General features: G+C 71.8%; 43 protein-coding genes and 2 pseudogenes. 22 read left to right on the plus strand and 23 right to left on the minus strand.

The features are described from left to right. Positions 1–124: 124 nt before the first annotated feature. The 6 genes and pseudogenes from ACLBXX_RS18665 to ACLBXX_RS18690 form a co-directional block, all read left to right on the plus strand. On the plus strand, positions 125–811 hold the full coding sequence (locus ACLBXX_RS18665; RefSeq protein WP_447659256.1) for a DUF305 domain-containing protein: 687 nt from the start codon (positions 125–127) through the stop codon (positions 809–811). Further along, positions 808–1368 (plus strand): signal peptidase I, encoded by a 561-nt coding sequence (gene lepB, locus ACLBXX_RS18670; protein WP_447659257.1) that lies wholly within the window; start codon positions 808–810, stop codon positions 1366–1368. The genes ACLBXX_RS18665 and lepB overlap by 4 nt, the downstream gene beginning before the upstream one ends. A gap of 186 nt (positions 1369–1554) precedes the next feature. After that, positions 1555–4002 (plus strand): FdhF/YdeP family oxidoreductase, encoded by a 2448-nt coding sequence (locus ACLBXX_RS18675; RefSeq protein WP_447659258.1) that lies wholly within the window; start codon positions 1555–1557, stop codon positions 4000–4002. Positions 4003–4028: 26 nt separating this feature from the next. Beyond that, positions 4029–4508: a MogA/MoaB family molybdenum cofactor biosynthesis protein gene (locus tag ACLBXX_RS18680; protein ID WP_387139031.1), complete on the plus strand. Its 480-nt coding sequence runs from the start codon at positions 4029–4031 to the stop codon at positions 4506–4508. Beyond that, positions 4508–4730: pseudogene (locus ACLBXX_RS18685) on the plus strand (molybdenum cofactor biosynthesis protein MoaE); the annotation flags it as partial. The gene ACLBXX_RS18680 and the pseudogene ACLBXX_RS18685, both read left to right, overlap by 1 nt. A 123-nt stretch (positions 4731–4853) precedes the next feature. After that, positions 4854–5060 (plus strand): annotated as a pseudogene (locus tag ACLBXX_RS18690) (molybdenum cofactor biosynthesis protein MoaE); the annotation flags it as partial. A 106-nt stretch (positions 5061–5166) separates the two neighbouring features. Here the strand turns inward: ACLBXX_RS18690 and ACLBXX_RS18695 are convergent. Genes ACLBXX_RS18695 through ACLBXX_RS18720 form a run of 6 tightly spaced genes read right to left on the minus strand, consistent with a single transcriptional unit; the run spans position 5167 to position 9151 of the window. Continuing rightward, a complete protein-coding gene (locus tag ACLBXX_RS18695; RefSeq protein WP_447659259.1) occupies positions 5167–5400 on the minus strand; it encodes a MoaD/ThiS family protein in 234 nt (77 codons plus the stop codon). Then, positions 5400–5669: a DUF6457 domain-containing protein gene (locus tag ACLBXX_RS18700; RefSeq protein ID WP_056369179.1), complete on the minus strand. Its 270-nt coding sequence runs from the start codon at positions 5667–5669 to the stop codon at positions 5400–5402. Before ACLBXX_RS18700 ends, ACLBXX_RS18695 begins: the two co-directional genes overlap by 1 nt. Further along, positions 5666–6292, minus strand: a complete 627-nt coding sequence (mobA, locus tag ACLBXX_RS18705) for a molybdenum cofactor guanylyltransferase (protein WP_447659260.1) — start codon at positions 6290–6292, stop codon at positions 5666–5668. Before mobA ends, ACLBXX_RS18700 begins: the two co-directional genes overlap by 4 nt. Beyond that, positions 6289–6780: a cyclic pyranopterin monophosphate synthase MoaC gene (gene moaC / locus ACLBXX_RS18710; protein ID WP_056369182.1), complete on the minus strand. Its 492-nt coding sequence runs from the start codon at positions 6778–6780 to the stop codon at positions 6289–6291. Before moaC ends, mobA begins: the two co-directional genes overlap by 4 nt. Further along, on the minus strand, positions 6777–8021 hold the full coding sequence (locus ACLBXX_RS18715; RefSeq protein ID WP_447659261.1) for a molybdopterin molybdotransferase MoeA: 1245 nt from the start codon (positions 8019–8021) through the stop codon (positions 6777–6779). The genes moaC and ACLBXX_RS18715 overlap by 4 nt, the downstream gene beginning before the upstream one ends. Further along, the gene (locus ACLBXX_RS18720) at positions 8018–9151 is read right to left on the minus strand and encodes a ThiF family adenylyltransferase (protein ID WP_447659262.1); all 1134 of its coding nucleotides are present in this window, start codon (positions 9149–9151) and stop codon (positions 8018–8020) included. The genes ACLBXX_RS18715 and ACLBXX_RS18720 overlap by 4 nt, the downstream gene beginning before the upstream one ends. Positions 9152–9233: 82 nt before the next feature. Between ACLBXX_RS18720 and ACLBXX_RS18725 the strand changes: the two genes are divergently transcribed. Beyond that, positions 9234–9851 (plus strand): hypothetical protein, encoded by a 618-nt coding sequence (locus ACLBXX_RS18725; RefSeq protein WP_447659263.1) that lies wholly within the window; start codon positions 9234–9236, stop codon positions 9849–9851. Between the two features lie 34 nt (positions 9852–9885). Here the strand turns inward: ACLBXX_RS18725 and ACLBXX_RS18730 are convergent, their stop codons facing one another. Then, positions 9886–10863 carry a phosphotransferase enzyme family protein gene (locus ACLBXX_RS18730; RefSeq protein WP_447659264.1) on the minus strand — a complete coding sequence of 326 codons (978 nt, stop codon included), beginning with the start codon at positions 10861–10863 and terminating at the stop codon, positions 9886–9888. Between the two features lie 117 nt (positions 10864–10980). Between ACLBXX_RS18730 and ACLBXX_RS18735 the strand changes: the two genes are divergently transcribed. Beyond that, positions 10981–12498 carry a protein adenylyltransferase SelO gene (locus ACLBXX_RS18735; RefSeq protein WP_447659265.1) on the plus strand — a complete coding sequence of 506 codons (1518 nt, stop codon included), beginning with the start codon at positions 10981–10983 and terminating at the stop codon, positions 12496–12498. Positions 12499–12522: 24 nt separating this feature from the next. On the opposite strand, the gene ACLBXX_RS18740 is transcribed toward ACLBXX_RS18735, so the two are convergent. Beyond that, the gene (locus ACLBXX_RS18740; protein WP_447659266.1) at positions 12523–12885 is read right to left on the minus strand and encodes an MmcQ/YjbR family DNA-binding protein; all 363 of its coding nucleotides are present in this window, start codon (positions 12883–12885) and stop codon (positions 12523–12525) included. A gap of 216 nt (positions 12886–13101) precedes the next feature. Here ACLBXX_RS18740 and ACLBXX_RS18745 point away from each other — a divergent pair, with 216 nt between their 5' ends. The 7 genes from ACLBXX_RS18745 to ACLBXX_RS18775 all read left to right on the plus strand — a co-directional run bounded on the left by ACLBXX_RS18745 (position 13102) and on the right by ACLBXX_RS18775 (position 19259). After that, complete coding sequence (locus ACLBXX_RS18745; RefSeq protein ID WP_447659267.1) at positions 13102–13749, plus strand: hypothetical protein; 648 nt, start codon at positions 13102–13104, stop codon at positions 13747–13749. 60 nt (positions 13750–13809) lie between these two features. Next, the gene (locus ACLBXX_RS18750) at positions 13810–14202 is read left to right on the plus strand and encodes a TOBE domain-containing protein (protein WP_447659268.1); all 393 of its coding nucleotides are present in this window, start codon (positions 13810–13812) and stop codon (positions 14200–14202) included. A 1-nt stretch (position 14203) separates the two neighbouring features. Then, a complete protein-coding gene (gene modA, locus ACLBXX_RS18755) occupies positions 14204–15010 on the plus strand; it encodes a molybdate ABC transporter substrate-binding protein (protein ID WP_447659269.1) in 807 nt (268 codons plus the stop codon). A gap of 11 nt (positions 15011–15021) precedes the next feature. Then, positions 15022–15840: an ABC transporter permease gene (locus ACLBXX_RS18760; protein ID WP_387141240.1), complete on the plus strand. Its 819-nt coding sequence runs from the start codon at positions 15022–15024 to the stop codon at positions 15838–15840. Beyond that, positions 15837–16925 (plus strand): sulfate/molybdate ABC transporter ATP-binding protein, encoded by a 1089-nt coding sequence (locus ACLBXX_RS18765; protein ID WP_447659270.1) that lies wholly within the window; start codon positions 15837–15839, stop codon positions 16923–16925. Before ACLBXX_RS18760 ends, ACLBXX_RS18765 begins: the two co-directional genes overlap by 4 nt. A gap of 104 nt (positions 16926–17029) precedes the next feature. Next, the gene (locus ACLBXX_RS18770; protein ID WP_447659271.1) at positions 17030–17641 is read left to right on the plus strand and encodes an N-acetyltransferase family protein; all 612 of its coding nucleotides are present in this window, start codon (positions 17030–17032) and stop codon (positions 17639–17641) included. A 67-nt stretch (positions 17642–17708) separates the two neighbouring features. Further along, positions 17709–19259, plus strand: coding sequence for an SDR family oxidoreductase (locus ACLBXX_RS18775; protein ID WP_447659272.1), 1551 nt, complete (start codon positions 17709–17711; stop codon positions 19257–19259). A gap of 10 nt (positions 19260–19269) precedes the next feature. Here ACLBXX_RS18775 and ACLBXX_RS18780 read toward each other — a convergent pair whose 3' ends face one another. From ACLBXX_RS18780 to cydD, 3 genes are read right to left on the minus strand one after another with little or no spacing between them, the layout of a single operon-like run. Then, a complete protein-coding gene (locus ACLBXX_RS18780; RefSeq protein WP_447659273.1) occupies positions 19270–20214 on the minus strand; it encodes a capsular polysaccharide synthesis protein in 945 nt (314 codons plus the stop codon). A gap of 38 nt (positions 20215–20252) precedes the next feature. Beyond that, positions 20253–21929 (minus strand): thiol reductant ABC exporter subunit CydC, encoded by a 1677-nt coding sequence (cydC, locus tag ACLBXX_RS18785; RefSeq protein WP_447659274.1) that lies wholly within the window; start codon positions 21927–21929, stop codon positions 20253–20255. Next, positions 21926–23620, minus strand: coding sequence for a thiol reductant ABC exporter subunit CydD (gene cydD / locus ACLBXX_RS18790; RefSeq protein ID WP_447659275.1), 1695 nt, complete (start codon positions 23618–23620; stop codon positions 21926–21928). Before cydD ends, cydC begins: the two co-directional genes overlap by 4 nt. Before the next feature lie 89 nt (positions 23621–23709). Here cydD and ACLBXX_RS18795 point away from each other — a divergent pair, with 89 nt between their 5' ends. Continuing rightward, the gene (locus ACLBXX_RS18795) at positions 23710–24999 is read left to right on the plus strand and encodes an alpha/beta hydrolase (protein WP_447659276.1); all 1290 of its coding nucleotides are present in this window, start codon (positions 23710–23712) and stop codon (positions 24997–24999) included. 46 nt (positions 25000–25045) lie between these two features. Here the strand turns inward: ACLBXX_RS18795 and cydB are convergent, their stop codons facing one another. Then, positions 25046–26080 (minus strand): cytochrome d ubiquinol oxidase subunit II, encoded by a 1035-nt coding sequence (cydB, locus tag ACLBXX_RS18800; protein ID WP_447659277.1) that lies wholly within the window; start codon positions 26078–26080, stop codon positions 25046–25048. A gap of 18 nt (positions 26081–26098) precedes the next feature. Continuing rightward, positions 26099–27544, minus strand: coding sequence for a cytochrome ubiquinol oxidase subunit I (locus tag ACLBXX_RS18805; RefSeq protein WP_387138966.1), 1446 nt, complete (start codon positions 27542–27544; stop codon positions 26099–26101). Between the two features lie 260 nt (positions 27545–27804). On the opposite strand from ACLBXX_RS18805, the gene moaA reads away from it, so the two are divergent. Both moaA and fdhD read left to right on the plus strand, forming a co-directional pair. After that, a complete protein-coding gene (gene moaA / locus ACLBXX_RS18810) occupies positions 27805–28869 on the plus strand; it encodes a GTP 3',8-cyclase MoaA (RefSeq protein WP_447659292.1) in 1065 nt (354 codons plus the stop codon). 1 nt (position 28870) lies between these two features. Next, positions 28871–29785, plus strand: a complete 915-nt coding sequence (gene fdhD / locus ACLBXX_RS18815) for a formate dehydrogenase accessory sulfurtransferase FdhD (RefSeq protein ID WP_447659278.1) — start codon at positions 28871–28873, stop codon at positions 29783–29785. Positions 29786–29797: 12 nt separating this feature from the next. Here the strand turns inward: fdhD and ACLBXX_RS18820 are convergent, their stop codons facing one another. Beyond that, a complete protein-coding gene (locus ACLBXX_RS18820; protein WP_447659279.1) occupies positions 29798–30406 on the minus strand; it encodes an ArsR family transcriptional regulator in 609 nt (202 codons plus the stop codon). A 59-nt stretch (positions 30407–30465) separates the two neighbouring features. After that, positions 30466–30837 (minus strand): hypothetical protein, encoded by a 372-nt coding sequence (locus ACLBXX_RS18825; RefSeq protein ID WP_387138957.1) that lies wholly within the window; start codon positions 30835–30837, stop codon positions 30466–30468. Positions 30838–31162: 325 nt separating this feature from the next. Between ACLBXX_RS18825 and ACLBXX_RS18830 the strand changes: the two genes are divergently transcribed. Beyond that, entirely contained in the window at positions 31163–32578 is a 1416-nt protein-coding gene (locus tag ACLBXX_RS18830; RefSeq protein WP_447659280.1) for an amidase, read from the plus strand. A 117-nt stretch (positions 32579–32695) separates the two neighbouring features. Beyond that, on the plus strand, positions 32696–33631 hold the full coding sequence (locus tag ACLBXX_RS18835; protein WP_447659281.1) for an SDR family NAD(P)-dependent oxidoreductase: 936 nt from the start codon (positions 32696–32698) through the stop codon (positions 33629–33631). 349 nt (positions 33632–33980) lie between these two features. Here ACLBXX_RS18835 and ACLBXX_RS18840 read toward each other — a convergent pair whose 3' ends face one another. Continuing rightward, on the minus strand, positions 33981–34997 hold the full coding sequence (locus ACLBXX_RS18840; protein WP_447659282.1) for a helix-turn-helix domain-containing protein: 1017 nt from the start codon (positions 34995–34997) through the stop codon (positions 33981–33983). Between the two features lie 60 nt (positions 34998–35057). Beyond that, the gene (locus ACLBXX_RS18845) at positions 35058–36020 is read right to left on the minus strand and encodes an alpha/beta hydrolase (RefSeq protein WP_447659283.1); all 963 of its coding nucleotides are present in this window, start codon (positions 36018–36020) and stop codon (positions 35058–35060) included. Positions 36021–36187: 167 nt separating this feature from the next. Here ACLBXX_RS18845 and ACLBXX_RS18850 point away from each other — a divergent pair, with 167 nt between their 5' ends. Both ACLBXX_RS18850 and ACLBXX_RS18855 read left to right on the plus strand, forming a co-directional pair. Then, on the plus strand, positions 36188–36931 hold the full coding sequence (locus tag ACLBXX_RS18850; RefSeq protein WP_447659284.1) for a sulfurtransferase: 744 nt from the start codon (positions 36188–36190) through the stop codon (positions 36929–36931). After that, positions 36928–37329 carry a DUF3054 domain-containing protein gene (locus ACLBXX_RS18855; RefSeq protein WP_447659285.1) on the plus strand — a complete coding sequence of 134 codons (402 nt, stop codon included), beginning with the start codon at positions 36928–36930 and terminating at the stop codon, positions 37327–37329. The genes ACLBXX_RS18850 and ACLBXX_RS18855 overlap by 4 nt, the downstream gene beginning before the upstream one ends. A gap of 11 nt (positions 37330–37340) precedes the next feature. Here ACLBXX_RS18855 and ACLBXX_RS18860 read toward each other — a convergent pair whose 3' ends face one another. The 6 genes from ACLBXX_RS18860 to ACLBXX_RS18885 form a co-directional block, all read right to left on the minus strand. Beyond that, a complete protein-coding gene (locus ACLBXX_RS18860) occupies positions 37341–37640 on the minus strand; it encodes a hypothetical protein (RefSeq protein WP_447659286.1) in 300 nt (99 codons plus the stop codon). Positions 37641–37659: 19 nt separating this feature from the next. After that, positions 37660–39033, minus strand: a complete 1374-nt coding sequence (locus tag ACLBXX_RS18865; protein WP_447659287.1) for a hypothetical protein — start codon at positions 39031–39033, stop codon at positions 37660–37662. Between the two features lie 152 nt (positions 39034–39185). Continuing rightward, positions 39186–40100, minus strand: coding sequence for an ABC transporter substrate-binding protein (locus tag ACLBXX_RS18870; protein WP_447659288.1), 915 nt, complete (start codon positions 40098–40100; stop codon positions 39186–39188). 29 nt (positions 40101–40129) lie between these two features. Beyond that, positions 40130–40858 (minus strand): ABC transporter permease, encoded by a 729-nt coding sequence (locus ACLBXX_RS18875; protein ID WP_447659289.1) that lies wholly within the window; start codon positions 40856–40858, stop codon positions 40130–40132. Continuing rightward, positions 40855–41529 (minus strand): ABC transporter permease, encoded by a 675-nt coding sequence (locus ACLBXX_RS18880; protein ID WP_447659290.1) that lies wholly within the window; start codon positions 41527–41529, stop codon positions 40855–40857. Before ACLBXX_RS18880 ends, ACLBXX_RS18875 begins: the two co-directional genes overlap by 4 nt. Continuing rightward, entirely contained in the window at positions 41526–42350 is an 825-nt protein-coding gene (locus ACLBXX_RS18885; RefSeq protein ID WP_447659291.1) for an ABC transporter ATP-binding protein, read from the minus strand. The genes ACLBXX_RS18880 and ACLBXX_RS18885 overlap by 4 nt, the downstream gene beginning before the upstream one ends. Positions 42351–42574 lie beyond the last annotated feature (224 nt).

Genomic DNA, 42574 nt, shown 5'->3' on the forward strand with positions numbered 1-42574 from the left:
GTCAGCAGAGCCTGAAGGCTCACGCCTGACCCGCTCCCGCGGGGCGGCGCCCGGCGCCGTCCCGCGGGACCCTTCCTCGGCGCACCTCGCCGGGGACGAGGCATCCGACAGAAAAGGACAACTGATGCGCAACCGCATCGCCGCACTCGGCGTCGTGCTGGCCCTGTCGACCGTGATCGTCGGCGGTACCGCGGTCGCGCTCGGGCTGACGACGCCGGAGGACTCGGCTCCGCAGGCGGCAGCCTCCGGAGCGATGACGGATGCCGCGACCTCCGCCTACCCGACGCTCGAGGATCACTGCTACATCGAGGGGATGATTCCCCACCACGAGCAGGCGCTCGAGCTGAGCGGCCTGGTGCTCGAGGCCACGGGCGTGCGCGAGCGCACCCGGGCGCTCGCCGAGTTCATCGTCGCGGACCAGACCGCCGAGATCGACACGATGCGCGCGTGGCAGACCGCGTGGCGCGGCGCCATCCCCGCCGACGGTGCGGCCGCCGGCCACCAGGGTCACGGCGTTGCCCAGGCCGCCGCGGGGGCGATCCCGACAGGCTGCAGTGAACACGGGCACGCGGAGATGAAGGGCATGGCGACCGCCGAGCAGCTCGCCGCGCTGGCCGCGGCCGACAGCGCCGCCGCCGACCGGATGTTCCTCGAGCTGATGATCGCGCACCACGTCGGGGCGCTCGAGATGGCCGAGAGCGCCGTCCGTGAGGGGTCGAACGCGTTCGTCCGCAACTCCGGCAAGCACGTGCTCGTCGAACAGGAACGTGAGATCGCCGCGATGACGGCGCTGCTCGCCGAGGTGCCGTGACCGTCGTCGCCGCGGCCCCGGGGCCGCTCGTCGTGGCGGCCGGCCGGCGCCACCGCACGCTCGTGTCGCTGGCGGCCCTGGTCGCCCCGGTCGCGGCGGCGCTGCTCGTCGCCTCGGCGTTCGGCGTCGCGACCGTGCGCCACGACTCGATGAGCCCGACGCTGCACAGCGGCGCCACCGTCGTCTTCGATCGCTGGAGCGCGCCCGCCCGCGGCGACGTCGTGCTCCTCGTCGACCGTGAGGCCTGGTCGGGCACGCCCGACACGCTCATCGTGAAGCGGATCGTCGGCGTCGGCGGAGACGTCGTGGTCTGCTGCGAAGCGGGCAGCGGTCGGCTGCTCGTCAACGACCTCCCGCTCGACGAGCCGTACGCCGGCGAGGTGCGCCCGGGTGGCGGCATCCCGTTCCGCGTCACCGTGCCCGAGAGGGCCGTCTGGGTCATGGGCGACAACCGCGCTGGCTCGGCGGACTCGCGCCTCTCGGTGTCCCAGCCCGGTCATGGCGCCGTGCCGCTCGACGACCTCCGTGGGACGGCACGTCTCTGGTGGGGTGGCTGAGCCGGGGCCGCGGCATCCATCCAACAGGTCAACCGGGGTTCCACAGGAGGGTTCTGCGCGGAATCGTCCGGCGCAAGCCCGGTTGACCTGTTGAACCAGGTGCGGGCCAGGAACGAACCGGGGGTCTGACGGCCCTGGGGTGGGCGCGCCGACCCTCGAGAGCCGCGCGAGGCATAGCCTGGAGGCATGGCGACGAAGCCTCCGTCAGCGGACATCGACGAGACCCGCGTACGCGCGAAGCGGCCCAAGAAGGTCGCGGTGGGCGTGCCCGCCGTGTTGCACGCGCTCGAGATCGCGAACGAGCAGATGGGCGTCGCGCGCTCGGTGCAGACGCTGATGCGCGTGAACCAGAAGGATGGCTTCGACTGCCCCGGGTGCGCCTGGCCCGAAGAGGACAAGCGCCACATCGCCGAGTTCTGTGAGAACGGCGCGAAGGCGGTCGCCGAGGAGGCGACGTTGCGCCGCGTCGGACCGGAGTTCTTCGCGGCGCACTCGCTCGACGAGCTGCGCGCCCACGACGACTGGTGGCTCGGGCAGCAGGGTCGGCTGACGCATCCCATGGTGCTCGACGAGGGCGCGACCCACTACCGCCCGATCTCGTGGGACGACGCGCTCGCCCTGGTCGCCGACGAGCTCAACGCCCTCGATGACCCCGACGAGGCGGTCTTCTACACGTCGGGACGCACCTCGAACGAGGCGGCTTTCCTCTACCAGCTGCTCGTGCGCGGGCTCGGCACGAACAACCTGCCTGACTGCTCGAACATGTGCCACGAGTCGTCGGGCTCGGCGCTCACCGAGACCATCGGCATCGGCAAGGGCACGGTCTCGATCGAGGACGTCCACGAGGCCGATCTGCTGATCGTCGCCGGCCAGAACCCCGGCACGAATCATCCCCGCATGCTGTCGGCCCTCGAGAAGGCCAAGCAGCGCGGGGCCACGATCATCGCAGTGAACCCCCTCCCTGAAGCGGGCCTCATGCGGTTCGAGAATCCGCAGACAGTGCGCGGCGTCGCATTCGGCGGCACGAAGCTCGCCGACGAGTTCGTGCAGATCCGCCTCGGCGGCGATCAGGCGCTGTTCCAGGCGATCGGCAAGCACCTGCTCGAGGCCGAGGCGCCGGACGGCGGCGTGCTCGACCACGAGTTCATCGCGGAGCACACGAGCGGCTTCGACGCCTACCGTCAGGCGATGACGGATGCTGCGTGGCGCGACCTCGTCGTCGCCACGGGGCTCCCCGAGAAGGCGCTGCGCCGGGTCGGCGAGGCCGTGCGCACCTCGAAGGCCACGATCGTCTGCTGGGCGATGGGACTGACGCAGCACAAGCATTCGGTGGCCACGCTGCGCGACATCGTCAACGTGCTGTTGCTGCAGGGCAACATCGGGCGACCGGGCGCGGGCGTCTGCCCGGTGCGAGGGCACTCGAACGTGCAGGGCGACCGCACCGTGGGCATCTACGAGAAGCCGTCGACGGCGTTCCTCGACGCGCTCGACGCCGAGTTCGGCTTCGCCGCTCCGCGCGAGCACGGGTTCGACACGGTCCAGGCGATCCGGGCGATGCGCGACGGCCGGGTGCGGTTCTTCATGAGCATGGGCGGGAACTTCGTCTCGGCCACCCCCGACACCGCCGTCGTCGAGGCCGGGATGGCGCGGGTGGGGCTCACCGTCCACGTGTCGACGAAGCTCAACCGGTCGCACGTGGTCACCGGCCACCGCGCCTTGATCCTCCCGACGCTCGGGCGCACCGACCGCGACCGTCGCGGCGGCCGCGAGCAGCGGGTCACGGTGGAGGACTCGATGGGGGCGGTCCACTCCTCGCGCGGCCGTCTCGTCCCGCCCTCGGAAGAGCTCCTCAGCGAGGTGGCGATCGTGGCGCGGCTGAGCGCGCTCGTCTTCGGGTCTGAAGGGGAATCGCCGGCGGAAGCACCGCCGAAGCACGTCGGCGACCACGACCGCGGGTACCCCGAGCGCACCGCGGCCGAGGAGGCCGCCGTTGCGGACAACCCGGCCGACCACCCGGTCCCTGAGCTTGTCGAAGGGCCGTCCAACGTCCCGCAGGCCGACTGGGCGGCGCTCGAGGCCGACTACGCGCTCATCCGTGCGCACATCGAGCGGGTCGTGCCGGGCTTCGACGACTACGAGGAGCGCATCGACAAGGGGCGCACGCTGCACCTGCCCAACGGGCCGCGCGACGCCCGGCGGTTCGCGACCGTCGACGGCAAGGCGCGGTTCACGGTGAACCGGCTCGAATATCCGGTGATCCCGCGCGGTCGGGTCCTGCTGCAGACGCTCCGTTCGCACGATCAGTACAACACCACGATCTACGGCAAGGACGACCGGTACCGCGGCATCCACGGCGGCCGGCGCGTGGTGCTCGTGAACGCGAAGGACATCGTGTCGCTCGGGTTCGCGGAGAACGACGTGGTCGACCTCGTTTCGGAGTGGACGCGCCCGGACGGCGCGATCGAGGAGCGCCGGGCCGAGGAGTTCCGCATCGTCGCCTACCGCACGCCGCGGGGGAACGCGGCCGCGTACTACCCCGAGACGAACGTGCTCGTTCCCCTCGACTCGGTCGCCGATGTCTCGGGCACACCGACGTCGAAGTCGGTGATCGTGCGCCTCGAGCGACGCGAGTGATCCGCGCCCGCACCTAGGCTGGACGCATGACCCGAGCCGCTGTCGTCACCGTGTCGGACCGCTCGGCCGCGGGCTCGCGGACGGATGAGAGCGGACCGCTCGCCGTCGCGGCGCTCCGCGAGGCCGGCTTCGACTGTGCGGATGCCGTCGTCGTCCCCGACGGCGCCGACAGCGTCGAGCGCGCGCTCACCGCGGAGGTCGTCGCGGGCGTGAAGCTCATCGTCACGACCGGCGGAACGGGGGTCTCGCCGCGCGATCAGACGCCCGAGGGCACTGCGCGCGTGGTGACCCGCCAGATCCCCGGGATCTCCGAGGAGCTGCGTCGCCGCGGTGCCGCCGAGAAGCCTGTGGGCATGCTCACGCGCGGCCTGGCCGGCGTCGTCGATCCCCACGGGGTGCTCGTGGTGAACCTTCCGGGATCGCCCGGGGGCGTGGCATCCGGCATGCCCGTCGTGGTCTCGGTCGCCCGTCACGTGCTCGACCAGCTCGGCGGGAGCGATCACTGATGGCCGTGTCGACCGATGCCGTCCGGGTCGCGGCGATCAGCGCCGAGCCGCTCGATCTCGACGCCCACCTGCGCGCCGTCGACGACGCGCACATGGGCGCGGTCACGACGTTCGTGGGGCGCGTGCGCGATCACGATCCGGATGCCGCCACCGCCGTCGTCGCCCTCGAATACTCTGCTCACCCCGACGCCGCGGCGACGCTCTCGCAGCTGGCGGCGGGCGCCATCGGCTCGGCCGGGGCGCTGGGCCGGGTGTCGCGCCCCGTCGGGACCCCCCCGCACACCCCCCCCCCCCCCCGGCCCCGGGGCCCCGCCCGGGCGGGGGGGGGGGCCCGCCATCGGCTCGACCGGGGCGCTGGTCGCGGTGTCGCACCGGGTCGGAACCCTGCAGGTCGGCGACGCCGCCGTCGTGATCGCGGTCGCCTCGGCGCACCGGGCGGAGGCGTTCGAGGTCTGCCGCACCCTCATCGAGACGATCAAGACCGACCTCCCGGTGTGGAAGCGCCAGGTCGAGTCCGACGGCACCGCGACCTGGCTCGGCCTCGGCGGCTGATCGCGCACGCCCGCGCCGAGCACAGAATCGGAGGTTCTGCGCGACACGCCGGGTCGCGGCATCCGTCCCCGGCGTGTCGCCGAGAACTCCGATGCTGTGCGGGGGATCAGCCGCCGGCGAAGGGCGGCAGCACGTCGACGAGTTCGTCGGCGGCGAGAGGAGTGTCGTCGTCGACGCGCGAACCGCCGACGAGCACGGCGCAGCGGGGGAGGATCCCGCCGAGGCCCGGGTATGCCGCCGACACGGCGTCGCGCAGCGCGCCGAGCGTGGACTCGGAGCGGCGTTCGGTGTCGAGGCCGGTCGCCTCCTGTGCGGCGGCGAAGTATCGGACGACGGCCACTAGACCTCCCACTCGTTCGCCATGGCGGTGATCGCGGCGACCGCGGCCGCCGTGTCTTCGGGCGAGCCGCCCGCGCGACCCGCGACGAGTCCCGCGGCGAACGCGCTGAAGGGGGCTGCCGGGCGGGCGACTCCGAGCGCGACGTCGCGTGCCAGATCGAGGATCAACGCCACCGGAAGCTCTTCCGGCGCAAGGTCGAACCGCTCGCGCAGCGCGTCGGCCCACGCGTCGAGGGCCTCGGGCGGAAGGGTGCGGGACTGCTCGCTCATGACGGCTCCTCCGGTCCGTGCTCGGCCCGCCTTCGGGCCTCCTTCAGATCCTCCCACGTGTCGACGTCGCGGGTCAGGTCGTCGGGCGCGGCGACGACCGTGATCGCGAGATCGTCGAGCAGCGCGCGGACGGGGGCGTCTCGACCGGCATCCGGAAGGACGGATGCTGCGGCCCGCAGCGCGCCCGTGCGATAGGCGCCGATCAGCCACTGCGGGCGGCTGGTCGCGTCGGCGAGGCAGACGCCGTCGCTGTCGGAGGGGAGAAGTGGGATGTCGCCGACGAGCCTGCGCACGGCGGCGCCGATGCCGGGAAGGTCGCAGGCGAGCAGCAGCGTCCACGCCGGGTCGTCCTGCGCCGGCCAGGAGGCGAGGGCGGCGACGACGGCAGCCGCCGGTCCGGTGAACGGCGGGTCCTCGCGCACCCAGTCGACCGGCAGCATCTCGTCGAGGACCGGGGCCACCACGGTGATCGGCCGGGCAGCAGCATCCGTCGCCGCTGTCACCGCCGCCGCCAGGAGTGTGCGCCCGCCCACATCGAACAGCGGCTTCGCCGCGCCGTCGACGCGGGACGCGCGGCCGCCGGCCAGCAAGATCGCGCCGAGGCCGCCAGGAGTCGGGGTCATGCCTCGCCCGGGCGGTGCCAGTCGCCGCTCTTGCCGCCGGTCTTCGTCACGATGCGCACGTTCTCGATCGAGGTGCCCTTGTCGAGGCCCTTCACCATGTCGACGACCGCGAGCGCGGCGACCGAGACCGCGGTGAGCGCCTCCATCTCGACGCCGGTGCGGTCGGCGGTGCGGACCGTCGCCTCGATGCTGACCCCGTCGTCGACGATCGCGAGGTCGACCGTGGCGCCGTGCACGCCGATGACGTGCGCGAGGGGGAGGAGCTCGGGGGTGCGCTTGGCGGCCTGGATCCCCGAGATGCGCGCGACGGCGAGCACGTCGCCCTTCGGCACCGAGCCGTCACGCAGCGCGGCGACGACGTCGGGAGCGCAGCGGACGAAGCCGCGCGCGGTGGCGGAGCGCACCGTCGGCTGCTTGAGCGTCACGTCCACCATGCGGGCGTGTCCCGCCTCATCGAGGTGCGTGAACGTCGGCTGCTCGGTGCTCATGAGATCAGCATGACATCGACGAGGTCGCCGGCTGCGACGGCGTCGACCTCAGCCGGCACGATGGCGTAGGCCTCGGCGCGGCCGAGCCCGCCGGCGAGGTGGGATCCGCCGGAGGTCGCGGGGGTCACCCGCCACGCGCTCGGGTCGGTGCGGTCGATGGTGACCGGAAGGTACTGCCGCCGTCCAGGCGGCGTGCGCCAACCGGCGGCCGCGGGCAGCGTGAGAACGCGGTGGTCCCGCACGAGCCGACCCTGCATGAGCAGCAGGGCGGGCCGCACGAAGACTTCGAACGACACGGCGGCGCTGACCGGGTTGCCGGGCAGACCGAACAGCAGCGCGCCCGAGGGCAGGCGGCCGAAGCCCTGCGGCTTGCCGGGCTGCATCGCGACCTTCGAGAACGTCATCGTGCTCGCGAGCGTCGTCTTCACGACCTCGTACGCGCCCGCGCTCACGCCGCCCGAGAAGACGACGACGTCGGCCGGGTGCGGTGACCGCGGATCGGTCACCTCCGCCAGCACCGCGTCGAGGTCGCCCGGCTCGTCGGGAACGCTCGCGCGTCGCACGACCTCGGCGCCCGCGTCGGTGGCGAGGGCCGCGAGCAGCACGCTGTTCGACTCGGGGATCTGCCCGCGGCGCAGCGCTGCCCCGGGCTCGACGAGCTCGCTGCCGGTCGAGATGACCGCCACACGCGGTCGCCGCGAGACCGCCACCTCCGCGACGCCGCACGCCGCGACGGCCGCGACCTGCAGCGCGCCGAGCACAACCCCCGCGGGGAGCATCTCGTCGCCGGTGCGCGCGTCTTCTCCCGCGCGGCGGACGTGCGCGCCGACGGCGCGCGGCGCGCGCAGAACCGAGATCGACCCGAGCGAGTCGGCGAGTCCGCCGGCCGTGTCCTCGAACGGCACGATCACGTCGGCGTCGGAAGGGACGGGCGAGCCCGTCATGATGCGTGCGGCCTCACCGGGCGCGAGCGCCGGGTCGGCGGCGGTTCCAGCAGGCAGATCGGCGACGACCTGAAGCGTCACCGGAGCGTCGGGGGCGGCATCCGCCACATCCGCGAAGCGCACGGCGAAGCCGTCCATCGCGGAGTTGTCGAAGACGGGGATGTCGACGGCCGCCCGCACCGGTTCGCTGAGCGTGCGGCCGTGGGCGTCCGCGAGAGGGATGCGCTCAGCGGGCAGCTCCTGGGCGGTGGCCAGCACGTCGGCGAGCTGCTCCTCGACGGCGCGGAGCCCGCTCACGCGTGCACCGCGCTGATGTCGCGGTTGTACGCGTCGATGCCTCCGGCGAGGACGGATGCCTCGACCCCGGCGTCACGCAGAGCCGCCGCGGCGCGCTGCGCGCGCATTCCCACCTGGCAGACGACGACAACGGCGGGCGCCCCGACCCGCGACGGGTCGGCGAGCACGTCGCCGAGGGGCAGCAGCACCGAACCCGGGATGACCCCCCGCTCGGTCTCGAAGGGCTCGCGCACGTCGAGCAGCACCGCGCCGGCGCGCTGGGCGGCCAGCGCCTCCGCGGGGGAGAGCTGCGGGATGGCGGGACGCGGTGCCGCTTCGACTCGGCTGGACGCGGGTGCCGTGGTTGCACTCGAGGTCGCATCGGACGCCGGCCGCAGCGGCACCTCGTCGGTGCGACCGCGGAGCGCGTCGATCACGAGCACACGCCCGAACAGTGGTTCACCGACCCCGGTGATCAGCTTGACGGTCTCGGTCGCAAGGAGTGACCCGACCTGCAGGCACAGCGTGCCGAGCACACCGACCTGCGCGCATGAGGGGGCTTCGCGCCCGGCGTCCGGCGGGTACAGATCCGCGAGTCTCACGGGGGTCTCTCCCACGGGCGGGGCGGACCAGAAGACGGTCGCCTGCGCGTGGAACTCCTGCACGACGCCCCAGACGAGCGGCACGCCGAGCTGCTCGCACGCCATTGCAACGGCCTCGCGCGTCTCGAACGTGTCGGTGCCGTCGACCACGACGTGCGCGCCCGACAGGAGCTCCGCGGCGTTGTCGGGTGTGAGCAGTGCGCGCACCGGGCGCACCACGGTGGCGGGCGAGAGCTCTGCGGCGATGCGCACGGCCGAGTCGACCTTCGGCGCCCCCACATCGCCCACCCGATGCATGACCTGGCGCTGGAGATTGGATGCCTCGACCAGGTCGTCGTCGATCACGGTGATGGTGCCGACCCCCGCGGCGGCGAGGGCCAGCACGACGGGAGAGCCGAGGCCTCCGGCCCCGACGACGGCGACGTGCGCCGCGGCGAGTCGACGCTGGGCGATCTCGCCGAAGCCGGACAGCACACGGTGACGTGCGGTGCGCGTGCGTTCGGCGTCGGTCAGCTCGGCGACCGGCTCGACGAGCGGGGGAAATGCCATGCCCTCAGGCTAGCCGCGCCCGTGGGCGCCGAGGCCGGTCGTTCGGCAGCTCCGATCTGCCGTTCGCCGGTCGCCGTCATCGATGCCATTGCGGCGTGCGGTCGCGACTGGCATCCTTCTGTCGTTCGGGGAACTGGGTGTGGTTTCGCGATGTCGTTTCGGTGCCGGGGCCGCACCCCTGATCAAGGGGAGGCCGATCATGGCACAGAAGAATGGACGCCGCATCGCGGCGATCGCGGCAGCGGTGGCACTGGGGATCGTCGCGATACCGAGTCCGGCATCCGCTGCCGACTTCGAGTTCACCTTGCCAGCCGGGCAGGCGTGCGCGTTCGAGCTCAAGGTCAATGGAACGGGCGGCTTGCTGATCGACAGGGAGTTCACCAACCCGAAGACGGGCACCGTCCGAACCTTGTCCGCGGGGCGCGGCTCTGACCTCACCTTCACCAACGTGTCCACAGGTGCGACCTTCTCGCTGAAGGGCAACGGCTCCGTGTTCAGCACGACCGTCGACGTCGATGGCGCGGCGACCATCCGGGGCACCGGACACAACGTGATCATCATGTTCCCGACCGACCACCCGGCCGGCCCCTCGACGACGCTCTACGTCGGTCGCGTGGCATTCGAATCGGATGATCAGTCCAACTTCACGATCCTGAGCTCGTCCGGTCGCACCACCGACATCTGCGCCGAGGTGTCGTAGCGGTCATCGAGCGGTCGTCGGCCTGCCCGTGGCGTCACCGGCGTTCGCAGGTGTCGAGCATCTCGAGCGACCAGTCGTCGACGATGCCGAGCCTTGCCGCGAACGCCGGGTTGACCTGTGCCGTGCCGGTGTACCAGAGCCCGAAGCCGACCTGACGGACGGCGATGTAGTCGTCGACCTGCGACAGGTCGATCGAGCGGCGGGTCTCGTACCCCGTGCGCAGCGCCTCGACGTATGCGGGGTAGTCGTCCTCGAGGCGGTACTCCCACAGCGCAACCGCCAGCTCGTACAGCCGCGGTCCGGTGCCGCAGTCGTCGAAGTCGATCAGCTTGACCCGGTCCTCCTCGAAGAGCGCGTTGCCGAGGTGGAGGTCGGCGTGGATGAGGCCGACGCCGTCGCCGGCCGCGAAGACGTCGGCCATGCGTTCGGCGACGGCTTCGAACCGGACGCGGACGGGCGTCGGCAGCAGCCGCCAGCAGTCCGCCGCGGGGGTGCCGCCGTAGACCATGCCGTCGCCGAAGAACGTCTCGTGGTCCCACTGGATCCGCACGAAGTCCTCGGGCGGTGTCCAGGCGTCCGCGTGGTCGTGCAGCGCCGCCATCGCGGCACCCAGCCGCCGCAGATGCACCGGGCGCGCGGACTCCTCGTAGATGCGGCCGTCCATCCAGCGCAACACCGAGCAGACCCGCGTCTCTCCCGCCGCGGTGGCGGTGACGGTGACCGCACCGTCGTACGCCGGCAGTACCTCCGGCACCTCCAGGTCTGTTTCGTCACGGATGCTGCGCAGCCACGCGATCTCGGAGGCGATGGCGCTCGCCGAATCCACCCCTTCACCGTGGCGCTCCGGCCGATGCACCCGGACGAGGTGCCGGCCCGCCGCGCTGTCGTGCCGGAACGTCGTGTTCTCGCCGTGCGTGACGAACGTCAGCCGCCCGTCCGGCAGGGGGTACTCGCGAAGCGCCGCAAGCGCGACCTGCCGCATCGCGGCGATCTGCTGGCGGCGCGAGAGCATGGACCCTACTGTGCTCCGCAACCGGTTTCTGAGGCAAGCACGTCACGGGGCGACGCGCACGGCAGCGCGACGTCATGTTCCAGCGCAGGGGATGGGGGTCCGGCCTAGCCTGCGTTCATGGGTGACGTGGCGGATGTCGTAGCGCGGACAGGCCGGGTGGTCACCCGGGGCGACCGACGAGAACCGCCGAGGCTCGAACGAGTATGGGCCGAGGCTCTTCCGGAGCTGTCCCGCCCGGTCGCTCCCGTCCGAACGCCGCAGCCGCGCGTGCTCGTGCTGAACGATGCGGTCGCCGTCGAGCTCGGCCTCGATCCCGACTACCTGCGATCCTCCGAAGGGGTCCGCTTCCTGACGGGTGAGTCGCTGGGATCGGGTTCCACCCCCGTGGCCCAGGTGTACGCGGGACATCAGTGGGGCGTCTTCACGCCGATCCTCGGCGACGGTCGTGCGGCGCTCCTCGGTGAGCGGCGGGACCGCGGCGGACGCCTGCGCGATGTGCACGTGAAGGGGATCGGCCCCACGTCGATGTCGCGGGTCGACGGGTTCGCCGTCGTCGGGCCGATGCTTCGCGAGTTCCTCATGACCGAGGCGATGCACGCACTGCGGGTTCCGACCACGCGGGCGCTCGCCGTGGTCGCCACCGGTGCTCCTCGCGACCATGCCGGTCGCGTGCTGCCCGGCGCCGTCCTCACGCGCACCGCGGCCAGCCATGTGCGGATCGGCTCGTTCGAGTACGTGGCCGCGCAGGGGGACCTCGCGCTCCTGCGCCGGCTCGCGGATCACGTCATCGCCCGCCACCACCCGGCGGCGGCCGACGCCGATCATCCTTATCGTGCGTTGCTCGACGGGATCGTGGACGCTGTTGCGGCCCTCACCGCCGACTGGATGCGCACCGGCTTCGTGCACGGCGTGCTCAGCACCGACAACGTGCTGGTGTCCGCGGAGACCATCGACTACGGACCCTGCGCCTTCCTCGACGCGTACGAACCCGGCGCGTACTTCAGTTCCATCGACGAATTCGGACGCTACGCCTACGACAGGCAGCCCTCGATCATGCGATGGAACCTCGAGCGGCTCGGCGACGCCATCGCGCCGCTGCTCGCCGACGATCCCGCTGCCGGGATGCTCGTCGCCGCGGAGATCGTGGACGCGTTCGACGCGCGCTATCGGTCGCAGTGGACCGCAGCGTTCCGGCAGAAGCTCGGCTTCGACGATCGGATCGACGCGCAACTCGCCGCCGAGCTCGCCCAGGGCGCCCTCGATCTGCTGGCCGACCACGGGGTGGACTTCACCGGGTTCTGGCGCGATCTCGCGGCGGCCGCGGAGCACGATCAGCGGCCGTTGCGTGATCGCTTCCTCGGTCCGGTCGCCGCGCTGGACGCGTGGCTCCGCCGGTGGTCGGCGCTGGCACCGGATGCCGCCCTCATCCGGGCGACGAACCCGCTGTACATCGCCCGCAACCACATCGTCGAGGAAGCGCTGCAGGCAGCGACAGACGGGGACCTCGCGCCTTCCGAGCGGCTGCTCGACCTGCTGCGCGACCCGTACACCGAGCGATCCGCGAGCGAGTACCGCCACTTCGCGCGGCCGGCGCCCGACGGCATGCCTCGGCACCGCACCTTCTGCGGCACCTGACCGCGGGCTCGACGCCGCCCGCAGTCACTCGGTGTCCGGACCGCGGTACTTCTTCGGCAGGCCCGCGACCACGAGTTCGTAGGATCGGTCGATCGCCTCGCGAAGCTCGTCATCGGGGATGCCGCCGCCGGTTCTGAGCGTGTTCCATCCGGAGCGCCCGATGTATGCCGCGACGCGCGCGTCGTCCGGATAGCGCGCCAGCCATTCGTCCGCCTCGTCGCGAGTCGTCGCGGCCTTGACGCCGATCGTGCTCCCGTCGCCGAGGAAGACGAAGATCTTGCCGCGCTCGCCCGGACCCACCTTGAAGACCGGGTCGTCCTCCCAGGGCACGTCCTCCCACGCGCCCCACTTCGCGGCGCAGTACGCGCGGATGTCCTCTGGCGTCACGCCCTCAGTATCCCCGCTCGCCAGGCACTATGGGGAGGCTGGACTCGGGTGTACGTTGCGGGTGTGGACGGATCGTCCGCCGGATCAGATTCCGACCCGGAGCCGCTCGAGCTCCCACGTGGACGTTCACGGCCGTCAGCAATCGGCCGCGAACTGGACGATCTGCGCGCTCGGGCGTACGGTCCGCACGCCGACATCGAGGGCGACCCTGTGGCCTTGGCGAGGTTGTGGGAGCTCGAAGCGATGCACCTCGCTGAGGTGAGTGTCGCCCCCATCGCTCCCGGCATCGCCGCTCCCGCCGGGCCCTCGCGGGCGAGCACTCCGCCGGTCGCCAGCGCGAGCACGCTCGCTGCGGACTCCCCACCGTCGCCGTGGCTGCGCGCCACCGCCACACGGAGCCTCCTCCCGTTGATCGCGGAGTCGGTCGTGGTCATCGCGATCCTCGCCTACGCCACGACCTGGCTGCTTGCGCCCCACCCGGATGCGACGTTGCAGCTCGCCGAGACCGAGCAGAGCGAGAGCGCGAGCGCGAGCGAGGCTGACCCGAGCGCTCTCGTTCTCACTGTGCTCGACAACAACGGCGCCAGCGTGAAGCCGGACACGCTCCGTCAGTTCGAGCCGTATCGCGGAATCAACGTGTTCTCCGTCGAACACGGTGTTCTGCCGGGGACCTGCCTCGTCGTCTCGGACCCGAACAGCGGGCGATTCGACTATCACTGCGTCCCGCACGGGGTCGAGCCGATTCTCCATCAGTGGGTCGGTGAGCGCTTCGCCGAATGGCTCGCGGAGGGGAGCGTGATCAGCTTCCACCTCCACGGGAACACGATCGATGTCTACCTCCACCGTCCGCCCGCCGAGGGATAACGCCGCATGTGCGGCGATGCCGAACAGATATGCACGCATCTGCGGTGCTAGCGTGAGGGCGTGAGCAGCTACAAGATCGCCGAAGCGGCGCGCCTTCTCGGCGTGAGCGACGACACCGTGCGGCGGTGGGTCGACGCGGGGACGCTGCCGACGACCGGGGCGTCGCCGATAGAGATCCCCGGCGACGCACTCGCGGCGCACGCGGTCGGGCTGGCCGCGACGCCGAAGGATCCGGCCGACGTGCTCTCCAGCGCCCGCAATCGGTTCGTCGGACTCGTCACGCGTGTGCAGATCGACGGCGTCATCGCGCAGGTCGACATCCAGTCCGGGCCTCATCGCGTGGTCTCGCTCATGTCTTCCGAGGCGGTGCGCGAGCTCGAGCTCGAGCCCGGCTCCCTCGCCGTCGCCGTGGTGAAGGCCACGAACGTCATCGTCGAAACCCCGAAAGGCTGACATGCCGCGCTCCGCGCTTCTGCGTACCTCCGTCGTCCTCGCCTCGCTCGCGCTGGTGCTCACCGGCTGCGCGACCGGCGCCGATCAGGATCCGGCGGCGACGTCCGCACCGACGACGTCGGCCGAGCCCGAGCTCGCCGGCGACCTCACGGTGTACGCGGCGGCATCGCTGAAGGCGGCGTTCGATGAACTGGCGACGGAGTTCGAGGCGCAGCATCCGTCCGTCGAAGTCCAGCCGATCACGTACGACGGCTCGTCGACGCTCGCCACCCAGATCATCGAGGGCGCCCCCGTCGACGTGTTCGCGTCGGCCGACGAGAAGAACATGCAGAAGGTCGTCACCGAAGGCCTCGCGTCGGGTCCGCAGCTGTTCGCGACCAACACGCTCGTGCTCGTGGTGCCCGCCGACAACCCCGGCGGCGTGAAGAGCCTCGACGACCTCGCGAACGCCGATCTCACCGTCGTGCTGTGCGCCGCCGAGGTGCCGTGCGGCGCGGCGTCTGCGACGCTGCTCTCGAACGCCGGCGTCACGGCGAGCGTCGACAGCTACGAGCAGAACGTGACGGCGGTGCTCACGAAGGTCGCCGCCGGTGAAGCCGACGCGGGACTCGTCTACGTGACGGATGCGGCGACCACCGACGACGTCGACGCGATCGAGGTCGACGGCGCCGCCGACGTCGTGAACCGCTACCCGATCGTGGCTCTCTCCGCCGCGGCGGACCCCGAGGTCGCCGACGCGTTCGTCGCGTTCGTGCTGGGCGACAAGGGGCAGGAGGTGCTCGCGGCCCTCGGCTTCGGGGCACCGTGACCACCGCCGAAGTGACGCACGCGCCCGCGCGCGAGGAGCGCGCGGGGTTCGTGCCGCGTGTGCTCGCCGTGCCCGCGGTGATCGGGCTCGCACTGCTCATCCTGCCGCTGGGTGCGCTCGTGCTGCGGGTCGAGTGGGGGACGCTGTGGAGCGACGTCACCTCGCCCGAGGCGCTCTCGGCCCTGGGGCTCTCGCTCGCGACCGGCGCGGCGGCCACCGTGGTGTGCGTCGTGCTGGGGGTTCCGCTCGCGCTCCTGATCGCCCGGAGCACCGTGCGCACGGCAGCTGTGCTGCGCGCCCTGGTGACGGTGCCGCTCGTGCTGCCGCCCATGGTCGGCGGTGTGGCGATGCTGTTCCTGTTCGGCCGCACCAGCTGGCTGGGCGGCATCCTCGCGGAATGGGGCATCCGCATCCCGTTCACGACCACCGCCGTCGTAATGGCGCAGACCTTCGTCGCGCTGCCCTTCTTGGTGCTCGCACTCGAGGGCGCGCTGCGGTCTACGGGTGTCGGCTTCGAGCAGGCGGCGGCGGGCCTCGGGGCGGGGCGCTGGACGATCCTCGCCCGCGTGACGCTGCCCCTTGCGGCCCCCGGGCTCGTCGCCGGCATCGTGCTGTGCTTCGCGCGCGCGATCGGCGAGTTCGGGGCGACCGCGCTGTTCGCGGGCAACGCGCCCGGCGTGACGCAGACCATGCCGCTCGCGATCTACACCGCCTTCAACGGCGCGGGCGTCTCACAGGGCACGGCCGTCGCGCTGTCGCTGCTGCTGCTCGTGACCGCCGTCGGCGTGCTGCTCCTCGTGCGCGCCTGGCGAGCGGAGGCGCCGCGATGAGCGCGGTCGTATCGGAGCGAGGAGGGGATGCCGGGCCCGGCGCCGCAGCGGGCCTCGACGCCCGCGTGGTCGTGCGCCGCGGCGGGTTCGCCCTCGATGCCGTCCTGCAGGTGCCGGACGGATCGGTGGTCGCCCTCATGGGTCCGAGTGGCGCCGGCAAGTCGACGCTGCTCGGAGTGCTCGCGGGGCTGACGGGGTTCGACGAAGGCCACGTACGTCTCGGGGGCCGCACGCTCGACCTGTCTCCCGCACGTCGCACCCCGCCCGCGTCGCGCGGCGTGGTGCTGCTCGGCCAGGATCCGCGCCTGTTCCCGCACCTCAGCGCGCGCGACAACGTCGCGTTCGGGCTGCGCGTGCACGGCGCGACCAAGACCGCCGCCGCGGACGGAGCCGTCGACTGGCTCCGGCGCGTCGGCCTCGAGGATCTCGGCGGGCGCCGTCCCGCGCAGCTGTCGGGGGGCCAGCAGCAGCGCGTCGCACTCGCCCGCGCGCTCGCGACGGCGCCCGCCGCGATCCTCCTCGACGAGCCGCTGACGTCGCTCGACACCGAGACGGCCGGCGACGTGCGCGCGCTCCTGCATCAGCAGCTCGCGGCGACCGGAACCACGGCGGTCGTCGCGACCCACGACGCGGTCGACGCCGTGGCGCTTGCGAGTCGCCTCGTCGTGCTCGAGGACGGCCGCGTCACGCAGGCCGGTCCCGTGCGTGAGGTGCTCGCGTCGCCGGCGACCCGGTTCGCCGCCGCGGTGGCGGGCCTCAACCGAGTAGCAGGACGGACGGATGCTGCCGCCTGGCGTGCGGGCAACCTCGTGCTGCCGGCACCGGCGGGGGCGCAGCATCCTTCGCTCGCGGCCGTCTTCCGGCCGAGCGACGTCCGGGTCCTCGACGGGGCACCGAGCGGTGCGGGGGAGTGGACCGCGCACATCGTGCGGCTCGAGCAGACGCCCGCGGGGGTGCGCGTGCGCACCGGCGAACCCGACGTCGCGGTGGACGTGACCGCCGACCGTGCGGCAGGGCTGGCACCCAGGGATCCGATCACGCTGCGGGTGGACCCGGCCGACGTGCGCTTCGTCGTCGACGCTTGAGTCTTCGCCGTGCTCGGCGCGTGTCGTCTTCGCGCGCCGGACGCGCTCCGCTCGAGGACCGGTGGGCGGGGTGCGACGCGAACCGCAGACCGTAGACTCGGCCGGTGATGCGAATCCGCCCCTTCCGGCCGGGTGACGAGCCCGCCCTCGCTGAGATCTGCCTCAAGACTGCGGATGCCGGCGCCGACGCCACCGGTCTGCTCGACGACGACGACCTCTGGGCCGAGATCTTCGTGCTCCCGTACGCGGCGCGTCACCCCGAGTTCGCGTTCGTCGTCGAGACGGACGATGAGCGCGTCGTGGGCTACGTCGTCGGTGCGCCGGACTCCGCCGCTTTCGAGCACTGGTTCGAGACCGAGTGGTGGCCGCAGTTCGCCGAGCGGTGGCCGAAGCCGCAGGGGGACCCGCTGCCGGTGAGCGTCTCCCGGCAGGACGGCATCGTCCGCTACGCATACGCGCGCCGCGGCGGCGCGCAGCCGTTCGGCGACGCGTACCCCGCGCACCTGCACATCGATCTGCTGCCCGAGACCCAGGGGCAGGGGCTCGGCCGCCGCCTCATCGAGACGCTCGAGGAGGCGCTCCGCGAGGCCGGCGTGCCGGGCCTCCACCTCGTCGCGTCGTCCGACAACACCGGCGCCGTCGCGTTCTATCCGCGCGTGGGGTTCGAGCCGCTGCCGTCGCCCGAGGGCACGCAGGTCTTCGCGACGCGCCTCTGACGTACGCCTTCGGGCCACCCGGCGTCAACCCGTTGGGGGGGCCGGAAGGCTCCCGTAGTCTGCGGGCGTGGACGATGTCTCGGCGCCGACCGGCCGCGAACCGGAACTGACCGCTGTGCCGCGCGCGGACGGCTCCGCGCCGCGCGCGCTCGTGCTCGGGGCCACCGGGTACATCGGCGGACGCCTGGTGCCGCGGCTGCTGAACGCCGGGTACGAGGTCCGCGTGCTGGCGCGCGACCCCGCCCGCGCCGCGGCTCTCCCCTGGGGCGACCGCGTCCAGATCGTTCCCGGAGACGCCACCGACCCGGCATCGGTCGGCGAAGCGGTCAAGGACGTCGACGTGCTGTACTACCTCGTCCACTCGATGTCGGGCGGCGCGACCTTCGCCGACGCCGATCGTCGTGCTGCCCGGACGGTGTCGCGGGCGGCTGTCGAGGCATCCGTCGGCCGGATCGTCTATCTCGGCGGACTGCACCCCGACGGCGTCACGCTGTCGCCGCACCTCGAGTCGCGCGTCGAGGTGGGGGAGACCTTGATGGGAAGCGGCGTGCCGACGATCGTGCTGCAGGCGGGCGTCGTGATCGGGTCGGGGTCCGCGTCGTTCGAGATGGTGCGCCACCTGACCGAGGTGCTCCCGTACATGCCGGCGCCGAAGTGGGTGCGCAATCGCATCCAGCCGATCGCCGTGCGCGACGTGCTGCACTACCTGCTCGGTGCCGCGCGTCTGCCCGCCGACGTGAACCGGGCGGTCGACATCGGCGGCCCGGATGTGCTGCGCTACGGCCAGATGATGAACGGCTACGCGGTCGAGGCAGGGCTGCCGCAGCGGCCGATCGCGGCGCTGCCGGTGCTGACGCCGCGGCTCGCCTCGCACTGGGTGAACCTCGTCACGCCGATTCCGCGGTCGATCGCGCGTCCGCTCGTCGAGTCCCTGCAGAACGAGTGCATCGTGAAGGACCACGCGATCGATGCCCTGATCCCGCCACCCGAAGGCGGACTCACGCCGTACCGGACGGCGGTGCGGCTCGCGCTCGGCCGGGTCGAGGCCGACGCGATCGAGACCAGCTGGCAGGACGCCGAGGTGCTCGGCGCGCCGAGCGACCCGCTGCCGAACGACCCTGACTGGGCGGGACGCGTCGTGTTCACCGACGTGCGCACCGCACACACCCCCGCATCGCCCGCGGCGCTGTGGGCGGTGATCGTGGGGATCGGCGGCGAGAACGGGTGGTACTCGTCGCCCTTGCTGTGGGCGGTCCGCGGATGGATGGATCGCCTCGTCGGTGGCATCGGGCTCGCGCGCGGACGACGCAGCAAAGGGCGGCTCGCGGTCGGCGACGCCCTCGACTTCTGGCGCGTGGAGGCTCTCGACCCGGGACGGATGCTGCGCCTCCGCGCCGAGATGAAGGTGCCGGGGCTCGCGTGGCTCGAGCTGAAGGCGTCGCCCGACGGCGACCGCGGCGGATCACGCTACGATCAGCGCGCCGTGTTCTTCCCGCGCGGACTGGCGGGGCGCCTGTACTGGCTCGCGGTGGTGCCGTTCCACGGGTTCATCTTCGCCGGGATGGCGCGGCGAATCACCGCGACGGCGGAGGCCGCGGCGGAGTCCGCCCAGCCGTGACCGCGTCGGTTCATCCGACGAGGAGCGGTTCGCCCGACACCAGCCGCTCCAGCACCGAACCCGGCGGCACGTCGTCGTACTTGTAACTGAGCTTCTGCACGACCGAGGCACCGGCGACGAAGCGGAGCGGATCGGGATCCCAGGGCTGCATCATCCCGAGCTGCAGAAGGTGGCTCGCGGCGCTCGACAGCGTGGGCGCAGCATCCCACTGGCCGTGGAACTCGGGGACGAGGTCGAGGAGCACCTCGAAGATGCGGTGGTACAGGAAGTAGTCGGGGATCCCGCCGTCCTGCTCCCACCACGCCTCGAGCGCGAGCCGCTGCAGCCGGATCAGCGGCGTCCCGGGCACGGCGGCGATGAACCAGTTGCCGATCTGCCGGTGCGTCCAGCGCGGGTAGAGCGCGCCCGCGGTGAGGAGCGGAGCCACCGCCTCAGGCAAGGGCGCCGGAGCCCAGCACGTCGCGTCCACCCAGATGCCGCCTAGCCGGTCGAGCACGCTGATGCGGACGAAGTCGGAGAAGTGCGCGGGGTGGTCCTTCTCGAGGGCGTCGGCGACCGCGTCGGGGATCTCCACGAGCTCCCGCGCGGACCGGCCGTCCAGCACCGTCAGCGGCGTCGGCAGGTCGGCGTGCAGGCGCGTCATCTCGCCGACGCACGCCTGCACCAGGGGCGGGGCGGTGTCGAGGGGTGTGTTCCAGAACGTGTAGAGGTCGAGCGCGGACGGGTCGACGCGCTCGCCGTCGCTGTCGGCGATGAGGCGGCCGTCCCGCCGAGTGCCGGGCTGTTCGGGGAGCCCCGCCGCCACGCGCAGCTCGGGCAGGCGCGGGCGCAGGAAGTCGGTGAACGTGCGGTAGGCCGCGATCGCGGCGACGGGGTCGACCGAGTCGCGGAACCTGTCCGCGCGCCGCAGCTGCGCCTCGAGCCCCTGCAGCGGGTTCGGGATGCCGTCGCTCACGATGCGAGCCTATGCGCCGGCGCCCGCGGAAGCCGGGATCACGCGACCAGGCGTCCGTCCTCGATCCGCACGACGCGGTCGAGCTGGCCGTCGGGTACCGCCACATGCGAGATCAGCACCACGGCCTGGTCATCACGGACGGCGCCGAGCAGATCGGTGAGCAGGCGATCGGAGGCATCCGGGTCGACGCCCGCCGTCGGCTCGTCGAGCACCAGCACGGGGAAGCCTCGCAGGAGCGCCCGCGCCAGCGCGATCCGCTGCGCCTGCCCTCCTGACACGAGCGCGCCGCGCTCGCCGACGCGCGCTCCGAGACCCCCACGCTCGCGCAGCCACGGCCCGAGGCCGACGCGATCGAGCGCGGCCTCGAGCTCGGCGTCCGTCGCGGTGTCGCGCGCGAACAGCAGGTTCTGGCGGATGTCCTCGTCGAAGAGCATCGGATGCTGCTCGCACAGGCCGACGGTGAGCCGCACGTCGTCGGGCGAGAGGTCGTGCACCGAGCGGCCGCCGATGTCGTAGCCGCCCTCGGTCTCGAGGAACCGCACGAGCGCGTGCGCGAGGGTGCTCTTGCCGGCGCCGCTCGATCCCATGACGAGGACGCGCTCGCCGGGCCGGATGGTGAGGTCGACCTCGCGCAGCGCGGGCTCGGCGGCGCCGGGCCACCGCACGCTCGCGGCCTGCAAGCGCATGCCGTCGCCGAGCGCCGGGGCGTCGCCGGTGGGCTCGACGGTCTCGGGAGCGAGCTCGGCGGGCGGGGCCGCCGGCAGCGAGTCGGCGATGCGCTCGGCCGACGCGCGCACCTGGCGCCACGCCGACGCCGCCATCGGCACGGATGCGAACACCTCGAACACCGCCATCGGCACGAGCACGGCGACCGCGAGCGACGGGCCGGTCAGCGAACCCGACGCCGCACCCGGCGCGGTGACGAGCACCGCGGCGATCGACGCGGCACCGGCGAGAAGCGACACCAGGGCGGCGGTGCCGGCCTGCGCTCCCGAGCGGTGGACGACGGCGCGCCGCAGGTCCGCGTCGGCCCGGGCGATGCGCTCCCGGCTCTGCGCCTCGGCGCCGAACGCCGTGAGCACGTCGAGGCTGCCGATGTGGTCGAGCACCGCGTCGGCGAGGCGGGCGCGCAGCGGCGCGATGGCGCGCTCGGCGCGGGCGCCCGACATCCATCCCCACAGCGTCGCGATCGCGGCGGCGACCACGAGGCACGCGAGGAGGGTCAGTGCCGCCGGCCACCACACGAACGCCACCAGCACGACGGCGCCGAGCGCGACGAGCGCCGACGAGACGAGCGGCTGCACCACCCGCAGCGGGAGGTTCTGCAGCTCGTCGACGTCGTCGACCAGAGCCCCGAGCACCGAGCCGCGGCGGGTACGGGCCAGTCCGTCCGGGGCCAGGGGGACGAGCCGGCGTACGAGGTCGGCGCGCGTCGAGGCGAGCTGCCGCAGGGCGGCGTCGTGGCCGGTGAGCCGCTCGAGGTACCGGAACGAGGCCCGCGAGATCGCGAAGAACCGCACACCCACGACCGCGGCGGACAGATACAGCACCGGCGGCTGCTCGCTCGCGCGCACGATGAGCCAGGCGCTCACCGCGAGGAGGGCGACGGCCGAGGCCTCCGACGCGAAGCCGGCGGCGAGAGCCCACCAGAAACGCCGCGCGGGAGGCATCGCGCCCCTCAGCACGGCCGCCGCCGTCGAGGCCTGCGCCGTCATGCGAGCACCTCGCTCGAATCGAGCCGCACGACGTGGTCAGCGATGGCGCGCGCCGACGTGCGGTGCGAGATCAGCAGGACCGTCGCGCCGTCGGCGGCGAGGAGACGGATGCCTCGCCACAGCCGGCCCTCCGTCTCGGGGTCGAGCGCCGAGCTGGGTTCGTCGAGCGCGATCACCGCGGCGTTCCCGCGCAGGTGCCGGTAGAACGCACGGGCCACCGCGACGCGCTGGGCCTGGCCACCGGACAGACCCGCGCCCTGAACGCCCAGCTCCTGCGCCGGGTCGAGCGCGCCGGCGCACGCGAGGTCGAGGGCACGCCGGATCGCAGCGGCGTCGGGTGCCGCGTCGCCGAGCGTGACGTTGTCGGCGATGCTGCCGGTGAGGAGCCCCGGCCGCTGGCCAGCCCATGCGAGCCACGCGGACGGCGCGAGGGCGCGCACGTCGGTGCCGCCCCAGGAGGCATCCCCGTCGAACATGGCGGCACCGCGCAGCGCGGCGAAGAGGCTGGACTTTCCGGCGCCGCTCGGCCCCTCGATGAGCGTGACGGTGCCCGGCCCGGCCGTCAGGTCGACAGGCGGCAGCATCCGGTCCCCGCGCGTGACGCGGACGCCGTCGAGGGTGAGGTTCGCGCCGGGTGCAGGCGTTTCGTCTCGCTCGTTCCTCGCTCGCTCAACGACCGGGGGGAGGGGCGCCGCAGAAACGGCCCGGGCCGCATCCAGCACGTCGAACACGTCGTCGGTCGCGGCGACGCCCTCGGACGCGGCGTGGAACTGCACGCCGACCTGGCGCAAGGGGAGGTACGCCTCGGGTGCGAGCAGCAGCACGAAGAGGCCCACGGCGAGCGTCAGTGCTCCGTCGATGAGCCGGAAGCCGATCGACACCGCGACGATCGCGACGGCGATCGACGCGAGGAACTCGAGCGCGAACCCCGACAGGAACGAGACCCTCAGCACCCGCATCGTCTCGCGGCGGTACTCGCCGGTGACCCGTTCGATGGATGCCGCGGCCCGGTGCTGCCGACCGAACACCTTGAGCGTCGAGAGGCCCTGGACTGTGTCGGCGAAGCGCGACGCGAGGCGCTGGAGCGTGCGCCACTGCCGGTGTTGCACCGAGCGCGTGGCGAGGCCGATGAGCACCATGAAGATGGGGATCAGGGGGAGCGTGAGCAGGACGGTCAGCCCCGAGATCCAGTCCTGCCACCACATCACCGCGAGGATCAGCGGCGTCGCGACGACGGTCTGCACGAGCTGCGGCAGGTAGCGGCCGAAGTACGCCTCCAGCGCGTCGAGGCCGCGGCCCGCGGTCACCGCCAGGGCGGCGGAGTTGCGGACGCCGAGCCACTCGGGTCCGAGGACGCCGATGGCCTCGACGAGTCCCGAGCGCAGCTGGCCCTGCACCCGAGCGGCCGCGCGCGCGGCGACGGCCTCGCGCGCCCAGAGCAGGACCGCGCGGAGAGCGACCGTGATCGCGAGCGCGCCGAGCGTCGCGGCGAGCTCGGCCGACGGCATCCTGTCGATGGCTCCGGTGATGGCGCGCGTCAGCAGCCACGCGAACGCGACGATCACCGCGGTCTGCGCCGCCGCGATCGCGGCGATGGCGACGAAGAAACCGCGAGAGGCGCTCGCGTACCTCAGCAGCCGCGGGTCGACGGGCTTGCCGTTCACGCGAGGCGGGGCATCCGTCTCACTCATTCCTCTTCGACCCTACCCATGTCGTGGTCTGTCGCCGTCCTCGTGGCGACCGCTACTGTGTGTCGCACCGCGCGAAGGGGCAGAGGCGCATGTGGAGCATTCCGATCATCGACGGTCCGGTGCCATGGATCGTCTACACCGTGGCGTTCGCGTTCTTCCTGGTGCTGCTCATCCGCAGGCCGACGGGCCGATGGGTGCTCACTGCGCTCCTGGCGCTCCTGGTGGGCGCGCTCGTGGGCCTCGGGATCGGGCTGCTGATCGACGCGACCGACCTGTTCGGCGCCGACCCGCTCCCGATGCCGGTGCTGTGGTGGGCGGCCGCCACGTTCGCCGCGATCGGCCTCGCGGTCGCGAATCTGTGGCGCTCGCCGCTGTGGCGCAAGATCGTCGCGATCGTCGGCATCGTCGTGTTCGCGATCGCCGGCGGGATCGGCATCAACGCGGTCTACGGGCTCAACCCGACGCTGGGGAGCGTGTTCGGCATCGTCGACGACAACCCGATCGTCGTGCCGACCAACACCGCGACAGCCGATCCTGACGCCGGACCCCTCTACGAGACCTTCACACCCCCGGCCGACATGCCAGCCAAGGGACAGCAGGGCACCCAGGTGATCCCCGCGACCGCGTCGGGCTTCAACGCCCGGGCTGCGGGCATCTACCTGCCGCCGGCGGCGCTGGTGCCGAACGCGCCCGCCCTGCCGCTGGTCATCATGATGATGGGTCATCCCGGCAACCCCGACCCGAGCGCCATCGCCGGCGTGCTCGACGACTTCGCGGCGAAGAACAAGGGACTCGCCCCGATCGTCGTCGTGCCCGACCAGCTCGGACCCGACGGCAACGACCCCGCCTGCGCCGACTCGAAGGCCTACGGCAACGCCGAGACCTACGTCACGAAGGACGTCGTCGCCTGGGCGAAGCAGAATCTCCACATCATCCAGGACCCGAAGTACTGGGTCATCGCCGGCTACTCCAACGGCGGCGGGTGCGCCGTGAAATACCTCGCGAAGTACCCCGACCAGTGGAAGAACCTCATCGACATCTCGGGGGAGCCGTTCCCCGGCTCGGAGGACCCCGGCAGCGTCACCTCGACGATCTACGGCGGCGACACCGCGGCGTTCGAGGCGGCCAAGCCCATCGCCATCATGCAGGCGGCACCGGCGGGCACCTACGACGGCATGACTGCCGTGTTCACCGCCGGTTCGCAGGACCCGACCTACATCCAGGCGGCCAAGGACGTCTCGGGTGAGGCGCAAGCCGTGGGGATGACGGTGACGTACTACGAGGTTCCGGGCGCCGGTCATGTCGGCGACGCGCTGACGGGCGGACTGCAGGAGGGATTCACCGTGATGTATCCGGTTCTGGGGCTGTCGGCGAAATGAGGGACCGGAACCGGATGCTGCGGCCCGCAGCATCCGGTCCCCATCCTCAGTGCGCGGGCGCCGTGGCCGCCTTCTCGATACGGGAGCGGGTGACGCGCTTGCGGAAGATCCAGTACGTCCAGCCCTGGTAGGCCAGCACCAGCGGCAGGAAGACGAGAGCCGCCCACGACATGATCGTCAGCGTGTAGTCGGTGCTCGACGCGTTCTCGATCGTGAGCGATCCGGCCGGGTCGCCGGTCGACGGCATGACATACGGGAAGAGCGCGAACCACACCGCGAGCACGGCGGTGACGATCGTGAAGGCGCCGAACCCGAAGGCCCAGCCCTCGCGGCCGCGCGCGTTCGAGATCCACGAGGCGATGAGGAGCACCGCCGCCACGGCCGACAGGATCGCCGTGACCATCGCGAAGTCGCGGCCCTCGGAGAACGCCATGGCGACGGTCCAGACGAGGAACGCCGCGGCGACCACGATCGTCAGGAGCCCCGCGCGTCCGGCGAGCCGGCGTGCGTCGGCGGCGACCTGGCCGTCGGTCTTCAGCGCGACGAAGTAGACGCCGTGCGTGAAGAAGAGCAGCAGCGTCGTCAGGCCGCCCAGGAGCCCGTACGGGTTGAGGAGGGTCAGCAGCGAACCGGTGAACTCGTGGTCCGCGTCGAGCGGCACACCCTGCACGATGTTCGCGACGGCGACGCCCCAGAGGAACGCCGGCACGGCGGAGCCGACCACGATCATCGTGTCGAAGCCCCTCTTCCAGCGGAGCGAATCGCGCTGGTGACGGTACTCGAACGAGACGCCGCGGAGGATGAGCGCGAGCAGGATCAGCAGCAGCGCGAGGTAGAAGCCGCTGAAGAGCGTCGCGTACCACTCCGGGAACGCGGCGAACAGGCAGGCGCCGGCGACGATGACCCAGGTCTCGTTGAGGTCCCACACGGGGCCGATCGTGTTGATGACCTGGCGGCGGCTGACGTCGTTCTTGCCGAGGAACGGCAGTGACATGCCGACGCCGAAGTCGAACCCGTCGAGCACGAAGTAGCCGACGAAGAGGAAGCCGACGATCCAGAACCAGAGGTAGGCGAGATCCATGATGTGCTCCTGCAGCCCTTAGTAGACCGTCGTCGGGGTGTCTTCGACCGCCTGGGTGCGCGCATCCGGCGCTCCCGGCTCGGGAAGGGGCTCAGGGCCCTTCTTGGTCGTCTTCAGGATGAGGCCGAACTCGACCACCGCCAGCGCCGCGTAGATGAGGGTGAACGCGGTGAGCGAGATGAGCACGGTCCATCCGGGCACCGAGGGTGAGACGCCGTCCTCGGTGAGCATGAGGCTGAACACGATCCAGGGCTGGCGGCCCATCTCGGTGAAGACCCATCCCACGAGGATCGCGAGGAGGGAGGCGGGCCAGGCCCAGATCGCCAGTCGCCAGGCCCACGCGGGAACCTCGCGCTTGGCCTTCTTCCGGGTGAGCCAGAGGCCCACGACCGCGACGAGCGCCGCGACGCCGCCGAGGCCGATCATCCAGCGGAACGCCCAGTACGTGACCCAGAGGATCGGCGCGAAGTTGCCGTCGACCTGGTCGGCGAACTGCGGGAACAGCTCGGTCGTGTAGAGGTTGTTGAGGTCGTTGATGCCCTCGACGCAGCCGTCGAGCGAGTGCGTCGACAGCAGCGCCAGCAGGTACGGCACGCGGATCGAGAACAGCTCGCTCGTACCGTCGGGCGTGCCGAGCGTGAAGATCGAGAACGAGGCATCGGCCCCGCAGGCGCTGTCGAACATCGCCTCTGCGGCCGCCATCTTCATCGGCTGCGTCGCCACCATCACGAGGCTGAGCTGGTCGCCCGAGATCGCGACGCCGGCGAAGGCGGCGATGAGGCCCCAGAGGCCGAACTTGAGCGACGAGCGCATCATCTCGACGTTCTGCTTGCGCAGCAGGTGCCAGGCCGAGATCGAGACGATCACACCCGCGGTCATCATGAACGCCGCGAAGAGGGTGTGGGGGAGTGCCGCCAGCGCCACCGGGTTCGTCAGCACCGCCCAGAAGTCCGTCATCTCGGCGCGCGAGCCGTCCTCGGCCATCTTGAAGCCGACCGGGTTCTGCATGAAGGCGTTCGCGGCGAGGATGAAGTACGCCGAGAACCACGCGCCGATCGTCGCGATCCAGATGCTCGCGAGGTGCAGCGCCTTGGGCAGTTTGTCCCACCCGAAGATCCACAGGCCGATGAAGGTCGCCTCGAAGAAGAAGGCCATCAGGCCTTCGAAGGCGAGCGGGGCCCCGAACACGTCGCCGACGAACCGCGAGTAGGACGACCAGTTCATGCCGAACTGGAACTCCTGCACGATGCCCGTGACGACGCCCATCGCGAAGTTGATCAGGAAGATCTTCCCGAAGAACCTCGTCAGGTGCAGCCACTTCACGTTGCCGGTGCGGAACCACGCGGTCTGGAAGATCGCGACCGTCAGCGCCATGCCGAGCGTGAGGGGGACGAAGAGGAAGTGGTACAGCGTCGTGAGGCCGAACTGCCAGCGCGCCAGCAGCAGAGGGTCCAGCAGATCCACGATGCGTTCTCCGATCGTTCCGGACTGGGTCTGATCACCGTAGCATGTGGTCAGACCACACGGGCGACGAATCCCCAGGGGCGCCCGCTGGTCCCAGATTCCCAGGAATTCGCGCAGGGAGCGAGCCTCCTCGCCGTGAATAAAGCGGCTGCACCGGCGCCGGGCGCCCCTCGCGCGACTACCCTCGGAATCATGGCGAGCCGGGCACAGCGATCGGGGCCGGGCGCGTGACGGCGATCCCGGTGACGATCGGGCGACGGATGCCGCTTCCTGTGGCATCCGCGGGGCTCGGCGCGGTCGCGAGTGCTGTTCCGGTGGGGTCGATCGGTTCCCCGTTGGTGGATACGCATGGGCGGGTGCACCGCGATCTGCGGATCTCGCTGACGGACCGGTGTTCGCTGCGGTGTACGTATTGCATGCCGGAGCAGGGCAATGAGTGGCTGGCGAAGACGAGCATCCTGACGCTGGATGAGATCGTGCGGATCGCGCGGGTGGCTGCGGCGGACGGGATCAGCACGTTCCGGCTCACCGGTGGGGAGCCGTTGCTGCGCACCGACATCGTCGAGGTGGTGCGACGGCTGGCGGCGATCACCGGCCCGGATGGGCGGCCGGTGGAGATCGCGATGACGACGAACGGGATCCGGCTCCCCGAGCTGCTGCCCGGCCTGGTGGGGGCCGGGCTGACCCGGCTCAACATCTCGATCGATACGCTGCGCCGTGACCGGTTCCATGCGCTGACCCGCCGGGACCGGTTGGATGACGTGCTTGAGGGGATCGCGGCGGCCGGGGCGTCCGGTCTGCGCCCGCTGAAGCTGAACGCGGTGGCGATGCGGGATGTGAACGAAGACGAGCTGGTGGAGCTGGTGGAGTTCGCGATCGCGCATGGTGCGCAGATGCGGTTCATCGAGCAGATGCCGTTGGATGCCGGGCATACGTGGGATCGGTCGCGGATGGTGACGCAGGACGAGATCCTCACCGCCCTGTCGGCACGGTGGGCGTTGACGCCGGTGCCGGGCCGGGGCGGGGCGCCGGCGGCGCGGTGGACCCTGGACGGTGGCCCGCACACTGTCGGTGTGATCGCGTCGGTGACGGCGCCGTTCTGCGGCGACTGCGACCGGTTGCGGTTGACCGCGGACGGGCAGCTGCGCAACTGCCTGTTCTCGACCACGGAGTACGACCTGCTCCCGATCCTCCGCGCGGGTGGTGATGACGGTGAGGTGGATGGGATGCTGCGGTCCTGCGTGCGCGGCAAGCTGCCGGGCCATGCGATCAACGATCCGTCGTTCCTGCAGCCCGCGCGCGGCATGAACGCGATCGGCGGCTGACATGGGCCGCATCACCGCCCGCAGCCCCGTCACCCGCATCGCGCTGAACGACGGCGACGTGGCGGTGCGCCGTCGCGCCGACACGCTGGTCGTGGAGGAACCGCTCGAGATCCGGATCGCCGGCGAGCCGCTCACCGTCACGATGCGCACTCCCGGCAACGACCTCGACCTCGCCGCCGGATTCCTGGTCTCGGAGGGCGTGATCTCGGCCGCAGCAGACCTGCGTTCGGCGATCCACTGCGGCGGCCCGGGCACCGGGGCTGTGCCGTCCACCCCGCTGCTCACGATCGGCATCGGTCCCACGGAGCTGGCGACCTCGAGCGAGAACACCTACAACGTCCTCGACATCGCGCTCGCGCCCGAGCTCGCACCGCTCGTCACCGACATCGCCCGCAACTTCTACACGACGAGTTCGTGCGGCGTGTGCGGCACCGCGTCCATCGAGGCCATCGAGAAGCAGTCGCGCTACGACGTCGGGACGGATGCGGCAGCCGTCGACGCGACCATGCTCGCCGGTCTTCCCGATGAGCTGCGCGCCGGTCAGACGGTGTTCGACAAGACCGGAGGTCTTCACGCGGCGGCGCTGTTCGACGCGGTGTCCGGCGAGCTGCTCGTGCTGCGGGAAGACGTCGGCCGGCACAATGCCGTCGACAAGGTCATCGGCTGGGCGGTGCTGGAGGATCGCCTGCCGCTGAGCGGAACCGTGCTGCAGGTGTCGGGCCGCGCCAGCTTCGAGCTCGTGCAGAAGGCCGTGATGGCCGGCATCCCGATCCTGTCCGCGGTCTCTGCGCCGTCGTCACTGGCCGTCGAGCTGGCCGCGGCCTCGGGGCTCACGCTCGTCGGGTTCGTGCGCGGGTCGTCGATGAACGTCTACGCCCGGCCCGACCGGGTGCGGGTCACGGCCGGGGTGCGCTGACCGCGCCGGGATTCAGCCGCGCGAAGCGGCGAGCTGCACGACGCACTGCGTCGGGTCGCACGACGGCGCGATGCCCTTGACCCGCAGCGGGCCGCCGGCCTGCGCGAGCACGCTGTCCATGAGCCCGATGTGCACGTCGCACAGCACGCCGCGGTGCTCGGCGGCGGGCACGTGCGGGCAGGGCGTCAGATCGACCGTGAGGTCGCGTTCGTCGATGAGAGGGTCGAAGCCGGCGTCGCCGAGGTCCTCCACGAGCGCGTCGAGCTGGTGCAGCGCGTCGGCGCCGAGTTCGGCATCCGTGCCGGATCCGTACACGCGACGCAGCAGGTCTCCGCGACGAGCCGCCTCCTCCGCCCGGCGGACGGCGACAGGGCTCGATGCCTCGTCGGAGCCGGTGGCCGCGGAGTAGAGCACGCGCGGGCGGCCGCGCGTGGTGCGGTGCTCGGTCTCGGCGATCACGTACCCGGCGTCGATGAGGCGCTGCACGTGCTCGCGCACGGTGTTGGCGTGGAGACCTGTCGCCTCGACGAGTTCGGAGATCGCCCGCTGCGGGCGCTCCTGCAGCAGGTGCATGATCTCGACGCGGGAGTAGCTCGAGATCGCGCTGTACCCGGTCGTCATGGTCCCATTATCGCGGGGCGCCACGACGACCGGGTCCCCGCAGGTTCACCCGTGTCGGATCAGAACAGCTGGCCGAAGATGAGGATCGCGATGAAGAACACCGCGACGATGCCGACGATGATCGCGAGCGTGCGGCCGGAGAGCTTCGCGACGCCCCAGCCGACCAGCACGGGGATGGCGAAGAGGAACAGCGCGACGATCCACCAGAACGCGGAGTAGGCGCCGCTGGTCGCGTCCTCGAGGCGTCCGCCGAACAGCGACTGCGTCGCCGGGTGCGTCGCGAAGCGCACCGCGATCGAAATGGGAACCGCCACGAACACGAAGACGACGAGTCCGATGAGCCAGCCCCAGAGGGTGGAGCTTCCGCCGCCCGAGAGGACGCCGCCGTGGAGCTCGGGTTCGGGCTTCTGCTGCTGCTTGCCTGATGCCATGGGCATGACTCTAGTGGCGCGCGGTGGCGGGGCATCGCACGATTCGCACGATTTCGCCCGGACATGGCGCTGTCCGCCGGCGGGGACGGGCGGACAGCGTCGGGGCGCCAGGGAGAACCGCCACTGGGGGAGCGATCTCCGCGCTCACCATCCACGATCGCCGTCCGTCAGGGGGTGGAGCTTCGGGGCGCGCGCTCGCGGGGTCTGAGAGAGAAGCTACGCCCGCCGCCGGTGTTCGCAAGGGGGATTGCCTGTGCGTCTCCTGAGTGCTATCCGGCTGTGCCGATCGCCGGCGTTCGCACGCTCGTGGTGGGATGGGACCGACATGAGCCAGCCGCCGCCTCCCCTCGATTCCGCCACCGCGATCGCCGCTGCCGTGCGGCAGGGGGACGTGACCGCGCAGGAGGTCGTGGAGGAGCATCTGGCCCGCATCGCGCGGATCGATCCCGCACTCAACGCGCTCACCGTGGTCTTCGCCGACCGTGCGCGGGCCGCTGCCGCTGACGTGGACGCCGCCGTGAAGGCGGGTCGCGACCCCGGGCCTCTCGCGGGCGTGCCGATCTCGGTGAAGGAGAACATCGACCTCACCTGGTCGGCGACGACGAACGGCTGGCGAGGGCTGACCGACGCCGTGCCGGCCCGAGACGCCACCGTCGTGCGGCGGTTGCGGGATGCCGGGGCGGTGCCCGTCGCCCGGGGAAACATGCCCGACTTCGGGATGCGGTGGGACACCGACAACGACGTGTTCGGCCGCACTCTGAACCCGTGGAACCGCGCACGCAGTGCCGGCGGATCCAGCGGAGGCGACGCCGTCGCCGTGGCGACCGGGATGAGCGCCATCGGCGTCGGCAACGACTTCGGCGGCTCGCTCCGCCTCCCCGCCTACGCGGCAGGCGTGGTCGGACTCCGCCCCTCGCAAGGGCGTGTGCCACGTGCGGCGGTGCGCGAGCAGTCGGTGGCGCTCACGCTCCAGCAGTTCTCCGTGAACGGGCCCATGGCGCGACGCGTCGACGACGTCGCGCGCGCACTCGCTGTCATGCAGGGATGGGATGCCGACGACCCGGTGTCGCTCGCCGCTCCTGCGGTGCACCCCGACGCGGTGCCGCGCCGCGTCGGCGTCGTGCGCGATCCTGCGGGCCTCGAGGTGGATCCGGAGGTGGCGGCCGGAGTCGACCGGGCCGCGGCATCCCTCGCGCGTGAAGGCTGGGATGTCGTCGACGTCGGCGTCCCGCTGCTCGAGGAGGCGGCCGTGCTGTGGCGGCGGCTGTCGTGCACCGACATGCTCATCTCGCTCGACCCCGCGGCCCTCGGCCTGCCGCTGGGGCGTTCCGCCACGGCGTTCCTGCGCGACAGCACGGCGGCGGCGCGCCCGTACGAGTCGGCGCGTGAGTACGCCGAGGCGTGGGCACGGCGAGCCGCGATCGCGGCGGAGTGGCGACGGCTGCAGGTCGAGGTGCCGGTGATCCTGGGACCTGTGTCGACCTCGCGGATGCGCGAGCCCGACTACGACCTGGGCGGTCAGGAGGCCGCGGACCGGGCGTGGCGCGATCTGTGGCTGACGGTGGTCGTCAACTTCCTTGGACTGCCGGCGCTGGCCTTGCCCACTGGTCTCGGCGCCGACGGGATGCCGACCGGCGTGCAGCTCGTCGGCCCCGCGTTCGGCGAGGACGTGCTGTTCGAGGCGGGGCGCGCGGTCGAAGCCGGAGTACCGGCTCTTCCCCCGGTTCCTTCGCCGGTCTGAGGCGCCTCTGGCGCACGGAGGCGCCCTGCGCCAGGCTGAGGCAGGCCCGCCGGGGGTGCGGGCGGTATCAGCGGCATCCGTCCGTCCTCTTCCGAGACGGAGCCGAACGGAGGACCCATGTCTCGCACGCAGGCGTCGCCGGTCGCGCTGCCCGATCTGCGCGGGCGCACCGCACTGGTCACGGGCGCGAGCGACGGCGTGGGCGTCGAGATCGCGCGTGGCCTTGCGGCGGCCGGCGCCGATCTCATGCTGCCGGTGCGCAATCGCGTCAAGGGAGAGCGGGCGGTCGAACGCATCCGGGAGAGCGCGCCCGACGCGCGTGCCGACCTGGTCGACGTCGACCTCGCGCGCCTCGACTCGGTGCGCGCGCTCGCCGCGGCGATCCTGGCCGATCGCACGCCCCTCGATCTCGTCTTTCTCAACGCCGGCATCGTGCTGCTCGGCGACCGCGAGCGCCACGTGAGCACCGATGGTTTCGAGCTGCACTTCCAGACGAACTTCCTGGGGCACTTCGCGCTCACGACGGTGCTGCTGCCGCTGCTGCAGGAGCGGGGAGCGCGCGTCGTCGTGCAGCTGAGCCTGGCCGCCCGCTTCGCGCGCCCTGCCTGGCACGATCTCCAGAGCGAGCGCCGATACTCCCCGCTGCGCGCCTACGGGGCGTCGAAAGTGGCGTTGGCACTGTTCGGCTACGAACTCGCCCGGCGCGCGGCGGCGGGAGAGGGGGGCGTCACGGTGCACCTCAGTCATCCCGGCGTCGTGCCCGACACCGGGATCGCGCCGGCCATGCGCGCCCGCGATCGCGGCGGTCTCGGACGCCGACTCGCCGACGGACTCGGCAATACGCCCGCCCAGGCCGCGCAACCGGCGCTGCTCGCTGCGGTCACGGGTACTCCGGGCCCGGGCTTCTTCGGCCCTACGGGTGCGCTGCACTTCGGCGGAGCGGCCGGCCCCGTGCGCCCGTATCGACGTCTCGCCGACCCGGTCGACGGTGCGCGGATGTGGGCGGTGGCCGAACAGCTGCTGCAGGACCGCAGCGACGCCGTGCGCGCCTGAGCCGGAGCGTCGGCTACGGTCCGGGCGTCTCGGGCGTCTGCGGGAACGGGGGTTCCTCCGGGTGGGGCGCCAGTGGCTCTTCGGGCCAGGGCGCCATCGGCTCGTCCGGCGGCGACGGGATGCTGGGGCCGGGGCCCGGGTCAGGGCTTCCCGGTCCGGGAGAGCCCGGCCCGGAAGGCATCTCACCCGGCGGGGTCTGGTCGGGCATGGGCTCGGGGACTGTGGGGTCGGTCATGACGTCTCCTGGGAGGAACGAGGGCCGCGCATCGTGCCCTGCATCACCCCCAGCCTGCGGCGCGGGCGACGACGCGGCGAGGCCCTTGACCGCGACGCGGTGCGGGTCTACGCATCAGCGGCCGGGGTCGAACCGTGCGTGCGCCAGCCGGTGCAGCATGAGCGCGACGTCGAGGCGCGTGCGCCCGCGCGCCGTCGACGGGTCATACCCGAGCCGCGTCGGAAGCTCGTGCAGTCGTGCGCCCATCGTGGAGTGGTGCACGCCGGCGTCGGCGGCCAGCGAGCGCTGAGAAGCGCCGCCGGCCAGGGCGCGCAGCATCCGTTCGCTCCACGCGGTCGCGAGCAGCGCGTCGATCGCGAGCACGTCGGGATGCGGCGATGCGCGCAGGTCCTCGGTCTCGGCGAGCTGCAACAGAGGGCCGAGGTCGGCGGCGCGCACGGCGGGCTCGTCGTCGTCGGCGAGGCGCAGCGCGACGAGGGCGGACCGCCACGACTCGCGCAGGTCGGACAGCCCGGAGGCTGCCGTCCCGATGCCCGCTCGGGGTGCGGGCGCACGGTCGTCGGGCGAGAGGGCGGCGCGCGCGAGGCCGAATCGCGTCGCGACCACGGCGTGGGCGAGAGGCCGGTCGAGGCGCACCGTCGGCGGCACGGCGACCGCGTGGATCGCGGTGTGCGCGCCCAGCGACAGCCGGGCGGCCGCCTCCTCGCGTTCCTGTTCCGACGCGTCGCCCGTGAGCAGCACCTCGACCGCGCGACGCGTGGGCGTGCTGGTGTCGAGCCGGACCGACTGGATCGACAGCGCGATCGCCAGCCGCTCGAGCACCATGGCGTCGTTCGCGTGAGCGTCCCCGGCGCGCTCGAGCCACACCGTCGAGCCGTCGGCCGACGGGACAGCCGGCCAGTCGTCGGGACGGCCCGGCGCCAACTCGGCACCATCCGCGCCGAAGCGGCGGCCCTCGGCGCGGCCGGTGTGCACGTGTCCGATCGGCGCGCCACTGAGCACGGCGGCTCCGCGCAGCATCCCCTCCGCGCCGACGCGGCCGTCGACCAGCGCGTCGAAGTACGCGATGACCTTGAGCGTCTCGCTCGCCTCGGGATCGAGGGCGCTGAGCCTGCCCACGAGTTCCTTCATCGGCATCCCCCTCGACGCTGCTGAGCCCCACCCTACGCGGGCGGGACTCAGCAGAGCGGCTCAGGCGTCGAGCATGCGGGTGAGCCAACGGTGGCGGGTCTCGATCATCGCCATCGAGATCTGGGCCTGCGGTGCGAAGCCGTCGAACCCGTGGAAACCGCCGGGCCACACGTGCAGCTCGGCGATGCCGCCGGCCGCCCAGATGCGCGACGCGTAGGCGACGTCCTCGTCGCGGAACACCTCGGCGCTGCCGACGTCGATGAAGGTGGGCGGCAGGCCCGAGAGATCCTCGGCGCGGCCGGGAGCGGCGTAGATCGACACGTCGTCGGTGCCGCGGCGGTCGCCGAGCAGGGCGTTCCAGCCGGTGAAGTTGCTCGTGCGGTCCCACACGCCGATGCCCTGGATCTGCAGCGCCGACACCGACTCGTTGCGGTCGTCGAGCATCGGGTAGATGAGCAGCGAGGCGCGCAGGGGCGGGCCCTGGCGGTCGCGGGCGAGCAGCGTCACGCCCGCCGACAGACCGCCCCCGGCACTCGCTCCGCCGACGATCATCCGCGTCGGGTCGATGCCGAGCTCGTCGGCGTGCTCCGCCGTCCACACGAGGCCCGCGTAGCAGTCCTCCACCGGCACCGGGTCGGGGAACTCCGGCGCGAGGCGGTACTCGACGCTCACCACGACCGCGTCGTGGCTGGCGATATAGGGCAGGAAGGCCTGCACGCCCATGAAGCGGTTGCCGATCACCATGCCGCCGCCGTGGATGTGGTAGATCCCCGGCCCCGTCGTGGTCCGGCCGGGCCGACGGTAGATCGACACCACGATCTCGCCGCCGTCGTAGCCGGCGATCGTGCGCTCCTCGTGCACGGCGCCGACGGCCGCGACCTGGTCGTCGAGCGTAGGGTCGGCGGGCATCTCGCGCATCAGCGGGATCATCTCGGGCGTCAGCGTGGGCTTGATGACCTCGGCGATGAGGCCGAGCGCGGCGTGGAGCTCGGGATCGAAGGGTGGTGCGGTCAGCTCGGGCATGGGGTCTCCGTCGTTCGGGTCCGCCGCGGCGCTGCGGCGTACGTCGATCCTCACTTCATGGTGATGGATGCCGCGACCGCCGTGTGCGGCGGTTTCAGGGCTGTGAACCCGCCAGGTGCGCGGCCGCTCGTGCGCAGGGCGCCGCGGGGGCTCCTTAGGCTGGAGGGGTGGCATCCGTTCTCAACATCTCGGCGTACCTCTTCACACGCATCGACGACGCGGGCGAGCTGCGCCCGCTGCTGCGTGAGCGCGCGGTCGCTGGCGGATTGAAGGGGACGATCCTGCTCGCCGAGGAGGGGATCAACCTCTTCCTCGCGGGTGACGCCGAGGGGGTGCGCGGCTTCGTCGCCGCGCTGCGGGAGGATCCGCGCTTCGCCGCGCTCGCGACGAAGGAGAGCTGGTCGGACGCGCAGCCGTTCGGCAAGATGCTCGTCAAGGTCAAGCGCGAGATCATCCGCATGGACCACCCCACCATCCGCCCCGAGGGCAATCGCGCGCCCGCCGTCGCGCCCGCGACGCTCCGCCGGTGGCTCGACAGCGGTCACGACGATGACGGCCGCGAGGTCGTGCTGCTCGACACCCGCAACGCCTTCGAGGTCGACTACGGCGCCTTCGACGGCGCTCTCGACTGGCGCATCGAGCGGTTCACGCAGTTCCCGGATGCCGCGGCCGCCGCGGCATCCGACCTCGAAGGCAAGACCGTCGTGAGTTACTGCACTGGCGGCATCCGGTGCGAGAAGGCGGCGATCTACCTGCGCGAGGCGGGCGTCGAGGCCTACCAGCTGGACGGCGGCATCCTGGGCTACTTCGAGCACGTGGGCGGCGACCACTGGAGCGGCGACTGCTTCGTGTTCGACGAGCGGGAGGCTCTGACGCCGGGCCTCGCCCCGCGGTCGGGAGCCCTCGCATGACCGCGCAGGAACCAGCGGCCGCTCCTCGTCCCGTCGGCCGCGCCGCGGTCCTGGGCGCGCTCGGCGTCGATGCCGTCTTGGTGATCGCGTTCGCCGCCATCGGTCGCGCGAGCCACGACTCCGACGTCTGGGCCGGCCTCTGGCAGACCGCCTGGCCATTCCTGGCGGGCCTCGGCATCGGCTGGCTCGTCACGCGAGCGTGGCGTGCGCCGGCGGCGCCGGTGCGCACCGGCCTGGGCGTCTGGGCGATCACCGTCGCCGGTGGGATGCTGCTGCGCTGGGTCTCGGGTCAGGGCACCGCGCCGGCGTTCATCATCGTGGCGTCGCTCACGCTGCTGGTTGCGCTCGTGGGCTGGCGGGTCATCGTCGCGATCGTGCGTCGCGTGCGCCGGCGCTGACTCGGGCGGGCTCAGGCTGTCTTGCGGAGGCCGGTCTCGATCACGATCCGGTTGCCGTCGATCACACCGGGGCCGTCTCCGGGAAGCGGGGCGGGTGCCGGCGTGATCTGCTCCGCCTCCCACACCGCGCGGGCGTTCTCGGCCGTCGGGTAGAAGAACTCCTCGACTCCGAGCAGCCCGCCCGACGAGTGCGCCGGCGTCTCGCCGCGCCGGCGACGTTTGTGCGTGTCGAACGAGAACCACAGGAAGTACACCGGCAGCGCGACGATCGCGGAGACGAATCCCCACACCATCGCGTCGCCCACGGTCATGCCGACAGCGTACGTCGCCTCAGCGGTGAGCGGAGGCCTGGAGGGTGACGTCGGGAGGGAACTCGGCGAACCACGCCTCGAAGGGCACTGGAGTCCCGTCGCCGGGCACCTCGTCGACATACGTCGTGGCGGCGCGCACGATGCGGCCGTCGATCGCCCGGGCGACCACGGTGACGGCGACGTAGCGCTGATCATCGGCGAAGCGCCCGCTCACGGTGCCGGTCGCCGTGCCCGGCGGGGTGCGCGTCGAGGTGCCGCCGGGATCGGGTGTGCCCGTGAGCCCGTCGACGCGGAACGAGCCGGTCTCGTCCGCCGGCGAGAGCGTCGCATGCGAGGCCTCGGGCACGGTCACTTCGAGGGTGTCGATCAGCTCTTCGCCCTCGATGGTGAAGTAGCCGACGACCGCGGTCTGGCCCGACAGCAGGGTCGCGATGGCGGTCGACGAACCGATGACGGTGCCGTCCTCGGCGTACGCCTGTGCGTCGAGGAAAGCGTCGAACACATAGTCGGCGTTCGGGTTGTCGACCACGACGACGTACCACCAGATGTCGCCGAAGTCGTGCCCGAACGCGGTCTCCGTCACCGTCGGCCGCTGGGGCGTCGGGAACTGCGCGCCGGAGTCGGGCCGGCCGTCCGTCCCCGGCGCGGCGACGCCGGGGATGGCGTAGTCGTCGTACCCGTCGCCTGTATTCGGAACGACGTCATCGCGGGAGGAAGTACTGAACGGTCCGAGCACCGAGACCACCACCACGACGGTCACCAGGCCCCCGAGGACCGACGTCGCCAGCGCGGCCGCGCCGAAGCCCTTGCCTCCCTGATTCCGGCTGAGGAGAGCGACCAGCGACAGGACGAACGCCGCGAGGAGCAGCAGGGGAGCGAGCAGACCGGCGCCCGATCCGAGCCCGACACCGACGAAGAGCAGAAGTACCCCGGCACCGGCGAGGACCAGCGCGACGATGGCGAGCGCCTTGGGCCGGCTGTCGCGGCCTCCGGGCACCGGGTACACCGGTCCGGGCGGTGCCGTCGGGGAGCCGGGCGCAGCAGGGTACGCCGAAGTGGTGGGGTGGCCGGGCGCGACGGGGTCGCCGGGTGCCCGGGCCGCGCCGTCCCACGCGTAGGGCGGGAGCAGGTGGTCGGCTCCGCGCGGATCCGTGCCGGCGAGCCCGTAGCCGTGCGGCGCTGCGTACGGGCCCGGGGTGCCCGACGCAGTCGGCGAGGGCGGGGCGTCGCCGGGTTCCGGTGCCGCGTACGCCGGAACCGCGTACTGCGGCGCGTCGAGGTCGGGTGTGCGATAGCGCCGCGGGGCTGGCGCGCCGTCAGGATTCGAGGCGTTCGCGGGGTCGCCCGGCGTCGCCGCGTCGGCGGCGTCGCCCGGAGGCAGGGGATCGGACATGAGGCTCCTGTTCGCGGTCTCCTGGGTGCCCAACCTAGCGAAGGTGCGTCCCGCCCGCGGTAGGGCGACTCGGGCGAGCGGAGACGACGACAGCGCCCCCTGCACAGCCCTGGGCGGGCGACGCAGGAGGCGCTGTCGGTGGTTTCGCGGTGTCAGCTCAGGCCGTTGGCGGCGAGCCAATCCTTGGCGATGTCTTCGGACGAGCGCTGGTCCACGGTCGATTCGACATTCAGCGCGACGAGGCCCTCGGGCGTCAGCGCGGCACTCACCGCGTTGATCACGTCGGCGATCTCGTCGGCGACATCGGCGTTGACGACGGGGACGACGTTCGACGCGAGGAAGAGGCCCTTCGGGTCTTCGAGCGTCACCAGATCGTCGGTCTTGATGCGGGGGTCGGCGCTGTAGACGTTCGCCACCTGGATGTTGCCGGCGACCAGCTCATCGACGGTGGTGTCAGCGGTGGCGTTGAAGCTCACGTCGACGTTGTACAGATCCTTGAGACCCTTCGGACCGTACGGCCGCTCCTCGAGCTCGGGCGCCCCACCCAGCACGAGGCCCTCGATGCCGACGAGGTCGGCGATCGAGGTGAGGCTGTGCTCCTTGGCGAACGCGGCGGTGACGTTGTACGAGTCCTGATCCGTCGCCGGCGACTGGTCGAGCACGGTCAGGCCGTCGGGCAGCGCATCCTTGAGGGCCGCGTAGACGTCATCCGACGTCGTGGCCGTCGTCTGAGGATCGAAGAACTGCAGCAGATTGCCGGTGTACTCGGGGAACAGGTCGATGGATCCGTCTTCGAGCGAGGGGATGTACGTGTCGCGCTGGCCGATGTTGAAGTTGCGCTCAACCGTGAAGCCGGCGCCCTCCAGCGCTTGCGCGTAGATCTCGGCGATGATCTCGTTCGAGTAGTACGCCTGCGAGCCGATGACGATCGTCGATGAGTCGGGCGTGGAGCCGCTGTCGGTGCTGTCGCCGCCGAGCGGGTCGCTCGAGGCGCAGCCCGCAAGGGCGAGTGCCGCGACGGCGGTTCCGGCAAGGGCGGCCGCGAGGCGGGTTCGTGCTGTGGACATTGTCGTACCTCCGGTGTGGTGGTGAGGGATCAGTGGGAGACCTGCAGCGAGCGGACCGTTTCGGTGCGGGTGGCTCGTGACGGCCGACGACGCGGGCCGTCGGTGCGTGGCACGGCGAAGCGGGCGAGCAGAGCGAAGAGTCCGTCGAGGACGAGCGCGAGGGCTACGACGATGATCGAGGCCCCCAGGATCTCTGCGAAGTCGCGCAGCGCGATTCCCTGGAGGATGTAGAACCCGAGGCCGCCCACCCCGATATACGCGCCGATGGTCACCGTGGCGACCACCTGCAGCGTCGCGGAGCGGAAACCGCCGATGAGGAGAGAGAGTCCGAGAGGCACTTCGATCCGGAACAGGATCTGCCACTGGGTCATTCCCATCGCGCGGCCGGCGTCGATCACAGCGCGGTCGATCGCCTCGATGCCGGCATACGCTCCGGCGAGGATCGACGGGATGGCGAGCACCACGAACGCGGCGACTGCGGCCTCGGTCTTGAGCGTGACCCCGAACAGCAGATACAGGAGTACGACGAGCCCGAGGGCGGGCAGTGCGCGGGCAGCCCCTGAAAGGAACACCGCTACCTCGCGACCCTTGCCCGTGTGACCGATGAGCCAGCCGATGGGGACTGCGATCACGGCCGCGATCGCAACCGAGCCGAACGTATAGGCGAGGTGCTGGGCGATGGCGGTCGGCAGCGGCAGGGAGCCCGTCAACCGTGCGGGGGAGAAGATCCAGGCGAACGCGTCCGCGAGCAGGTTCATGCGGTCACCGCCCGGAGCCTGGCGCGGCGCGGCGTGGTGATCCGCCGGGTCCACGGCATGAGTGCGCGGCCCACCAGTATGAGCAGGAGGTCGATGACGACCGCGATCACGACGACGGCGACGACGCCTGCGAACACCTCGGCGAGGATGCGGCGCTGCGACCCGTTCGTGAAGAGATAGCCCAGGTTCTGTACGCCGATCAGCGCTCCGACGGTCGCCAGCGAGATCGTGGACATCGCCGTCACGCGCAACCCCGCGAGCACCACGGGTCCGGCGAGGGGGAAGTCCACCGTCCAGAAACGTCGCCAGGGGCCGAAGCCGACCGCGACCGCGGCGGACCTCGTGCCGGCGTCGACCGAGGCGAGTCCGTCCGTGACGGATCGGGTCAGGATCGCCACGGCGTAGATCGTGAGCGCGACGATGAGATTCAGCTCGGACTGGTAGGGGATTCCGAACAGTGTCGTGAGCAGGGCGAAGAGCGCGAACGACGGGATCGTGAACAGCAGCCCGACGACGGTGAGGATGGTGCCTCGAAGCCGTGTGTACCGGAAGGCCAGCCACCCGAGCGGCACCGACAGGATGAAGCCCGCGATGATGGCGATGGCGCTCTGCCGCAGATGATCGAGTGTCAGCGCCCAGATCAGGTCGACGTTGTCGGCGACCCAGCTCACGGCTCGTCCTCCACGAGCACGCCCTGCGTGCGGCCGGCGTCGTCGACGAGCACCGTGCCGCGCGCGGTGCGCTTGGCGCGCAGCGCCCGCGTGCCGCGCTCGACGCCGATGAAGTCGGCGACGAAGTCGCTCGCCGGGTTCTCGATGATCTCGCTGGGGCTGCCGATCTGCGCGATGCGCGCGCCCTTCTCGAGGATCACCACCTGGTCGCCGAGCAGGAACGCCTCGTCGATGTCGTGGGTGACGAAGACGATCGTCTTGTCGAGCTCTTTCTGCAGGCGGAGCGTCTCGGTCTGCAGTTCGCGACGCACGATGGGGTCGACGGCGCCGAAGGGCTCGTCCATCAAGAGGATGTTCGGGTCGACGGCGAGGGCGCGGGCGACGCCCACGCGCTGCTGCTGACCGCCGGACAGCTGACTCGGATACCGCTTGGCAAGGCCGCGCTCGAGACCCACGACATCCATCAGCTCGAGAGCCCGCTCGCGCGCCTTCGCCTTCGGGACGCCGTTCAGCACCGGCACCGTCGCGATGTTGTCGATGACGGAGAAGTGGGGGAGCAGGCCGGCGTTCTGCAGCACGTAGCCGATGCCCCGGCGCAGCGTGACGGGGTCGCGCTCCGAGATCGGCTCGTCGTCGATCGTGATGATCCCGCCGGTCGGATCCACCAGGCGGTTGATCATGCGCAGCAATGTCGTCTTGCCGCTGCCGGACGAGCCGACGAGCACCGTGGTCTTGTGCGCGGGCATGAGCACGCTGAAGTCCTCGACGGCGGCCGTGCCATCGGGATATCGCTTCGAGACCCCACGGAATTCGATCGCCATGCTGCCCTTTCGGCCGGGGTTCCCAGATAACCACAGCCCTCGGACATGACGGCGGCGCTGGACAGAGGACGTAACCTGCGCCATCCTTCCGCCTGTGTGCGCTGCCGGCAAGGACGTCGCCGGTGTCATCGCCGGCCGCTACGTTAGGGCGCATGACTGCTCGGGAGTACGACCTCATCGTGATCGGCGGCGGCCCTGTCGGCGAGAACGTCGCCGACAGGGCG

The organism is Microbacterium sp. C23T (assembly GCF_053345975.1).

What these genes read in the sequence shown, in the direction of transcription:
- ACLBXX_RS18665 (WP_447659256.1), top strand. Translation starts at nt 125, where the DNA reads ATGCGCAACCGCATCGCCGCACTCGGCGTCGTGCTGGCCCTGTCGACC.
- ACLBXX_RS18675 (WP_447659258.1), top strand. Translation starts at nt 1,555, where the DNA reads ATGGCGACGAAGCCTCCGTCAGCGGACATCGACGAGACCCGCGTACGC.
- ACLBXX_RS18680 (WP_387139031.1), top strand. Translation starts at nt 4,029, where the DNA reads ATGACCCGAGCCGCTGTCGTCACCGTGTCGGACCGCTCGGCCGCGGGC.
- ACLBXX_RS18700 (WP_056369179.1), bottom strand. Translation starts at nt 5,669, where the DNA reads ATGAGCGAGCAGTCCCGCACCCTTCCGCCCGAGGCCCTCGACGCGTGG.
- mobA (WP_447659260.1), bottom strand. Translation starts at nt 6,292, where the DNA reads ATGACCCCGACTCCTGGCGGCCTCGGCGCGATCTTGCTGGCCGGCGGC.
- moaC (WP_056369182.1), bottom strand. Translation starts at nt 6,780, where the DNA reads ATGAGCACCGAGCAGCCGACGTTCACGCACCTCGATGAGGCGGGACAC.
- ACLBXX_RS18720 (WP_447659262.1), bottom strand. Translation starts at nt 9,151, where the DNA reads ATGGCATTTCCCCCGCTCGTCGAGCCGGTCGCCGAGCTGACCGACGCC.
- ACLBXX_RS18725 (WP_447659263.1), top strand. Translation starts at nt 9,234, where the DNA reads ATGCCATTGCGGCGTGCGGTCGCGACTGGCATCCTTCTGTCGTTCGGG.
- ACLBXX_RS18730 (WP_447659264.1), bottom strand. Translation starts at nt 10,863, where the DNA reads ATGCTCTCGCGCCGCCAGCAGATCGCCGCGATGCGGCAGGTCGCGCTT.
- ACLBXX_RS18735 (WP_447659265.1), top strand. Translation starts at nt 10,981, where the DNA reads ATGGGTGACGTGGCGGATGTCGTAGCGCGGACAGGCCGGGTGGTCACC.
- modA (WP_447659269.1), top strand. Translation starts at nt 14,204, where the DNA reads ATGCCGCGCTCCGCGCTTCTGCGTACCTCCGTCGTCCTCGCCTCGCTC.
- ACLBXX_RS18765 (WP_447659270.1), top strand. Translation starts at nt 15,837, where the DNA reads ATGAGCGCGGTCGTATCGGAGCGAGGAGGGGATGCCGGGCCCGGCGCC.
- cydC (WP_447659274.1), bottom strand. Translation starts at nt 21,929, where the DNA reads ATGACGGCGCAGGCCTCGACGGCGGCGGCCGTGCTGAGGGGCGCGATG.
- cydD (WP_447659275.1), bottom strand. Translation starts at nt 23,620, where the DNA reads ATGAGTGAGACGGATGCCCCGCCTCGCGTGAACGGCAAGCCCGTCGAC.
- ACLBXX_RS18795 (WP_447659276.1), top strand. Translation starts at nt 23,710, where the DNA reads ATGTGGAGCATTCCGATCATCGACGGTCCGGTGCCATGGATCGTCTAC.
- cydB (WP_447659277.1), bottom strand. Translation starts at nt 26,080, where the DNA reads ATGGATCTCGCCTACCTCTGGTTCTGGATCGTCGGCTTCCTCTTCGTC.
- moaA (WP_447659292.1), top strand. Translation starts at nt 27,805, where the DNA reads ATGCCGCTTCCTGTGGCATCCGCGGGGCTCGGCGCGGTCGCGAGTGCT.
- fdhD (WP_447659278.1), top strand. Translation starts at nt 28,871, where the DNA reads ATGGGCCGCATCACCGCCCGCAGCCCCGTCACCCGCATCGCGCTGAAC.
- ACLBXX_RS18820 (WP_447659279.1), bottom strand. Translation starts at nt 30,406, where the DNA reads ATGACGACCGGGTACAGCGCGATCTCGAGCTACTCCCGCGTCGAGATC.
- ACLBXX_RS18825 (WP_387138957.1), bottom strand. Translation starts at nt 30,837, where the DNA reads ATGGCATCAGGCAAGCAGCAGCAGAAGCCCGAACCCGAGCTCCACGGC.
- ACLBXX_RS18830 (WP_447659280.1), top strand. Translation starts at nt 31,163, where the DNA reads ATGAGCCAGCCGCCGCCTCCCCTCGATTCCGCCACCGCGATCGCCGCT.
- ACLBXX_RS18835 (WP_447659281.1), top strand. Translation starts at nt 32,696, where the DNA reads ATGTCTCGCACGCAGGCGTCGCCGGTCGCGCTGCCCGATCTGCGCGGG.
- ACLBXX_RS18840 (WP_447659282.1), bottom strand. Translation starts at nt 34,997, where the DNA reads ATGAAGGAACTCGTGGGCAGGCTCAGCGCCCTCGATCCCGAGGCGAGC.
- ACLBXX_RS18845 (WP_447659283.1), bottom strand. Translation starts at nt 36,020, where the DNA reads ATGCCCGAGCTGACCGCACCACCCTTCGATCCCGAGCTCCACGCCGCG.
- ACLBXX_RS18855 (WP_447659285.1), top strand. Translation starts at nt 36,928, where the DNA reads ATGACCGCGCAGGAACCAGCGGCCGCTCCTCGTCCCGTCGGCCGCGCC.
- ACLBXX_RS18860 (WP_447659286.1), bottom strand. Translation starts at nt 37,640, where the DNA reads ATGACCGTGGGCGACGCGATGGTGTGGGGATTCGTCTCCGCGATCGTC.
- ACLBXX_RS18865 (WP_447659287.1), bottom strand. Translation starts at nt 39,033, where the DNA reads ATGTCCGATCCCCTGCCTCCGGGCGACGCCGCCGACGCGGCGACGCCG.
- ACLBXX_RS18870 (WP_447659288.1), bottom strand. Translation starts at nt 40,100, where the DNA reads ATGTCCACAGCACGAACCCGCCTCGCGGCCGCCCTTGCCGGAACCGCC.
- ACLBXX_RS18875 (WP_447659289.1), bottom strand. Translation starts at nt 40,858, where the DNA reads ATGAACCTGCTCGCGGACGCGTTCGCCTGGATCTTCTCCCCCGCACGG.
- ACLBXX_RS18885 (WP_447659291.1), bottom strand. Translation starts at nt 42,350, where the DNA reads ATGGCGATCGAATTCCGTGGGGTCTCGAAGCGATATCCCGATGGCACG.